At 71.9% G+C, this 57,671-nt stretch carries 47 protein-coding genes and 1 tRNA gene (1 of these 48 running past the window's edge); 19 read left to right on the forward strand and 29 right to left on the reverse strand.

All coding sequences use genetic code 11. From position 1 onward, the window contains the following. Position 1: 1 nt before the first annotated feature. The 3 genes from ASG88_RS06235 to ASG88_RS23740 form a co-directional block, all read right to left on the reverse strand. A complete protein-coding gene (locus ASG88_RS06235) occupies positions 2–601 on the reverse strand; it encodes a hypothetical protein (RefSeq protein WP_056886578.1) in 600 nt (199 codons plus the stop codon). A gap of 341 nt (positions 602–942) precedes the next feature. Then, positions 943–1,842 (reverse strand): sulfotransferase, encoded by a 900-nt coding sequence (locus ASG88_RS06240; RefSeq protein ID WP_082600006.1) that lies wholly within the window; start codon positions 1,840–1,842, stop codon positions 943–945. Between the two features lie 257 nt (positions 1,843–2,099). Further along, positions 2,100–6,776, reverse strand: a complete 4,677-nt coding sequence (locus ASG88_RS23740; RefSeq protein WP_321163824.1) for a PKD domain-containing protein — start codon at positions 6,774–6,776, stop codon at positions 2,100–2,102. 310 nt (positions 6,777–7,086) lie between these two features. Here ASG88_RS23740 and ASG88_RS06250 point away from each other — a divergent pair, with 310 nt between their 5' ends. The 4 genes from ASG88_RS06250 to ASG88_RS06265 all read left to right on the forward strand — a co-directional run bounded on the left by ASG88_RS06250 (position 7,087) and on the right by ASG88_RS06265 (position 15,092). After that, positions 7,087–7,824: a LamG-like jellyroll fold domain-containing protein gene (locus tag ASG88_RS06250; protein ID WP_082600009.1), complete on the forward strand. Its 738-nt coding sequence runs from the start codon at positions 7,087–7,089 to the stop codon at positions 7,822–7,824. A 4-nt stretch (positions 7,825–7,828) separates the two neighbouring features. Continuing rightward, positions 7,829–8,911 carry a sulfite exporter TauE/SafE family protein gene (locus ASG88_RS06255; RefSeq protein WP_235534748.1) on the forward strand — a complete coding sequence of 361 codons (1,083 nt, stop codon included), beginning with the start codon at positions 7,829–7,831 and terminating at the stop codon, positions 8,909–8,911. A gap of 60 nt (positions 8,912–8,971) precedes the next feature. Next, positions 8,972–13,783, forward strand: coding sequence for a PKD domain-containing protein (locus ASG88_RS06260; protein WP_056886582.1), 4,812 nt, complete (start codon positions 8,972–8,974; stop codon positions 13,781–13,783). A gap of 136 nt (positions 13,784–13,919) precedes the next feature. Further along, on the forward strand, positions 13,920–15,092 hold the full coding sequence (locus ASG88_RS06265) for an RCC1 domain-containing protein (RefSeq protein ID WP_200956374.1): 1,173 nt from the start codon (positions 13,920–13,922) through the stop codon (positions 15,090–15,092). A 19-nt stretch (positions 15,093–15,111) separates the two neighbouring features. On the opposite strand, the gene pth is transcribed toward ASG88_RS06265, so the two are convergent. From pth to glmU, 7 genes are all read right to left on the reverse strand, one after another. Further along, positions 15,112–15,702, reverse strand: a complete 591-nt coding sequence (pth, locus tag ASG88_RS06270; RefSeq protein WP_056886584.1) for an aminoacyl-tRNA hydrolase — start codon at positions 15,700–15,702, stop codon at positions 15,112–15,114. A gap of 134 nt (positions 15,703–15,836) precedes the next feature. Continuing rightward, on the reverse strand, positions 15,837–16,526 hold the full coding sequence (locus ASG88_RS06275) for a 50S ribosomal protein L25/general stress protein Ctc (protein WP_056886585.1): 690 nt from the start codon (positions 16,524–16,526) through the stop codon (positions 15,837–15,839). Positions 16,527–16,704: 178 nt separating this feature from the next. After that, the gene (locus ASG88_RS06280) at positions 16,705–17,490 is read right to left on the reverse strand and encodes an ABC transporter permease (protein ID WP_056886586.1); all 786 of its coding nucleotides are present in this window, start codon (positions 17,488–17,490) and stop codon (positions 16,705–16,707) included. A 10-nt stretch (positions 17,491–17,500) separates the two neighbouring features. Beyond that, positions 17,501–18,271 (reverse strand): ABC transporter permease, encoded by a 771-nt coding sequence (locus ASG88_RS06285; RefSeq protein WP_056886587.1) that lies wholly within the window; start codon positions 18,269–18,271, stop codon positions 17,501–17,503. Beyond that, a complete protein-coding gene (locus tag ASG88_RS06290; RefSeq protein ID WP_235534749.1) occupies positions 18,268–19,257 on the reverse strand; it encodes an ABC transporter ATP-binding protein in 990 nt (329 codons plus the stop codon). Before ASG88_RS06290 ends, ASG88_RS06285 begins: the two co-directional genes overlap by 4 nt. 171 nt (positions 19,258–19,428) lie before the next feature. After that, positions 19,429–20,409 (reverse strand): ribose-phosphate diphosphokinase, encoded by a 981-nt coding sequence (locus tag ASG88_RS06295; RefSeq protein WP_056886588.1) that lies wholly within the window; start codon positions 20,407–20,409, stop codon positions 19,429–19,431. A gap of 37 nt (positions 20,410–20,446) precedes the next feature. Then, positions 20,447–21,940, reverse strand: a complete 1,494-nt coding sequence (glmU, locus tag ASG88_RS06300; RefSeq protein WP_056886589.1) for a bifunctional UDP-N-acetylglucosamine diphosphorylase/glucosamine-1-phosphate N-acetyltransferase GlmU — start codon at positions 21,938–21,940, stop codon at positions 20,447–20,449. Positions 21,941–21,995: 55 nt separating this feature from the next. On the opposite strand from glmU, the gene ASG88_RS22510 reads away from it, so the two are divergent. Next, positions 21,996–22,856: a hypothetical protein gene (locus tag ASG88_RS22510; RefSeq protein WP_082600011.1), complete on the forward strand. Its 861-nt coding sequence runs from the start codon at positions 21,996–21,998 to the stop codon at positions 22,854–22,856. On the opposite strand, the gene ASG88_RS06310 is transcribed toward ASG88_RS22510, so the two are convergent. Next, positions 22,845–22,923 (reverse strand) — tRNA-Gln (locus tag ASG88_RS06310). The two genes, ASG88_RS22510 and ASG88_RS06310, sit on opposite strands and share 12 nt — an antisense overlap. Before the next feature lie 249 nt (positions 22,924–23,172). On the opposite strand from ASG88_RS06310, the gene ASG88_RS06315 reads away from it, so the two are divergent. From ASG88_RS06315 to ASG88_RS06345, 7 genes are read left to right on the forward strand one after another with little or no spacing between them, the layout of a single operon-like run. Then, positions 23,173–24,141 (forward strand): ABC transporter ATP-binding protein, encoded by a 969-nt coding sequence (locus tag ASG88_RS06315; RefSeq protein WP_056886591.1) that lies wholly within the window; start codon positions 23,173–23,175, stop codon positions 24,139–24,141. Further along, the gene (locus ASG88_RS06320; protein ID WP_157559590.1) at positions 24,134–25,009 is read left to right on the forward strand and encodes an ABC transporter permease; all 876 of its coding nucleotides are present in this window, start codon (positions 24,134–24,136) and stop codon (positions 25,007–25,009) included. The genes ASG88_RS06315 and ASG88_RS06320 overlap by 8 nt, the downstream gene beginning before the upstream one ends. Further along, a complete protein-coding gene (locus ASG88_RS06325) occupies positions 25,006–25,932 on the forward strand; it encodes an ABC transporter ATP-binding protein (protein WP_056886593.1) in 927 nt (308 codons plus the stop codon). Before ASG88_RS06320 ends, ASG88_RS06325 begins: the two co-directional genes overlap by 4 nt. Positions 25,933–25,939: 7 nt before the next feature. Then, a complete protein-coding gene (locus ASG88_RS06330; RefSeq protein WP_056886594.1) occupies positions 25,940–26,638 on the forward strand; it encodes an ABC transporter permease in 699 nt (232 codons plus the stop codon). Positions 26,639–26,647: 9 nt separating this feature from the next. Beyond that, on the forward strand, positions 26,648–27,748 hold the full coding sequence (locus ASG88_RS06335) for an ATP-dependent DNA ligase (protein ID WP_056886595.1): 1,101 nt from the start codon (positions 26,648–26,650) through the stop codon (positions 27,746–27,748). Then, positions 27,741–28,361 (forward strand): hypothetical protein, encoded by a 621-nt coding sequence (locus tag ASG88_RS06340; RefSeq protein ID WP_235534750.1) that lies wholly within the window; start codon positions 27,741–27,743, stop codon positions 28,359–28,361. The genes ASG88_RS06335 and ASG88_RS06340 overlap by 8 nt, the downstream gene beginning before the upstream one ends. A 25-nt stretch (positions 28,362–28,386) precedes the next feature. Beyond that, on the forward strand, positions 28,387–31,107 hold the full coding sequence (locus ASG88_RS06345) for a stealth conserved region 3 domain-containing protein (protein ID WP_056886596.1): 2,721 nt from the start codon (positions 28,387–28,389) through the stop codon (positions 31,105–31,107). A 109-nt stretch (positions 31,108–31,216) separates the two neighbouring features. On the opposite strand, the gene ASG88_RS06350 is transcribed toward ASG88_RS06345, so the two are convergent. The 3 genes from ASG88_RS06350 to ASG88_RS06360 are packed head-to-tail and all read right to left on the reverse strand — an operon-like array spanning position 31,217 to position 33,841. After that, entirely contained in the window at positions 31,217–32,248 is a 1,032-nt protein-coding gene (locus ASG88_RS06350) for a sulfotransferase family protein (protein ID WP_056886597.1), read from the reverse strand. A 10-nt stretch (positions 32,249–32,258) separates the two neighbouring features. Continuing rightward, positions 32,259–32,759: a DUF664 domain-containing protein gene (locus ASG88_RS06355; RefSeq protein WP_056886598.1), complete on the reverse strand. Its 501-nt coding sequence runs from the start codon at positions 32,757–32,759 to the stop codon at positions 32,259–32,261. Further along, on the reverse strand, positions 32,756–33,841 hold the full coding sequence (locus ASG88_RS06360) for a DNA polymerase domain-containing protein (protein ID WP_056886599.1): 1,086 nt from the start codon (positions 33,839–33,841) through the stop codon (positions 32,756–32,758). Before ASG88_RS06360 ends, ASG88_RS06355 begins: the two co-directional genes overlap by 4 nt. A 43-nt stretch (positions 33,842–33,884) precedes the next feature. Here ASG88_RS06360 and ASG88_RS06365 point away from each other — a divergent pair, with 43 nt between their 5' ends. Then, positions 33,885–34,973 (forward strand): SLC13 family permease, encoded by a 1,089-nt coding sequence (locus ASG88_RS06365; protein WP_056886600.1) that lies wholly within the window; start codon positions 33,885–33,887, stop codon positions 34,971–34,973. Between the two features lie 84 nt (positions 34,974–35,057). Here ASG88_RS06365 and ASG88_RS06370 read toward each other — a convergent pair whose 3' ends face one another. Genes ASG88_RS06370 through ASG88_RS06380 form a run of 3 tightly spaced genes read right to left on the reverse strand, consistent with a single transcriptional unit; the run spans position 35,058 to position 37,674 of the window. Further along, positions 35,058–35,369 (reverse strand): hypothetical protein, encoded by a 312-nt coding sequence (locus ASG88_RS06370; RefSeq protein ID WP_157559591.1) that lies wholly within the window; start codon positions 35,367–35,369, stop codon positions 35,058–35,060. After that, on the reverse strand, positions 35,366–36,589 hold the full coding sequence (locus tag ASG88_RS06375; RefSeq protein WP_056886602.1) for a fatty acid desaturase family protein: 1,224 nt from the start codon (positions 36,587–36,589) through the stop codon (positions 35,366–35,368). The genes ASG88_RS06370 and ASG88_RS06375 overlap by 4 nt, the downstream gene beginning before the upstream one ends. Positions 36,590–36,600: 11 nt before the next feature. After that, positions 36,601–37,674, reverse strand: a complete 1,074-nt coding sequence (locus ASG88_RS06380) for a ferredoxin reductase (RefSeq protein ID WP_056886603.1) — start codon at positions 37,672–37,674, stop codon at positions 36,601–36,603. Between the two features lie 76 nt (positions 37,675–37,750). Here ASG88_RS06380 and msrB point away from each other — a divergent pair, with 76 nt between their 5' ends. Then, the gene (msrB, locus tag ASG88_RS06385; protein WP_056886624.1) at positions 37,751–38,155 is read left to right on the forward strand and encodes a peptide-methionine (R)-S-oxide reductase MsrB; all 405 of its coding nucleotides are present in this window, start codon (positions 37,751–37,753) and stop codon (positions 38,153–38,155) included. An 18-nt stretch (positions 38,156–38,173) separates the two neighbouring features. Here the strand turns inward: msrB and ASG88_RS06390 are convergent, their stop codons facing one another. Further along, a complete protein-coding gene (locus ASG88_RS06390; RefSeq protein WP_056886604.1) occupies positions 38,174–38,995 on the reverse strand; it encodes a patatin-like phospholipase family protein in 822 nt (273 codons plus the stop codon). A gap of 428 nt (positions 38,996–39,423) precedes the next feature. Between ASG88_RS06390 and ASG88_RS06395 the strand changes: the two genes are divergently transcribed. Next, entirely contained in the window at positions 39,424–39,834 is a 411-nt protein-coding gene (locus ASG88_RS06395; RefSeq protein ID WP_082600013.1) for a GNAT family N-acetyltransferase, read from the forward strand. A gap of 3 nt (positions 39,835–39,837) precedes the next feature. Here the strand turns inward: ASG88_RS06395 and ASG88_RS06400 are convergent, their stop codons facing one another. Genes ASG88_RS06400 through hemG form a run of 3 tightly spaced genes read right to left on the reverse strand, consistent with a single transcriptional unit; the run spans position 39,838 to position 42,830 of the window. Continuing rightward, positions 39,838–40,752 carry a hypothetical protein gene (locus ASG88_RS06400; protein ID WP_056886606.1) on the reverse strand — a complete coding sequence of 305 codons (915 nt, stop codon included), beginning with the start codon at positions 40,750–40,752 and terminating at the stop codon, positions 39,838–39,840. Between the two features lie 37 nt (positions 40,753–40,789). Continuing rightward, the gene (gene hemQ, locus ASG88_RS06405) at positions 40,790–41,491 is read right to left on the reverse strand and encodes a hydrogen peroxide-dependent heme synthase (RefSeq protein ID WP_056886607.1); all 702 of its coding nucleotides are present in this window, start codon (positions 41,489–41,491) and stop codon (positions 40,790–40,792) included. A 4-nt stretch (positions 41,492–41,495) separates the two neighbouring features. After that, on the reverse strand, positions 41,496–42,830 hold the full coding sequence (hemG, locus tag ASG88_RS06410; protein ID WP_056886608.1) for a protoporphyrinogen oxidase: 1,335 nt from the start codon (positions 42,828–42,830) through the stop codon (positions 41,496–41,498). A 96-nt stretch (positions 42,831–42,926) separates the two neighbouring features. On the opposite strand from hemG, the gene ASG88_RS06415 reads away from it, so the two are divergent. Then, on the forward strand, positions 42,927–43,934 hold the full coding sequence (locus ASG88_RS06415) for a DUF4349 domain-containing protein (protein ID WP_056886609.1): 1,008 nt from the start codon (positions 42,927–42,929) through the stop codon (positions 43,932–43,934). 65 nt (positions 43,935–43,999) lie between these two features. Here the strand turns inward: ASG88_RS06415 and ASG88_RS06420 are convergent, their stop codons facing one another. From ASG88_RS06420 to ASG88_RS06430, 3 genes are read right to left on the reverse strand one after another with little or no spacing between them, the layout of a single operon-like run. Continuing rightward, a complete protein-coding gene (locus ASG88_RS06420; protein ID WP_082600015.1) occupies positions 44,000–44,617 on the reverse strand; it encodes a flavin reductase family protein in 618 nt (205 codons plus the stop codon). Next, the gene (locus ASG88_RS06425) at positions 44,614–45,126 is read right to left on the reverse strand and encodes an NADPH-dependent FMN reductase (protein ID WP_200956375.1); all 513 of its coding nucleotides are present in this window, start codon (positions 45,124–45,126) and stop codon (positions 44,614–44,616) included. The genes ASG88_RS06420 and ASG88_RS06425 overlap by 4 nt, the downstream gene beginning before the upstream one ends. A 20-nt stretch (positions 45,127–45,146) precedes the next feature. Continuing rightward, positions 45,147–46,289 (reverse strand): LLM class flavin-dependent oxidoreductase, encoded by a 1,143-nt coding sequence (locus ASG88_RS06430; protein ID WP_082600017.1) that lies wholly within the window; start codon positions 46,287–46,289, stop codon positions 45,147–45,149. A gap of 277 nt (positions 46,290–46,566) precedes the next feature. On the opposite strand from ASG88_RS06430, the gene ASG88_RS06435 reads away from it, so the two are divergent. Next, the gene (locus ASG88_RS06435; RefSeq protein ID WP_082600018.1) at positions 46,567–47,667 is read left to right on the forward strand and encodes an NYN domain-containing protein; all 1,101 of its coding nucleotides are present in this window, start codon (positions 46,567–46,569) and stop codon (positions 47,665–47,667) included. Positions 47,668–47,679: 12 nt separating this feature from the next. On the opposite strand, the gene hemE is transcribed toward ASG88_RS06435, so the two are convergent. Then, positions 47,680–48,717 (reverse strand): uroporphyrinogen decarboxylase, encoded by a 1,038-nt coding sequence (hemE, locus tag ASG88_RS06440; RefSeq protein ID WP_056886611.1) that lies wholly within the window; start codon positions 48,715–48,717, stop codon positions 47,680–47,682. 64 nt (positions 48,718–48,781) lie between these two features. Here hemE and ASG88_RS06445 point away from each other — a divergent pair, with 64 nt between their 5' ends. Both ASG88_RS06445 and ASG88_RS06450 read left to right on the forward strand, forming a co-directional pair. Further along, positions 48,782–49,399, forward strand: a complete 618-nt coding sequence (locus ASG88_RS06445; RefSeq protein WP_056886612.1) for a DUF3000 domain-containing protein — start codon at positions 48,782–48,784, stop codon at positions 49,397–49,399. A gap of 2 nt (positions 49,400–49,401) precedes the next feature. After that, the gene (locus tag ASG88_RS06450; RefSeq protein ID WP_082600021.1) at positions 49,402–50,799 is read left to right on the forward strand and encodes an HRDC domain-containing protein; all 1,398 of its coding nucleotides are present in this window, start codon (positions 49,402–49,404) and stop codon (positions 50,797–50,799) included. Between the two features lie 289 nt (positions 50,800–51,088). On the opposite strand, the gene ASG88_RS06455 is transcribed toward ASG88_RS06450, so the two are convergent. From ASG88_RS06455 to hrpA, 4 genes are all read right to left on the reverse strand, one after another. After that, entirely contained in the window at positions 51,089–52,468 is a 1,380-nt protein-coding gene (locus ASG88_RS06455) for an ABC transporter substrate-binding protein (protein WP_056886613.1), read from the reverse strand. A 115-nt stretch (positions 52,469–52,583) separates the two neighbouring features. Then, positions 52,584–53,066: a type II toxin-antitoxin system PemK/MazF family toxin gene (locus tag ASG88_RS06460; protein WP_200956376.1), complete on the reverse strand. Its 483-nt coding sequence runs from the start codon at positions 53,064–53,066 to the stop codon at positions 52,584–52,586. A gap of 148 nt (positions 53,067–53,214) precedes the next feature. Beyond that, positions 53,215–53,814, reverse strand: a complete 600-nt coding sequence (locus ASG88_RS06465) for a hypothetical protein (protein WP_056886626.1) — start codon at positions 53,812–53,814, stop codon at positions 53,215–53,217. A gap of 36 nt (positions 53,815–53,850) precedes the next feature. Continuing rightward, positions 53,851–57,671, reverse strand: the 3' portion of a protein-coding gene (hrpA, locus tag ASG88_RS06470) for an ATP-dependent RNA helicase HrpA (RefSeq protein ID WP_200956377.1). Its footprint extends 61 nt past the window's final position; 3,821 of the gene's 3,882 nt are visible here — the last part of the coding sequence; its start codon lies beyond the right edge, outside the window; it ends in the stop codon at positions 53,851–53,853.

The raw sequence follows: 57,671 nt of genomic DNA on the forward strand, positions 1-57,671 counted from the left end.
GTCACCACCCACCTTGTAGGAGATGACGGGCAGCATCGTCACCACCCACCTTGTAGGAGATGACGGGCAGCATCCCAGCAGCATGCGCCTCCTCAACCATCTTCATCTGGCTGCTCGCCCCGTTGGCCAGGTCAGCAAAGATCCGCCGGGCAGACAGCCCAGGCCCCACCTCAGCCACCTTCTGATCCCACGCACCGGGCATGGCGCTCATCCCGATGAGGGCGGAACCTGTGACCGGGGAGGAACCAGTGGCAGCACTGGTGACCTGGTAGTCGAGCTTGTTGCGTAAGACCTTGCCGTCGGCACGACGGGTCACGACCGTGACGGTCCCCTGGCCGGGCTTCTTGGCCTTGGCAGTCCACACCTGGTAGCGCGGTTTGCGGATACGCCGCTTCCACACAAGCCCGTCGCTGTCGCGAACCCGGATCTTGCGGGCCTGGGAGAGGTTCTCCGCGATGTGGAGAATGAGCCGGTCACCGGACTGGACGACGGTGCTGTTGAGCCGGGCCTTCACCTTGCGCTGCGCGGCGTGCGCCGGGGCGAGGTGGCTGGCGCCGAGGACACCAGTGGTTCCGGCGATACCGCCGGCGAGACGGAGCATGTTGCGACGTGAAACTGAATGCACGAGTTGACCCTTCGGGGGTGGTCAGCAGGGGACTGGACACCCAGATGTTCGCCGGTGCTCAACCACCTGCGACCGCGCGGAACAATGGGCGGTCGAAACGCTCTGAGGTCCCTGAACTCTGAGAACCGTAGGGGACGCTCCTTCGAAGGTGTCAAATTCTTGGCAAGAACGGCACCGAGGGAGTGCAGACCGACTCATAGAGCTGATCATTCGTACATGCTCAACATTGGGTAACTTCCAGCGCTTGGCTAGGTCGCGAGCCGGCCAGCGTCGGGGCGAGTCCAACGTCGTGCGCGCACGAGCCGGGTCACCGACACCTACGTGGCAGGCCCCCACCCGGGAGCGGTTTCGCAATCGAGCGACATGGACGCCAGCCGACCGCGTACGTCCACCGTGAGCTGTTCCATCTCGTCGACCTCTGCCTGCGTGACTCTTCTGCGCCACCCCTCGGCAACCTCCTGCGGGGAGCGGTTGAAGTCGTGGAGACCTTGCCGAGGAGAGGTCGAGAGGCTCTCCTCGTGCCGAAGCTCAGCGTCCGTCTCACCGGTCCACCGAAGATTCAGACGGTCGACCAGGGCACGACAGAGCACCTCGTTTCCCACGAGTCGATCGTGGGAGATCACCACGAGTGACGTCAGCGCGCCTGCATCAAGCAGGAAGAGCTCGTGGAGTCCCCTCCAGAACACAGCCATCGCCTCGGCCTCGCCCAGGGGACCGGTCGGAACGGCGCTGACCGGTAGGGCCGGGTGTGACCGGCGAACGGCATCAACGATCACCCTGACCTCCTCGAGATCTGGACTCCAACCCATCCGTCGGTAGCTGGCGAGGACGGCGGCGGGATGTCGGTGGACGACCAGCGGCACTGCGCCCGTCACACGAGCCAGCATCGGCAGGGACAGGAGTGCGAAAGGGTCCTTGACGATCATCCGCGAGCCGGGAAGCGGAGCGGCCCACTGCCGACGCCCGTACCGGCTGTACACGCGGGGGTCCCATCCAGCGTAGGCACGCTTCAGGATGCGTCGCTGGTGAGCGGACTCCTGGGTGAGCCGGGTCCATTCGTGCACCGTGCCGGCCAGGGCGAACTGTCTACCCCTCGGATTCATGGGTTCGCGCCCCGCCAGCGACGTTGACCCCGTGGTGGCCAAGAGACGAGCAACCCAGGTCGTGCCGGAGCGCGGCACGCCCGTCACCAGGAGCGCTCTACCCACGGTTCTCACCTGCTTCTCTTCGTGGCGTCGACTTACACACTGAACCCGGTCTCTGAAGCCAGGACACCGCGTGTCGGCCCATCAGATGCCAGGAGTCGCGTCCTACCGGCCCGCGCAGCCGAACCACCCCCAATTTGGGGAGGATCGCGCCTCCATATGTCTTGCCAGGCGTATGTGGAAGCATTGCCCAGGACGGACGGATGAGCCGCGCGTTGCCCAGCGCGAGAACTGCGGGCTGTGCGTGTGCGTGGGGCACGGCTCGAGCGTCATGGCAACGGCCCGGCCAGTTGCGGGGACAGAGCGGAAGGACTCACGCTTCGCGTCGTCATGGCCGTGTTGCCCCAGCCGTCCGTCACGGTGAGCGAGATCGTATACGTGCCGGCCGTCGTATAGACGTGTGCGGCGGGAGATGCGCCAGTGCTCGGCGCCGTCCCGTCTCCCCAGTTCCAGGAGTACGCAATGACGTCCCCAGTATTGGGATCGGTCGTTCCTTGGCTGCTCACCGCACAGCTGAGTCCTTGGCAACTCTGAGTGAAGGTTGGCACTGGAGCAGAGTTGCCCGTCGGCTCGACGACCGTGACTTCCTGAGCGACCGAGGTGCTGGTCAGCGTCCATTCATCACGCACGGTCAGTATCACCGCAAAGGTCCCCGGTGCGGTGAAGGTCTTGGTCGGAAGTGGGCCGGAAGCCGTCCCCTGGGTACCGAAGTTCCATGAGTACGTCAGCGAGCTGGGAGTCTCGTCCGTGGAGCTGCGACCGTCGAAGGTGCAGACGTTCTGGTTGCAGGTGTAACTGAAGCGCGCCACGGGCGGGTTGTTGGGGGGCGACGTGACAGCCACGTCCGTGGATGTCCGCGGCGGGTCCATCACCTGGCCGTTGACGTCGATCGCGCGGACGACGACCGTGTAGCTCGCGGACGGGATGACCGGGGTCGTGTAGGAGTAGTTGGAGCCGGCGCTGCCCGGGCTGTTCAAGAACGCTGGCCGGTAGCTCGCGGTGGTGCTGGTGAACGTTCCGGTGGAGCTCATGTACTGACCGGCGGAGTTGATGACCCCAACCTCGACCCGGGCAATCCCCGCGAACGCATCAGGAGCATCTTCCGCACGACCAGTCACTACGATCCTTCCCTCCGTGAACGAGCTGCCGGTCATCGGTTGCCCGAGTGTCTCGCTCAGGTTGGGTAGACCGTCACCCGGGTAGACCCGATAGCTGCCCGTGGCAGGGGTGGGGTCCTGCTGGCCGCGGCTGTCGAACGCGATCGCCGTAAAGCGCCAATCCCCCCCGGACGGCAAGACGATCGACGGCAGGCTCCACGTCGCGCTGGTGGCCGCAGCGGGCGTGAGTACTGCGTTGCGGAAGGTCATTGAGGCGGACATGGTGCCGTCGGGCTGGAGGTACCGTCCGGTGTCACGGTCCTGCAAGGACACCCGCACGCTCTGGAGACCGATGTCATCAGTGGCGGTCCCGGACAGGTTGACCGTCAGCGACTTGTCCGTGGGCGTCACGAAGACCATGGTCCCATCGGGCGCCACATCACCGGCGTACTGCGCGTTGATGGTCAGGGAGCCACGGTTGGCCGTGGACGTGGCCAGGTCCTGGTCGTCCGTCGCGCGCACGATGAAGCTGTAGGTGCCCGGCGAGAGGTTGAAGGAAGTGGTGTAGGTCCAGCTGTACGTCGATCCTCCGATGTCGACCGGCGAGATCCGGTGGTAGCGAGCCGTTATCCCCGTTCCCCACGTACCGTCAGCAGCCAGGGCCTCCCCCGTGGAGGTGTTCCTCAGCATGATCTCGACATTTCGGAGGCCCTCGTCGTCCGAAGCCGTGCCGGCGAACGTCATCCGACCTCCGGGCTCGACCGTCAGTGCTGGAACCGTGAACGGCGGAGTCATAGCTACCGGGGCCTGGATCGTCACCGACGGCGCCACCGCGTTCGAGTCGACCGTCCACTCACGCACGGCGCTCCGAAGGTCGGCCTGACCCTGGGTGTCTACGGCCGTGGCACCGGCACGCCACACCCCCTCGGACGGCAGCGTCACGTCGTAGGTCCACGTTGCTGCAGTGGCACCGATGACATCAGGAGTCACCCGGAACGTGTTGTAGATGTCGTCCACCGTGCCATCCGCCTGCAGGTAGCGGCCCTGGGCATCCTGGAAAAAGAGGGTGACCGAGTTGACGCCCTTGTCGTCCGTTGCCGTGCCGAGGACGGTGAAGGCGGTGGAGGCCTGGATCCCGCTCGGGCCGGTGATGTTCGTCGTCGGGGTCTGGTCCTCAAGCCCGAACGACTCGATTTTCTTGGTCGCCGCGGTGGAGTCTCCGGTACCCCCCGTCACTGCGGTGAAGGCCTGGGCCGACACCACCAGGTTGCGGTTCGTGGTGATGATCCTGTTGCCAAGCGTCCACGGGCGGTTGGTCGTGCCGGCACCCAGAGTGGCATTGACCGAGGTGACCGTGCTGCTCCAGGTGTTACCCGAGGTGAGGTACTGACCGCTGTTGCGATCCTGGATGCGCACCTGCACGCGTCCGACGCTGCCGGTGGCGACCTGCGCCGTACCGGTGACCTCGAACGGCGTGTTGTTGGCGACAACGCGGCCCTCGATCGGCGCGAGGATGGTGGTGTCGGGCAGGGTCGGCGGGTTGGTCACCGTGTTGAAGTCGAAGAAGCCGACCCGGCCAGTGCGCACACCGCCCTTGAACATGCCGTCACCACCGATGAACAGACCCCTAGGCGTGGCCTCCATGGCCTTGTCGCCCTCGAACGAGTTGGAACCGCCCGTGGGGTTCCACTCGAGCGACTTGCCCGTCGTCGTGCTGAGCGCCGCGATGTGATCACGACGGACGACCTGGTCGCCCAACCCGTAACCTCCGAGACCCTGTCCGGTGCCGTAGCCGACGTTGTCCAACCCGGGCCACGGGTCATTGGCGCTGGGGGACTCGACAAAACCGAAGTGCCCGCCGACGTACACCGCGACCTCGGTGATGGCCACCGAGTAGATGCTGTCGAAGTGACGGGAGATCCACGATGGCTGGACATCGGAGTTGACGAGCGAGTCGGCAGTCAGCGGGTAGCGAATGGCAGTGTCACTGATGGGCGGAGCGTCGCCGCCCGAGCCGCTGGTGACGACGAAGTAGGAGTCGTCCGGGGCGATGTCGGCGCCGTAGATGCGGGTGACGCCACCCACGCGGGCAAGGTTGTCGTCCCACAGCTGGCTGCGCCAAGGGAGCAGCTGCTTGGAGGCGGTGTCGATGATCCCCATGCCGAGCCGGTCCTGACCATCTATGCGCCGACCGGTGTGAACCACAAGCAGCTTGGTTCCATCGTGGGTCAGCTTCAGCTGTGGAACGCCGAGCTGGCCGTTGACCCCGATGCCACCCGACAACTGGTTGTCGAACTCCTGGTCGACGACCCCGGACGCGGCGTTGACCGCCGCGAGTCCGGTGCGGAGTACGCCGTTGATGCGGGTGTACCGGCCGCCGACGTAGAGGGTTGAGTTGCTCGCAGCCAGGGACTGCACCTGGTTGTTGGTGCTGTTGGTGAAGCCAAACGTGCTCAGCGGGGCGCCCGTCGTGAGGTTGAGGCTCGCGACCTTCTGCTTGGCGACGCCGTTGACGGTGTTGAAGGAGCCGCCAACGAACAGCTTGGTGCCGTCAGGGCTCGCTTCGACCGCGGACACACCGCCGTTGAAGGTCGGACGGAAGTTCGTGTCGACAAGGCCTGTCTGGTAGTTGTAGCTCGCCAGGCCGGCCTGGGTGATGGTCGTCGTGGGGCTGATGGTGTTGGCCAACGACGTGAAGTTGCCGGCGATGAACACCCTGTTGAGCGCCGGGACGACCTCGATGTCCCAGATCTCACCGTTGCTGATGCGGGGCGTGTTGGTCCGCGGACGATCCGGAACGAGGCGGTTGTGGTTGGGCTGGCCCGACGACGGGAGCGCGACGGTCGGGTTTGCCGTGCGGGTCACCGGCGCCGAGGCCAGGCCCTGGTTGTCGGTGACCGTCAGCGTGATCGTCTTGGCCCCGCCACTCGTGTAGGTGTGGGTGGTGGAGACCCCTGTGCCGGTGGTGCCATCGCCGAAGTCCCAGGCGTAGGAGGCCACGGTCCCCGGAGCGGTGTCGGTAGAACCCGACGCGTCGACGGTGCAGGTCGCCTGCGGGCAGCTGACGGTGAACGATGCGACTGGGGCGACGTTGGGTGCTGTGGTGTCATCGGGCTGCAGCACCACGGTCCACATGGTCGCCTTGGCCGACGAGACCGCACTTGTGGCGCTCCGGGGGGTGGTGGGTCCGGCGACGGCCGCGGCGTCGGAGGCCACCGAGGTGATGCGTCCCGGTCCCGTGCCGAGCGCGATGCTCCGCTGCGTCTGGCCGGCCGGCAAGGTCCAGCCAGTGGTCTCAGACGCAGACTTGTCGGCCCAGTAGGACACGACGAGCGAACCGGCGGTCGCCACCTGGGCGACGGGCGTGGTGTGCGTCGTACGGTTGACCGTCTCGGCGGCCGACGCGAAGGCGGACACCGGGTCGGCCGCGGTGCCGTCGTAGGCGAGGAGCGTGATCGTCGCCTTGGTGGTGGCGGAGAAGGTGATGGCCGCGTTGCGACCGGCGTCGTTGGCGACCGCGACCCGGCTGTAGAGGATGGTCTCCGTGTCGGTGCTGGAGAGTCGGGTGCCCTCGAACGTCCAGCCGGCGGGGGGCGTGGTCACCGTGGCAGACGCGTTGTTCTTGGTGACGAACAGCAGCATCCCGTCGGTCTCCCGGACGGAGGCGGGAATCGTCACCCGTGCCGTCGTCTGGTTGTACGCCGCCTGGGCGGCGGCACGGAAGGTGATGACGTCGGCCGCGGCCGCGGGACTGGCCGCCAGGCCGACCACCGCGAGCACGGCGGCCACCAGGGACACCACTGATGCCACCGCGACGTTGCGCCGCATGCCTACGTGAAGAAGGTTCATCCTGCACTCCTTGTGAGGGCGCAGTCCCCTGCTGCACTGCCGCCTGTGCGGGAACGTAGGACCACCGGAGGGCGCCATCGCGGGCAAGCGCCGTCCTATCACCCAAATCGGGGAGGATGTCCGTTCGCTGGCCTCGACCCCGGCGTCGAGCCCTTGTCAGGGGGTCCTCGCGTCCCCAACTTGTGGGCTTTTCACCCCGGCCCGCTCGCTGGCCGACCTCGGCTCGCTGGGATGTACCGGACGCGTGGCATCGGGCTGACGCGCCCCGACCCGGCAACGGGATGGGCCAGCAAGAAGAAGGGGACGCACCATGAGGACGCGACTCAAGTCGGGCGCTCTGATCACCACTGTTGCGTTGGCAGCATCGCTGTTGGCGCACACGGCCGCCGAGGCTGTCCCCGCCAGGGCCATGAGGGCGGTGGCGGTCGAGGCCAGCTGGGAGATGAACGAGCCGAGCGGGGCCACCACCATGACCGACAGCGGCCCCAACGGGCTCCACGCGCCCGTTGACCAAAGTGGCCTGGACACCGGTTTCGTGTTCGACGGCGCCACCGGCTACTCCTGGCCCCGCCGCAGCCCGACCACGCCGCCTGCCAGCCCGGAGCGTGTCATCGTCATCCCGGACAATCCCAGCCTCGATCCGCGGACCGACACGTTCACCGTCGAGATCCGCTACAGGACCAAGGAGAAGTTCGGGAACATCACCCAGAAGGGCCAATCCGCCTCGCCCGGCGGGCAGTGGAAGATCCAGAACCCCGGTGGCCTGCCGTCATGTCTGTACAAGGGATCCCTCACGCGAGGCGCTGTCCGCTCGCCCATCGCACTCAATGACAATGCCTGGCACGTTCTGCGGTGCGTGAAGACCCCCACCGCCGTCGAGCTCTGGGTGGACGGTGTGAGGGTGGGCCGCAAGCTCGGGGCCGTTGGCACCATCGACAACAAGATCCCCATGACCATCGGCGGCAAGATCAACTGCGACCAGATCACGGTGACGTGCGACTACTTCTCGGGCCAGATCGACTACGTCCGCATCTACCGGGGCAGCTGAGCCGGTGTCACTCCTCGACCTGGTCACCGGCACGTTCCTGTCCATCCTCGTGGCCGGCTTCCTCGTCGGCGTCGTGGTCGGCCTGACCGGCATGGGTGGTGGAGCGCTCATGACCCCCGCCCTCATCTTCCTGGGCGTCGGCGACGCGGCGACCGTGGTCACCGCCGACCTGACGGCCGCCGCGGTCTACAAGACGGGCGGCGCCCTCGTGCACAAGCGCGAGGGCTCGCCCCACATGCGGCTGGCCACCTGGCTCGTGCTCGGGTCGGTGCCGACGGCGCTGCTCGGCCCCCATCTCATCAACTGGCTGGCGCCCCCCGGCGGTCTCGACCAGACGCTCAAGCTGTGCATCGGTTTCGCGCTGCTCTTCGCGGCGGCGACCTACGCGCTGCGCCTCTACATCAACCTGCGGCGGATGCGCACCGGCAGCCACTCCGACGACACCGACCCGATCGTCCGCCCCCTCCCGACGCTGCTGATCGGTGCCCTCGGCGGGCTGCTCGTCGGCATCACCAGCGTCGGCTCCGGGTCGGTCATCATGATCGCGCTGCTCATGCTCTACCCGGGCCTCAGCGCGGTGAAGCTGGTCGGCACCGACCTCGTGCAGGCCGTCCCCCTCGTGATGGCCGCCGCGATCTCCAACATCGCGCTGCACGGTCTCGACTGGGCCATCCTCGTCCCGCTCGTCCTCGGCTCGGTGCCCGGCACGATCCTCGGCAGCGTGGTCGCGCCGCGCGTCCCGCAGTCCATCATCCGGCGCGGCATCGTCGTGGTGCTCACCATGAGCGGCGTCGCGCTGCTCGACAAGGCCGGCTGGGCGCCGCTCGGCGCCGGTGAGCACGAGACCCACCCGGTGCTCATCGCCGTCGTCGGCCTGGTCACCCTGCTGCTGCTCCCCGTGGTGTGGGGCCTGCTGCGGCGGACGACCGGACTGCCGATGTTCGGCGCGCCCACCCTCGAACAGGTCGAGGACCCGACGTACCGGCCGGGCGGCTTCCGCGCGCCGAGACCGGAGCCTCCGACCTCCCCAATTGTGGGCAGTTCAGCCGCGACCGTGTCCTCGACGTCGTCCTCGGCCGCAGATTGACCCGCGGACCCTTCCGCTGCTGCGGGCGGGTCCCCTCTCACTCGAACGTCTGGAGACACCGTGCGGCCACGACAGCTGCTCGCCCTGGTGGCGGGCCTCGCGCTGACCCTCTCGGTCAGTGCCCACGTCCCTGCCGCACACGCGGCCGCTCCCCTCGTCACGGCGGCCGCGGACGCCGCACCCGCCGCCGACCGGATGCCCGGCGACGTCCCCAGCAAGAAGACGCCCTGGGTGCTCGACGGCGCGGTCAACAAGATCGTCCAGGTCGGCAGCACGATGGTCGCGGGCGGCCTGTTCACCCAGGTGGCGGACCCGATGAACGGCACCCCCCACACCCGGCAGAACCTCGTCGCTTTCGACGCGACCACGGGCCTGGTCAGCCAGACCTTCAACCCCACCGTCGACGGCGAGGTCCAGCAGCTGCTGCCCGGCCCCACGGCCGACACGGTCTACGTCGCGGGCGACTTCACCAAGATCAACAACAAGGGCCCCAACCACCTGCAGCTCCTCGACGTCAACACCGGCCAGGCCGTCTCGACGTTCAAGGCGCCCAGCACGTCAGGCAGCATCCAGACGATGGAGCTGCTGCCCAACAACCGGCTCTTCATCGGCGGCTTCTTCAAGAAGCTCGGTGGCGTCGACTCCGGCCAGTTCGCCACGCTCAACGCGACCACCGGCGCGCGTGACCCGTTCCTCAACCTCGTGGCCGCCGGCAACCACAACACCGGCACCGGGGCCAAGGCGCCCATCGGACCGCGCGAAGCGGCCCTCTCCCCGGCAGGCGACCGGATGGTCGTCGTCGGCAACTACCGCACCGTCGGCGGCGTGGCGCGCGACCAGATCGTCATGATCGACCTCAGCGGACCCACCGCCACGGTCGCTCCGGACTGGTACACCACGCAGTACACCCCGATCTGCTCCCCCGGGGCGTTCGACAGCTACATGCGCGACGTCGAGATGTCCCCCGACGGTTCCTTCTTCGTGGTCGCCACCACGGGTGGACCGCACAGCGGCACGCTGTGCGACACCGCGGCGCGCTTCGAGACCTACGCCACCGGCACCTCGCTGACCGCGACCTGGGTGGCCAACTCCGGTGGCGACACCCTCTGGGGCGTCGAGGTCACCCGCGCGGCCGTATACGTCGGCGGCCACAACCGCTGGATGAACAACCCCAGCGGCGCCGACCGGGCCGCCCAGGGTGCCGTCCCCCGTCCGGGCCTGTCCGCGCTCGACCCGCAGAGCGGGGTCCCGCTGAGGTGGAACCCCGGGCGCAACCCGCGCGGCGAGGCGGCGTACGAGATCTACGAGACCGACGCCGGCGTGTGGGTGGTGAGCGACACCGACTTCATCGGCGACAACCGCTACAAGCGTCCGAGGATCGCGTTCTTCCCGTACGCCGAGGGCTCCAACACCGCGTCGAAGTCCACCGGCTCGCTGCCAGGCAACGTCTACGTGGGCGCCCCGCTCGCGGCCACCGACGTGCTCTACCGCGTCAACGCCGGCGGCGCGGCGATCGCCTCGGTGGACAACGGCCCCGACTGGGTCGCCGACAACGGCACGTCCAGCACGCTGCACAACACGGGCAGCACCACCGCGACCCGTAGCGCGCTCACCGCCACCAGCCTGGTCAACGTCCCGGCCTCCACGCCCCTGGGCATCTGGACCTCCGAGCGCTACGACCCCAGCGGCGGCACGGACATGCAGTGGATGTTCCCGGTGCCCAGCGGGACCACCACCCAGGTGCGCCTCTACTTCGCCAGCCGGTCCACGACATCCCGGCGCTTCAACGTGCTCGTCGACGGCGTGTCCAAGCTGTCCAGCTACGACCCCAACGTCGATCCCGGCGTCAACCGGGGCACGATGAAGTCCTTCGACATCACCAGCGACGGCATCGTCAACGTCGACTTCACCCGCGTCGCCGGCGACCCGCTGATCAACGCCGTGGAGATCGTCGACACCGCGGTCGGCTCCAACGCCGGGTCCGCGAGCGTGGTCGCCTTCGACGGGACCACCGTCGGCTCGCAGGGCACCGTCAGCACCGGCACCTTCGACTGGACCGCCGTCCGGGGCGCCGTGATGATCGGGCGCACCCTCTTCTACGGCCAGACCGACGGCTACCTCTACCGCCGCTCCTTCGACGGCGTCACCTTCGGTGAGCCGGTGCAGGTCAACCCCTACCTCGACCCGCTCTGGAGCACCGTCCTGACCGGCAGTGGAGCCACCGGCCAGACCTACGCCGGCGTGCTGCCCACGTGGTACGGCCAGCTCAGCAGCGTGACCGGGATGTTCTACGCGAACGGCCGGATCTACTACACCCGCAGCGGCCAGACCTCGCTCTACTGGCGCTGGTTCTCCCCCGACAGCGGCATCATCGGCGGTGTCGAGTACACCGCTGCCGGCGGCAACATCTCGTGGAGCAGCACCAGGGGCATGTTCGTCGACGGCTCCACGCTGTACGTCGTCAGCTCGACCACCGGGCAGCTGCTGCGGATCGGCTTCGCCAACGGCGCGCCCACGGGCACCTCGACGGTCGCCGACGCGACGCGGGACTGGCGCGGACGGGCGGTCTTCCTGGCCTCCGTGCTCCCCAACGTCGCACCGTCCGCCTCCTTCACCTCGGACTGCACCGGCACCTCGTGCACCTTCGACGGCGGTGCGTCGAGCGACGGCGACGGGACCGTCCAGTCCTGGGAGTGGTCCTTCAGCGACGGCGACGAGGCCGGCGGGCCCACCCCCCAGAAGGACTTCGCGGAGACGGGCGTGTACGACGTGACGCTCACTGTCACCGACGACGGCGGCCTCACGTCCTCCACCACCCGCTCGGTGTCGGTCGTCAAGCCCAACGTCGCGCCCACCGCGGACTTCGGAGCCGACTGCACCTTCCTCGCCTGCGAGTTCGACGCGACCACGTCGACCGACGGCGACGGCACGGTGACCGGCTACGCCTGGGACTTCGGTGACGGCACGACCTCTACCGGGAGCACGGCCAGCCACGAGTACGCCCAACCCGGCACCTACACGACCACGCTCGTGGTCACCGACGACGACGACGCCACCGACGAGACCACGGTGACGAGGGTGGTCGTGGCCGCGCCCACGGCGAGCACCGTCTCCTACGTCGGCGGAGCGGTCAACCAGGGCAACGTCAGCGGGCCCAACGTGACGACACCGTCCACCGTCTCGGCGGGCGACCGCCTCGTGATGGTGCTGTCGGTCAACGCCTCGACCCGGCTGATGTCGTCGCCGACCGGGGTGACCGGCTGGACCGTGCTCGACACGACGACGTCGGGCACCATGCAGACGCGGGTCTGGACCAAGGTCGCCACCGCCACCGACGCCAGCCGCCGGGTGACGGTGACGCTGGACGCGGCCGCCAAGTACACGCTGACCGTGGCGGCCTGGTCCGGGGTCCGGACCGGGTCGCTGGTGCACGCCGACCTCGCGGAGACCGTCCTCCGCGCCGGGCACGCGACGCCGACGGTCGACGCCCCCGCCGGGTCGTGGGTGGTGTCCTACTGGGCCGACAAGACCAGCGCGACGACCGCCTTCACCCTCCCGGCCGGGGTCACCGGGCGCCACGCGCTGTGCAGCACGGGCACCGGACGGGTCTGCAGCGCGCTCGCCGACTCCGCGGGCGCGGTGCCCACCGGGACCTACGGCGGCCTGGTGGCCACGGCCGACAGCGCCAGCGCGACGGCGACGACCTGGTCGATCGTGCTCCGCACCGTCGAGCCCAACCAGGCCCCGACGGCGTCCTTCACCGTCCAGTGCGACAGCACGGACTGCGACTTCGACGGCTCCGGGTCTAGTGACGCCGACGGCGCGGTGGCGTCGTACGCCTGGGACTTCGGTGACGGCAGCACCGCGACGGGGGCGACGACGGGCCACGACTTCGGGACGTCCGGGACCCGCGACGTCACCCTGACCGTGACCGACGACGAGGGCACCCAGGGGTCGCTCGTGGTCCCCGTGACGGTGTCGCGCACCAACGCCGCACCCACCGCGGCGTTCACGGTGAGCTGCTCGTTCCTGGAGTGCACCTTCGACGCCGCCGGGTCGGGCGACAGCGACGGCACGCTCGCGTCGTACGCCTGGGACTTCGGCGACGGCACGACGGACACGACCGGCGTCTCCCCCACCCACGCCTACGCCACGGGCGGGGCGTACGACGTGACCCTGACCGTGACCGACAACGACGGCGGCACCGGGACCAGCGCCCGCGCCGTCACCGCGGTCGCGGTGCGCCCCATCGCCCTCGTGGGCAGCAACGCCAACCAGGGCAACGTGTCCACGCCCAACACGACCGTGCCCACAGGCACGGCGGCGGGCGACCGGCTGCTGATGGTCCTGAGCCTCAACGACACCACGCGGGTCGTCGGGTCGACCACCGGCGTGACCGGGTGGACGCTGGTCGACACCGCCACATCCGGCACGATGCAGACCCACGTCTACAGCAAGGTGGCCGCGGCGGGCGACGCCGGCCGGGTGGTGCGGTTCTCCATGGACGCTCCGGCCAAGTACACCCTCACGGTGGCGGCCTACTCCGGCGACATGCTCGCCCCGGTCGTCGCCAAGGCGTCGGAGACGGTGCTGCGCTCCGGGCACACCACGCCGACCGTGGCCGCGGGGGCGGGTGACTGGGCGGTCTCCTACTGGGCCGACAAGTCGTCGGCGACGACGATGTTCACCCTGCCGGCCGGGGTGACCGGACGGCAGGCGACCTGCAGCGCCAACGCCGGCCGGGTGTGCAGCGTGCTGGCGGACTCCGACGGCCCGGTGGTGGCCGGACCGTACGGCGCCCTCACCGCCACCGCGGACGCCCCGTCCGCCAACGCGACCATGTGGACGATCCTGCTGCGCCGTGCCGGCTGATCCACCCCGCACCGGGGGGCGCGGCGGGGACCTCCGGGTCCTCGCCGCGATCCCGGTGCCGAGGACCCCCGATTTAGATGGTGCGCACCGCTCGCCCGGTCCCTAGCGTCGGGACACAACCAAAGGAGGGTGCGCCGTGACGCATCGAGGACTCACACGTCGAGGAGTGGCGTGCGCCGCGGCCCTCGTGATGGTCGGGCTCGTCGCCCCAGGCCCGGCCCAGGCCCGGATGGTCGCCGCCGCGGCGATCGATCCCGGCGGTGTCCCGTGGACCTGGGGCGGCAACTCGTTCGGCCAGCTCGGCAACGGCACGACGCAGGCCCGGCTGACACCCGGCCCGGTCACCGGCCTGGCCGACGTCGTGGACCTGCACGGCGGCCGCGAGCACGTCGCGGCCCTGCGCGGCGACGGGACGGTCTGGGTGTGGGGCAGCAACCAGCAGGGCCAGCTGGGCCTCAACGACAGGACCAACCGGACGAGGCCGACCCAGGTGCCGGGGCTGGCCGACGTCACCGCCGTCGAGACCGGTCACAACCACTCGATGGCATTGCTGCCCAACGGCACGGTCCGCACCTGGGGACTCAACGCGGACGGCCAGCTCGGCGACGGCACCACCACCCTGCGGCGGACCCCCGTCACGGTGGTGGGGCTCACCGACGCCATCGCCATCGCGGCCGGCCGCAACATGAGCTACGCCCTGCGCGCCGACGGCACGGTCGTCGCCTGGGGCCGCAACGACCAGGGCCAGCTCGGCGACGGGACCACGGTGCGCCGGACGACCCCCGTCCGCGTCGGCTCCCTGACCGGGGTCACCGGCATCGCCGGCGGCCGCGACCACGGCCTGGCCCTGCGCAGCGACGGCTCGGTCTGGGCCTGGGGGTCCAACGACTACGGGCAGGTCGGCAACGGCACCCGGACCGACCAGAGGTCGCCGGTGCAGGTGACGACCGGCGTCCAGCAGGTCATCGCCGGGGCCCACCACTCCTACGCGCTGCGCACCACCGGCACCGTCGCCTCGTGGGGGCGCAACTACCGGGCCAACCTGGGCGACGGCACCACCACGCTGAGGACCCGTCCCGTCACCGTCCGCAACGTCACCTCGGTCGTCTCGATCGGCTCCGGCCGCGACACCGGGATGGCCGCGCTCGCGGACGGCCGGCTGATGGCCTGGGGCTCCAACGGCGCCGGCCAGGTCGGCGACGGCACGACCGTCAACCGCTCCACGCCCGTCCTCGTCCCCGGGGTGACGGGTGCAGTCCTTGCTGGCGGCGGCGGTCAGGAGTACGCCGTGGTGGTGGTCGCTCCGTAGTGCCGGGCGACCACGGGGGTCACGAGTTGAAGCGCTGCTGGGTCTTCTCGAGTCCCTCGGTGACGAGCGACTCGACGGCGTCCGCGGCATCCATCACCTGGAACGGCAGGTCCTTGCGCTCCGCGGCCGAATAGTTGGATAGCACGAAGTCGGCGACGTCCTGCCGCCCGGGCGGACGGCCGATCCCGCAGCGCACCCGGTAGAAGTCCCCGGTGCCCAGGCTCGAGCGCATGGACCGCAGCCCGTTGTGGCCGTTGTCGCCACCGCCGAGCTTGGTGCGCAGGGTGCCGAAGGCGATGTCGAGCTCGTCGTGGATCGCGACGACCCGGTCGGCCGGCACCTTGTAGAACGTGGCGAGGGCCTTGACCGGCCCGCCGGTCTCGTTCATGTAGCACCGGGGCCGGGCCAGCACCACTCGGGGACCGGGGGTGCCGGGCGGTGTGAGCCGGCCCTCGACCACGTCGGCCCGGCCGCTCTTGTGGGCGCGGAAGGTCGACCCCATCCGGTCGGCCAGCTCGTCGGTGACGAGGTAGCCGACGTTGTGGCGGTGACCGGCGTAGGTCGGTCCCGGGTTGCCCAGGCCGACCACCAGCCACACGTCGTCACTCATGTGCTCATCCTCCCAGCCGGTCTCCGGCAACCGCGAGCGGGACCGCCTCTCGCGCCACCAGCGGAAGACACCGCCCGAAATGGCGAACGCCGCACCGGGAAGCCCGGTGCGGCGCGGCCAGTGGATCGGTGAGGTCACTCGGCGGAGCTGCCCTCGGCCTCGACCGCGGCGTCCTCGGCGGCGGCCTCGACCTGCGCCTCGGCGATCTCGGCGTCCGAGACGTCGTGCTCGATGCCCAGGTCCTCCTCGGCCTCGGCCAGCTCGGCCTCCAGCGCCTCCGCGGAGATCTGCTGGGTGACGTTGACGATGAGGAGCTCACCGTCGGCGAGCAGCGTGGTGCCCGAGGGGAGGGTGATCTCGCTGGCGTGGATCTGGGTGCCGACCGGAGCGCCCTCGACCGAGACCTCGAAGAACTCGGGGATGTGGGTGGCCTCGGCCTCGACGGAGATGACGGCGTTCTCGGTGACGACCAGGGTGTCCGGGGCGGCGTCGCCGACCACGTGGATCGGGACGTCGACGGTGACCTTCTCGCCGCGGCGGACGGCCACGAAGTCGATGTGCTCGATGACCCGGCGGATGGGGTCGACCTGGACCTCCTTGGCCAGCGCGAGCTGGTTGGTGCCCTCGACGTCGAGCTCGAGCAGCGCGTTGGAGCCGCCGTGCTTGAGCGCCATCATCGTCTGGTGGCCCGGCAGGGTCACGTGGACGGGGTCGTTGCCGTGGCCGTAGATGACGGCGGGGATCTTGTCGTCGCGGCGGATGCGACGGGCGGCACCCTTGCCGAACTCGGTGCGGGTCTCTGCGGTGATCTTCTCGGCAGCCATGTTCTTCTCCTCAGTGCAACGGAAATCGTGGGGGACCCCGGGAGACGAAGAACGCCGCGCTCCCGACAGGAGACGCGGCGCTAACCAGCATCTGCCCTGTCGATCACGGAGTCGAGCTCCCTCGCCGAGGCAACTTCCCAAGCCTACGGCCGGTGTGCGCCGCAGGTCGAATCGTGGCTCAGATCCGGTCGAGGGTGGCACCGCTCCGACTCAGCCGCTCGAGCGCCCGGATCGAGGAGAGCCCCACGACGACGTACGCGAGGCCGATGAGCAGCTCGGTGGCCACCAGCCCCCGGACCGCCCCCCAGGTCGCCCCGTCGCCCAGCATCCGGGTGGCCTCGATGGCGTGCGTCAGCGGGAGGCAGCGACCGACGGCGGCCATCCAGCCGGGCAGGTCGTCGAGGGCGACGTTGGTGCCGGTGAAGATCAGCAGCACCAGGAAGAGGACGTTGCCCAGCGTCGCGCCCTCGCGGTAGACGAGGTTGATCGCGCCCATCACCAGGCCCAGGCCGGTGGAGGACAGCGAGCCGACCGCCACCACCAGCGCGATCAGCGGCCACGCGGTGCCGGGGATGTCGGTGTCGAGCAGGAGCGACCCCACCACCACTCCGAACATCGCCACCCCCCAGCCGTTGGCGATCACCGGCAGGGCGCGACCGAGGAACAGCGGCACCCGGCGCGCGGGCGTGGCGATCACCAGCCCCAGGGTCTGGGAGAACCGCTCCCCCGCGATCGTCGACGCCATCGCGAACAGGCACGGGATCGCGGCGTAGTTGAGCGCGTTGCCGATGACGTAGAACTCGTCGTCCCCGACACCGGCGCTGCGCCCGATGAAGGCGAAGAGCAGGATCTGGCAGATCGGCGAGACGAGCAGCGCGGGCACGAAGATCCACGGGTTCATCCAGCCGAACATCGCCCGGTAGCTCATCAGCCCGCCGATGAAGAAGATGCGCAGGCTCACCATGCGTGCCCCCTCACGTCAGCGCCAGCGTCGCGTCGCGGCGGGCGGAGTCGATGAGGCGTACGCCGAGCCACGCGGCCAGGGCGGCGTACCCCAGGCCGACGAGCCCGCAGATGGCGAGGTCGAGCCACGGGCTCTCCCCCGCGGCCGAGGCTCGCATGCCCTCGACGGCCCAGGTCGGGGCGAGGATCCACGAGAGCGGCAGCACAGCGTCGGGCAGCAGGTCGAGGGGGACGACGAAGCCGCACAGCAGCCAACCGGGGTACTCGAGTGCGGCCCCCAGCGCCCATGACGTGCGGTAGCGGACGGCGGTGACCGACAGCAGGAAGCCGAAGAGCGCGATGGTGATCGTCGCCATCAGGATGCTGAGGACGAAGAGCGGCCAGTTCTCGACCTCGAGCCGGACGTCGAAGAGCCACCAGTTCCACAGGATCGTGGCGACCACGCTGTAGAGACCGATGGTGGCCATCGCGAACGTGATCGGCAGCAGCACCAGCGAGAAGCGGGTCGGTGCGGCGACCACGAGCTCGAGGGTGCCGGCCCAGCGCTCGCGCTGGACCAGCGTGCTGGCGCTCACGGTCTGGGACGTCCAGATGCCCATCGCCGCGGCCCCGATGGCGGCGTACAACATCGCCTCCGGGTCGCCGCTCACCTGGTAGACGAGGAGCGCGGCGGTGGCGAACATGAGCGGGAAGACCACCGCGAGGAACCCCTCGAAGGGCGAGAACAGCAGGATCTTGAGCTGCAGCCAGTAGCAGACGGCCAGCTGGCGGAGCCGGATCATGCGCCCGTCCGGGTGACCAGCTCGACGTAGGCGTCCTCGAGCGTCGGGTCGCGGTGGCTGACCCGGCCGACCCGCGTCTCGTCCAGCCCGCCCAGCACCGGCTGGGTGACCTCGGCCCCGGGCTCGGAGGCGACGACGAGCACCTGGAGCTGGCCGCGCTCCTCGACGACGACGGAGCGGACCCCGGGCACGACCCGCAGCCGGTCGAGGACGTGGTCGTGGACGCCGTACGTCTCGACCTCGAGGACCCGGCCGGCGCTCACCAGCTGCTTGAGCTCGTCGGGCGTGCCCTCGGCGACGATCTCCCCGGAGCGGATCACCGCGATCCGGTCGCAGAGCTCGTCGGCCTCGAACATGTAGTGGGTGGTGAGCAGCACCGTCTTGCCCTGGTCGCGCAGCCCGGCGATCGTCGCGCGCAGCTCGCGGGCGCCGACGGGGTCGATGCCGATCGACGGCTCGTCGAGGAAGAACACGTCCGGGTCGTGCAGCAGCCCGCGCGCGATGTGCAGCCGCTGGCGCATGCCGCGGGAGTAGCCCTCGACCTTCTCGCCCTCGCGCCCGGTCAGCCCGACCAGCTCGAGGAGGGAGCCGATGCGGGCCCGCTGCTCGCGCGGCGGGACGCCGTACAGCTCGGAGAAGTAGCGCAGGTTGTCCAGCCCGGTGAGGCGCTCGTAGAGGCCGCGGTCGCCGCCGAAGACGTAGCCGATGCGGCTGCGGACCTCGCGCACGTCGGTCACGACGTCGCGACCGAGCACCGACGCGCTGCCCGAGGTCGGGATCAGGAGCGTGATCAGCATCTTGATCGTGGTGGTCTTGCCCGCCCCGTTGGGACCCAGCAGGCCGAAGAGCTCCCCCGGGGCGATCTCGAAGCTGACCCCCTTGACCGCCTCGACCTCGCTGCGGGTCTGGCGCCAGATGCCGGAGCGGCTGCGGAAGGTGCGGCGCAGGTCGCGCGCCTGGACGGCAGGGGTGTCGGTCAGGGGCACCCGCGCGACGGTACGCCCGGGGTGCGGCGGCGGCACACCATTTGTACGGCGCGTTCGCCCTCGGCGTACGGGTCCGCGGATTTCGACACGCCCGTCGCGACCTCGCGCGCTCGGTCGCGGGGCTGCTCAATCTCCCGCGGGGCGGACCCCTGCTCGTTCCTCGCAGGGCTCCTACGCGTGACCGTCGAACATGGAGGTAACCGAGCCGTCCTCGAAGACCTCCTTGATCGCCCGCGAGATGAGCGGAGCGATCGAGAGGGTGGTCAGCTTGTCGAACTGCTTGTCGGCGGCGACCGGGAGGGTGTTGGTGACCACGATCTCGGCGGCGGAGCAGTTCTTGAGGCGGTCGACGGCGGGGTCGGAGAGGATCGCGTGGGTGGCGGCGATGATGACGCCCGCGGCGCCCTCCTCGATGCACGCCTCGGCGGCCTTCACGATGGTGCCGCCGGTGTCGATCATGTCGTCGGTCAGGACGCAGATGCGGCCCTTGACGTCACCCACGACACGGTTGGCGACGACCTCGTTGGCCACGTCGGTGCGACGGGTCTTGTGGATGAAGGCCAGCGGGGCCCCGCCGAGGCGGGCCGACCAGCGCTCGGCGACCTTGATCCGGCCGGCGTCGGGCGAGACGACGGCGAGCGGCTGGTCGCCGTACTTGTCGCGGACGTAGTCGGCCAGGATCGGCAGCGCCATCAGGTGGTCGACGGGGCCGTCGAAGAAGCCCTGGATCTGGTCGGCGTGCAGGTCGACGGTGATCAGCCGGTCGGCGCCCGCGGTCTTGAAGAGGTCGGCGATCAGGCGGGCCGAGATCGGCTCGCGACCGCGGTGCTTCTTGTCCTGCCGGCCGTAGCCGTAGAACGGCATGACCACCGTGATCCGCTTGGCCGAGGCCCGCTTGAGCGCGTCGACCATGAGCAGGTGCTCCATGATCCACTCGTTGATCGGCGAGGTGTGGCTCTGGATGACGAACGCGTCGCACCCGCGCACCGACTCCTCGTAGCGGACGTAGATCTCGCCGTTGGCGAACTCGTACGCCGACTGCGGCACCAGCGCCGTGTCGAGCGTCGTGGCCACCTCGGCGGCCAGCGTGGGGTGGGCCCGGCCGCTGAAGACCATCAGGTTCTTCTCGGTCGTCTTCTTGAGTCCGGTCACCGGCTGCGACTCCTCATTCGGGGGTGGAGTGTCGACGTCAGGATTGTGACTCACTCCGGCCGTCTGGCCCAACCCCGGGGTCCACCTGCTGTTCACCTGTGACGGACGCCTCCTCGGCCGACGCCGCGGCCTGCGCCTGGGCGGTCCCGGGGCGGCGTGACGCGACCCACCCCTCGAGGTTGCGCTGGGCGCCGCTGCTGACCGCCAGCGCGCCCGGCGGGACGTCGCGGCGTACGACGGTGCCGCCCGCGGTGCCCGCTCCGTCACCGATCGTGACGGGCGCGACGAAGGTGTTGTTGGAGCCCGTCCTCGCCTGCCGACCGACGACCGTGCGGTGCTTGGCGACGCCGTCGTAGTTGGCGAAGATCGTGCCGGCGCCGATGTTGGTGCCGTCGCCGATCTCGGCGTCCCCGACGTAGGAGAGGTGCGGCACCTTGGCGCCGTCGCCGATCCGGGAGTTCTTGGTCTCGACGAAGGTGCCGATCTTGCCACCGACCCCGAGCTGGGTGCCGGGGCGCAGGTAGGCGAAGGGCCCGACCGTCGCCCGGTCGCCGACGACGGCGAGCTCGCCGTGCGTGCGTACGACGCGGGCGCCCGCGCCGATCTCGCAGTTCTTCAGCGTGGTGTCCGGGCCGATCACGGCGTCCTCGGCCACGACGGTGGCGCCGAGGAGCTGGGTGCCGGGCAGGATGGTGACGTCCTGGGCGAGCTGGACGTCGGCCTCGATCCACGTCGTGGCCGGGTCCATGACGGTGACCCCGTCCTTCATCCACTGGGTGACGATGCGGCGGTTGAGCTCGCGGCCGAGCTCGGCGAGCTGGGCGCGGTCGTTGGCGCCCTCGGTCTGCATGACGTCGTCGATGGTGTGCGCGCCGACGGTCAGGCCGGCCTCGCGGGCGATCTGGACGGTGTCGGTGAGGTAGTACTCGCCCTTGTGGTTGTCGTTGGTGATCCGGCCCAGCGCGTCGAGGAGGAACTCGGCGTCGAAGGCGAGGATGCCGGAGTTGATCTCGGCGATCTCGCGCTGCTCGGGGCTGGCGTCCTTCTCCTCCACGATGGCCTCGACGTCGCCCTCGTCGTTGCGGATGATCCGGCCGTAGCCGAACGGGTCGGCGACGATCCCCGACAGGATGCTCACCGCCCGCTGGGCCGCCTCGTGCTCGTGCGCGAAGGCCTGGAGGCTCTCGCCGCGCAGCAGCGGGGTGTCCCCGGCCGCGACGATCACCGTCCCCCTCGTGGGGCCGTCCTCGCCCAGGGCCTCCATGGCCATCCGGACCGCGTGGCCGGTGCCGTCCTGGGTCTCCTGCACCGCGAGCACCGCGTCGGGCACCAGCTCGTGGATGTGCGGACCGACCTGCTCGCGCTGGTGGCCGACGACCGCGACGATGCGCTCCGGCTCGACGGCCTGCACCGCCCGCAGGACGTGCCCGATCATGCTGCGTCCGCCGATGGGGTGCAGGACCTTCATCGTCTTGGACTTCATGCGGGTGCCGCCGCCGGCAGCGAGGACGATCACGGTGAGGTTGTCCATGCCCGCAGTCTGCCAGCGACGCCCGGCGGGGGTTCCGCGCGGGCATGGTGGGGCGATGGACGACGCGGCGTACGTGGGCGAGCTGCTGGCGATCCTGACCAACCCGACGCCGACCGGGATCGACCCGGCGGACCCCTACGGGCAGGCCGACGACGGGATCGACCGGTACGACGGGTTCGGGCGCGACGTGCGGGTCACCTCCGCCCGGCTCGTGCCCGGGGAGCACGGGGCCCAGGTCGAGGTCGGCTTCGTGCTGGTGGTGCCCGACGACCCGCAGTGGCAGGGGCTGGCTCGCGAAGGGACGGTCACCGTGCCGCTGGACGCGGAGTGGCTGAGGTTGAGCGGGTACGCCGACCCCGCGGCGTACGCGCCGGTCGTGGCACGCCGCGTCGAGAGCGCCGCCCACACGCTGGTCGCGCGGCACCGGTCCGGGGCGCGCCCGCGTTCGATCGAGGACCCGCCCGACGCAGCCGCGCGATGGCAGGTGCTGCTCGACGGCCTGGCCGGTGAGGGCGCGGTCCGCGAGGTGGAGCCCGGTCGGCTCGAGCTCGCTCTCGACTGGGGCGGCGGAGAGCAGTGGACCGTCACCGTCCTGGTGTCGCCCCACGAGTGGGACCGGGTGCTGCTCCGCCACTACCTCGAGCTCGCGCCGCAGGACTACTTCACGGACCTGATCGGGCCGCTCGACCCGGACCGCCAGCCCTTCATCGTGTTCTGGGAGGACAACCTGGTGGCCTCGTCGCGGGCGGAGCTTCCTCCGGTGGACCCGCCCGTCGAGACCCCCTTCGTGCCCGGGGGTGCGTGGTTCGCCTACGGCCCGGACGGGTCGAGGCGCTCGATGGACGAGTTCCCGCCCGGCTCGCCCGAGTCGGCGGAGCCGCCACCCGAGGGCGGGGCGACCGAGCTCCCCGGGTAGGAGTCGAACCTACGTCGCTAGTCCTGATTCAAAGTCAGGCGGGCCCTGCCGGCAGACCAACCGGGGATAGGCGACAAAGCCTAGAGCCCGGCGGGCCGCGGGATGCACAGGCCCACCGCCGCGTTCGCGGACCGGCACGAGTGTGCGTGGAAGCACCACCCGCAGGCCCGGACCGGTGCTTTCACGCACACTCGCCGCACCGACGGGGTGCGTCGCATGGCACAGAGCCACCCCGGGACGACCTTCACAGAACCCGCACACGCCTCAGGGGCATTCCTGATGCGCGGTGTCGGCGGACCCCGCTAGCGTCGGGGTCATGACGGGGGACAGCGGGCAGGTCATCGAGACCACCGGGCTCACCAAGCACTACGGGCAGGTCCATGCCCTGACGGACCTCGACATCGAGGTCGGCGACGGGGTGACCGGCCTCGTCGGTGCCAACGGGGCGGGCAAGTCCACGCTGATCAAGATCCTGCTGGGCCTCCTCGAGCCGACCTCCGGCGGCGCTCGGGTGCTGGGCCACGACATCGCCACCGAGGGCCAGGAGATTCGCCGGCTGGTCGGCTACATGCCCGAGCACGACTGCCTGCCGCCCGACGTGAGCGCGAGCGAGTTCGTCGTGCACATGGCCCGCATGTCGGGTCTCGGTGCGTCCGCCGCGCGGGAGCGGTCGGCCGACGTGCTCCGCCACGTCGGGCTCGACGAGGAGCGCTACCGGCCGATGGGGGGCTACTCCACCGGCATGAAGCAGCGCGCCAAGCTCGCCCAGGCCCTCGTCCACGACCCCCGGCTGGTGTTCCTCGACGAGCCGACCAACGGCCTCGACCCCGCCGCGCGCACCGACATGCTCGGGCTCGTCCGCCGCATCGGCAGCGACTTCGGCATCGCCGTCCTGGTCACGTCCCACCTGCTCGGCGAGCTCGAGCAGGTCAGCGACCACGTCGTCGTGCTCGACGCCGGCCACCTGCTCCGCTCGAGTGCGACCGGCGACTTCCTGGAGCAGACGGGCAGCCTGCTGGTCGAGGTCGTCGGCGGCACCACCGAGCGCGACCGCTTCGGCGAGGCGCTCGCCGCGGCCGGGCTCACCTGCCGTCCCCGCGGCACGGCCATCGCCGTCGAGCCGGCACCCCCCGGGGTCTCGGTCCACGACCTGGTCCGCGACACCGCCGCCGACCTGGGGCTGGGCCTGATGCGCCTCCAGCCCGACCGGCGCCACCTCGAGGACGTGTTCCACGACGACGTCCCGCTCGGCGACCCGATACCGGGAGGTGGTCCGCGTGGCTGACCGCGCCGGAGTCATCCACGACCTGGGCTACCGCCACTACGACGGCCCCCGCGACGGTGTCGCGACCATCGCCCGCACCCTCTACGTCACCGGCCTGCGCCACGCCTTCGGCCTCGGCCGGTCGGGCAAGTCCAAGATCCTGCCCTTCCTGCTGCTGGGGCTCTCCACGCTGCCGGCCGCCATCGTCGTCGGGGTCGTCACCCTCGTCGGTCTCTCGGACCTGCCGCTGACCTACGCCGGCTACACCAACCAGACCCAGCTGCTGGTCAGCCTCTTCGCCGCCGCCCAGGCGCCGGTGCTGTTCTCCCGCGACCTGCGCTACCGCTCGATCGTGCTCTACCTCGCGCGTCCCCTCCCGGCGTACGTCGTCGCGCTCACCCGCTGGGCGTCGCTCACGACCGCGCTGCTGGTCTTCACCGTGCTGCCCGTGCTGGTCCTCTACGCCGGGGGCCTCCTCGCCGGGCTCGACGTCAGCGACCAGACCACCGACCTCCTCAAGGCCGTCGCCCTGCTGCTGCTGGTCTCTTCGATGCTGGCCGGGATTACCGGCTTCATCTCGTCGGTGTCGCTGCGGCGCGGCTTCGCCGTGGTCGGCTCGATCGTGGCGCTCGTCGTCGTGCCGGGCGTGGTCACCGCGGTCCAGGCCATCGCGTCCGAAGAGGGTGCCGAGCAGGTGGGCGTCGCCGCCGGGCTGGCGTCCCCCTGGTCCCTCACCAACGGCCTCGCCTCCGCCTGGGACGCCGGCGTCGAGGTCTTCACGCCGCCCGAGGGCGGGTGGGTCGCGGCCTACCTCGCCGTCGCGGTGCTGATCGCGGGGGTCGGGCTCGCCGCCATCGTCGCCCGCTTCCTCAAGGTGGGGTCGCAGTGAGCGGCCCGGGGAGCACGCTGGTCCTCGAGTCGGTCTCGCGCTGGTTCGGCAACGTGGTCGCGGTCAACGACGTCTCGCTCACCATCGGACCCGGCGTGACCGGGCTGCTCGGCCCCAACGGCGCCGGCAAGACGACCCTGATGGCGATGATGACCGGCTTCCTGGCCCCGTCGGCCGGCACCGTCACGCTCGACGGCGAGCCGGTGTGGCGACACACCGAGGCCTACCGCCGGATCGGCCTGGTCCCCGAGCGCGAGCTGAGCTTCGGCTACCTCACCGGGCGCCAGTTCGTGCGGGCCAACGCCGACCTGCACCGGCTGCCCGACGCGTCCGCCGCCACCGAGCGGATCCTCGGGGTCGTGGACATGGTCGAGCCCGCCGGTCGCCGGATGGACACCTACTCCAAGGGCATGCGGCAGCGGATCAAGATCGCCGCCGCGCTCGTCCACGACCCGGCGGTGCTGATGCTCGACGAGCCCTTCAACGGCGTCGACCCGCGCCAGCGGATGCACCTCATGGACCTGCTCCGACGCCTCGGCGACGAGGGCCGCACGGTGCTCTTCAGCTCGCACATCCTCGAGGAGGTCGAGCGCCTCGCCCGCCACATCGAGGTGGTCGTCTCCGGACGGCACGCCGCCTCCGGCGACTTCGGGGCGATCCGGCGGCTGATGACCGACCGGCCGGTCAAGTACGCCATCACCTCGAGCAACGACCGGGCACTCGCCGCCCTGCTGATCGCCCAGCCGTCCGTACGCGCCGTACGCCTGGGACCCGACGGCGGCCTCGACGTGCAGGTCGACGACCTCGGCAGCTTTGCCGTCGGGCTCCCCCGGTGGGCGCGGACGGCCGGCCTCACGCTCTACGACCTCTCCCCCAGCGACGAGTCGCTGGAGAGCGTCTTCGCCTACCTGGTGGCGAGGTGAGGACCCGATGAACTCCACGATCATCAAGCTCGCCGCCCAGGCACTGCTCGGTCGGCGCCGGTTCTGGCTGCTGCTGGCCTTTCCCGTGCTGCTCATCGCCCTGACGGCCACTGTCGCCGCGCTCACCGACGCCGAAGCGGCGTGGCCGCTGCTGCCGGGCCTGGGCTACCCGGTCGTGCTCCCGCTCGTGGCCGTGCTCGCGGCCTCCTCGGTCCTGGGGCCCGAGGTGGACGACGGGTCGATCGTCTACCTGCTCTCCAAGCCGGTCAGCCGGCACGCGGTGGCGCTCAGCAAGTGGGTCGTGGCCTGGGCCGCGACCATGGTCGCCGGGGCGCTCCCCCTCTACGTCTCGGCCCTCGTCGCAGGCGGTGGTGACCGGGCACTGGCCGCCGGGCTCGCGGCGGTCGTCGCCGGCACCACCTACTCCGCGCTCTTCCTCGCCGTCTCGGCCGTCACCCGGCACGCGGTGATCGTCTCGCTGCTCTTCGTGCTCATCTGGGAGGGACTGCTCGGCAACCTCCTCAGCGGCGTCGCGTGGCTGAGCGTCGCCCAGTGGGGGCTGCGGATCGGGCACGAGATCTCCACCGAGCTCCCCGACCCGACCAACCTCCCGTGGGCCGTCGCCGCCGGCCTGGTCGTGACCGTCGGCGGGGTGTGGTTCGCCGGCGACCGGTTGCGGTCGTTCACGCTGCGCGGCGAGGACTAGGGTCGCGGCGTGGACCTGCCCGTGATGCCACCCGTCCAGCCGATGCTCGCCAAGGCGGTCAAGGGGATCCCTGACCCGGCCAAGCACGGGGGCCTCAGCTTCGAGCCCAAGTGGGACGGCTTCCGTTGCATCGTTTTCCGCGACGGCGACGAGGTCGAGCTCACCAGCCGCAACACCAAGCCCCTCACCCGCTACTTCCCCGAGCTGGTCGCCGCCATCAAGGAGCAGCTCCCGGAGCGGATCGTGCTCGACGGCGAGCTGTTCGTGGCCGTCGGGGAGCGGCTGGAGTTCGAGGTCCTCCAGGAGCGCATCCACCCCGCGAAGTCCCGCGTCGACATGCTCAGCGAGAAGACCCCCGCCGGGTTCGTCGCCTTCGACCTGCTCGCGCTGGACGACACGTCGTACGTCGACAAGCCGCTCGCCGAGCGCCGCGCCGCCCTCGAGGAGGCGCTCGCCCACCTCGACGGCGGGCCGTGCTTCCTGACCCGCACCACCACCGACCCGGTCGAGGCCGGGCAGTGGTTCGAGGAGTTCGAGGGCGCCGGGCTCGACGGGGTGATCGCCAAGCCGCTCGACGCGCCGTACGTCCAGAACGGTCGCACCATGATGAAGGTCAAGCACGAGCGCACGGCCGACGTCGTCGTCGCGGGCTACCGCGAGCACAAGACGTCGACCCCGGAGGCGCCGCTGCTCGGCAGCCTGCTGCTCGGCCTGTACGCCGACGGCGAGCTGCAGCACATCGGCGTCAGCGCGTCCTTCACCGCCGCCCGCCGTGCCGAGCTGATCGAAGAGCTGCAGCCGCTCGTCTGCCCCATCGAGGAGCACCCGTGGGGCAGGTGGAACGAGTTCCTCACCGCCAACCCCGACCGGATCCCCGGCACCCAGAGCCGCTGGAGCGCCGGCAAGGACCTCGGTTTCACCCCGCTGCGACCCGAGCGGGTGCTCGAGGTGAAGTACGACCACATGGAGGGCCGCCGTTTCCGGCACACTGCGCAGTTCAAGCGGTGGCGGCCGGACCGTGACCCGGAGTCCTGCGGCTACGACCAGCTGGAGGAGCCGGTGAGCTATGACCTGGCTAGAATTTTGAGTGGAGGCGATCACCATGAGTGAGACCAACAGCAACGAGCCCCTCGACGGCACGAGCGCCGACGGCGGTGCCGGCGGCGGGGACATCAACGACGGGCAGGGCACCTACGACGTCGTGCTGCTCGTGGAGCAGGCCCTGAGCAGGCAGGACGCCGAGCAGGTCCGCTCGCTGCACAACGAGATCGCCGACCAGGTCGTCTACCACGTGCTCGTCCCCCTCGAGGACGCCGCGGCCCGCGTCGAGGCGTCGGTCGGCATGCTCGGCGCCGGCGACGTCATGTCGTCGCCCGCGCTGGCGATGACCGAGGAGGAGCTCGACGCGGTCCGCGAGGAGTGCCGCACCCGCTCCGACCACGACCTCGCCACCACGCTGTCCGCCCTCGCGGCGGCCGGCGCCACGGCCCGGGGCGCCGTCACCGGGCAGCCGCCCGTCGACGCGCTGACCGACAAGGTCACCGAGGTCGGTGCCCGCGAGGCGATCATCCTGACCCGTCCGCACGTCGTGGCCGAGTTCTTCCACGTCGACTGGACCTCGCGGGCCCGCCGCAAGCTCGGCGTACCCGTCCTGCACCTGCTCGAGCACGAGAACTTCGACGAGCAGGCCGGCGGCACCGGTGAGGGCATCACCGGGCTCTGAGGCACGCACGCCCTAGGGTGGCGGCGTGAAGATCGCGCCCCGCCTGAGCCGCTCCGGCCCGCGTCGGTCCGACCGACTCCGGGTCGCGTTCCTCGTCTTCAACCTCGACGGGATGGGCGGCACCTCCCGCTCCGCGATCACCCAGGCCAACGCGCTCGCCCGGCGCGGCAACCTCGACGTCCGGATGCTGTCGGTGACCCGCTCGGCGGACACACCGCACTACGCGATCGACCCCGCGGTCACCGTCGAGCACCTCGTCGACGTCCGCGGGGACGACCCGCGCCACCGCGCACCGTCGCGGCTCGTCCCGAAGCGCTGGGACGCCCAGTTCTCCGCGCTCACCGACATCGGGCTCGAGGCCGCGCTGCCCGACCTCGACGTCGACGTCCTGGTCACCGTCACGCCGGCCCTGATGGCCACCGCGATCATGCTCGTCGGCCGCGAGGTCGCGGTCGTCCACCAGGAGCACCGCTCGTCCGCCGACCGGGTCGGCGGGATGGAACCGCTGCTCGCCTTCGCCCCCCGGGCCGCCGCCGTGGCGCTGCTGACGGAGTCGACGGCCTCCTGGCTGGGTGCCGAGCTCGGGGCGACCGCGCCCGAGCTGCTGGTGATGCCCAACCCGCTGCCGATCGCCCCGCAGCCGCGGTCGCCGCTGGACTCGCGCATCATCGTGAGCGCCGGTCGGATCGTCCCGGAGAAGCAGTTCATCCACCTCCTCCGCGCCTTCGAGCAGGTCGCCGACGAGGCCCCCGGCTGGCGGTTGCGCATCCTCGGCGACGGTCCGCTGCGCGAGGAGCTCCTCGCCCACGCGGCCAAGGCCGGCCTCGCCGACCGGGTGGAGCTGCCCGGTGCCGTGGCCGACATGGCGCCCGAGTGGGCGCGCGCCGCGGTGTGCGCGATGTCGTCGAAGACCGAGGGGTTCCCGCTCGTCGCGCAGGAGGCGATGTCGGCCGGGGTGCCGGTCGTGACCTACGACTGCCCGTCCGGACCACGCGAGCTCGTCGAGGACGAGATCTCCGGGCTGCTCGTCGGTGCCGGGGCCAAGGCCGGGCTCGCCGCCGCGCTGCGTCGGGTCACCTCCGACGACGCCCTGCTCACCCGCCTCGGCGAGGGCGCGTTCGAGGCCTCGCGGCAGTACGACGCCGACGCGATCGCGGCCCGCTGGGAGGCGGTCTTCGCCCGGGTGGCTCGAGGGCCTGTCGCTCCTTCCGGGGTAGTTGGGGACGATCTGGTCGGTCGATCGGGCGGTTCACCTACCACTTCGTCCCCAACTACCCCGTTCACCCGGGAGGGGATGCCCGTCGACATCCCGCTCGTCGCCCCCGTCGAGGCCCGGGCCGAGGCGCTGCAGCTGGTCGTGGCCGCCGCCGAGCAGAGCGCCGGGTCCTCGGAGGGCGGGTGGTTCGTCGTCCCCGCACACGACGGCCCGGCCCCCGTGGTCGTCGTACCGACCGCGCAGCGGCGCGCCCTGCTCGACCACCTGCGTACGGCGCCCGTCCACCTCGCGCTCCGCGACCCCGGCGACCGGGGCTGGCCCGAGCGCCGCCTCCAGGTCGGCGAGCTGGTCGACGCGCTGGGCAACGCCGCCCCCAACCGGCTGGTCCTCGAGCCGTGGCCGCGTGCACACGGGCGGCGTACCCACCTCGCCGACGACGCCGGCGTCGAGATCGAGTTCTGGGACCGGCTCCCCGACGGCACCCTCGTCGCGCCCCGCCCCAACCGGTGGACGCCCGAGGTGCCCGCCGGGGCCGCGACCGCGACCGTCGAGGTCGCCGGCATCCGGGTGCCGACGCTGCCCCTGATGGCGCTGCCGACGGTGTACGACGCGACGTTCCCGATCGACGTCGTCTACACGTGGGTGGACGGTGACGACCCGGAGTGGAATGCGGCGCGACGGGCCCGCGGCGGCGACGACCTCAGGCCGGAGGCGGGCGGCCAGGCGCGCTTCCGCAGCCGCGACGAGCTGCTGCACTCGATGCGGTCGGTGCACCTCTTCGCCCCGTGGGTGCGCACCATCCACCTGGTCACCGCCGGCCAGCGCCCGGAGTGGCTCGCGGAGCACCCGCAGGTGCGGGTCGTCGACCACCGCGAGATCCTCCCGCCTGACGCCCTGCCGACCTTCAACTCGCAGGCCATCGAGACCGCGCTGCACCGGGTGCCCGGGCTGGCAGAGCACTTCGTCTACCTCAACGACGATGTCTTCCTCGGCCGCGCGACCCGGCCCGAGCTGTTCTTCAGCCCCGGCGGCGGAGTCGCGGCCTTCGTCGGCGACGGGGTGGTCGGGCTCCCGGGCACCGCCGACAAGCCGTTCCTGCACGCCGCGGGGACCAACCGGCGGCTGATCGAGGAGGCCTTCGGGGTCGCGATCACCCAGGTGATGGCCCACTCGCCCCACCCGCACCGGGTGTCGGTGCTCGCGGAGGTCGAGGCCCGCTTCGCCGAGGCCGTCGGGCGCACCGCGCGCTCGCCGTTCCGCGCCGACACCGACGTCTCGATGCTCTCCTCGCTGGCCCAGCACTACGGGCTGGTGACCGGGACGTCGTACGTCGCCGCGGCCGAGCACGCCTTCGTCGACCTCAGCAACGCGCGGATCGAGCGGCAGCTGCGCCAGCTCCGCGCCCGCGACCGGGACTTCTTCTGCATCGGCGACCACCACGAGTACGCCGTCGACGCCGACGCGGTGGACGCGATGCTGTCGGAGTTCCTCGGCGAGTACTTCCCCGTCAAGGCTCCCTGGGAGCGCTGAGGCCGCTGCTGCGGAGTCCCCGCTCAGGCGGGGAGTCTGACACCGTGTGACGGTTGCAACGGTCACACGGTGACAAGGTCCCCGCTCAGGCGGGGACTCCGCCGCGACGTCAGCGGCGGAAGAGGCCGGCGAGCCCGGAGGGCCGGGAGCGCAGCTCGGTGACCTCGGCGCGCGCGGCGTCGAGCTCGGCACGGAGCTCGTCGAGCTGCGCGTCCTTCTTGCGGCGTACGTCGCGGCGGCCGGCGGCGACCCGGGCGGTCGTCGCGTCCATGGCGATCGCCTCGGAGAAGTCGAACAGCTCGCCGTACTCCTCCTGCAGCCCGGCCAGCTCGTCGATCGCACCCGCGTCGGACGGCGAGTAGACCAGGATGTTCAACACCTGCCAGGTGCGCTCGGCGAGGTCGCGCAGGGCGGGCGGGACGGCGATGTCGTCCCATGTGATGGCCGAGCGGTTGAGCGAGGCGTCGATGAAGTCGTCGACCGGGTGCGGCGACTCCGAGGCGTCGGGCGAGAAGGCCAGCCCGAGCTGCTCGCCCGCCCGCGCCATCGCGGTGCGCCAGTCGGCGAGCAGGTCGTCGTACCGGACGAACGCCCGCGCCAGGGTGCGGGTCGCGGCCTCGGTGGCGAAGGCGGCGTTGACCCACGCGGCGACGTTGGCGGTCTCGCGCTGGCGACGGAAGGTGGGGGTCTGCTCGGTGAGGTAGGCCGAGTCCCGCGAGCGCACCACCTCGGTGGGGTGGCGCAGCATCGTCAGCGTGCAGACGTCGGCGCCGAGCTCCCCGGCGACGCGGGTCCAGGCGGGGAGGATCCAGAAGGCCCGCGGGTCCTTGATGAGCACCTGGGGCTCGTCGAGCTCACCGCTGAGCCAGTCCCGGAGCTCGGCCTCCACCGCCGGCGTGATCGCCGCGTCGGCCACGGCAGCAGCGTCGGGGCGGGTGTCGATGGTGCGCACCGGCACCGGGTTGAGCACCCGCTTGTGGAACTCGGTCACCCACACCGGCTCGTAGTAGCCGCGCGGGTTCTTGTCGTCGGCGGGCACCTCCGGCTGGGGCACGTGGAGGCCGAGGCGCTTGAGGGTGCCGGCCACGCTCGAGGTGCCGGAGCGGCCGGAACCGGTGACGAGGACGAGGCGGGGATTCACCCGGTCGAGGCTAGTCCCTGGACTGCTCGGCCACGATGTCGAGGTGCCCCGCGTGCCGGGCGTACTCGGCGAGCACGTGGAAGCAGATCCACTCCAGCGTCGGCGGGTCGTCGTCGAACCGGCCGCCCGTCGAGGCCGTGGCGTCGAGCGCGTGGTCCCGCAGCACCCCGCGGGTCCGGACCGCGACGGCCTCCAGCCGCGCGGTGAGCTCCTCCGCGGTCACGTCGGACGGGACCGCCCACCGGGCCTCGGGAGCGTCCGGCGAGGACCAGTCGCCCCACGGATCGGCGACCGGCTCGGCGAGGAAGCCCCACACGAACCAGCGCTGCTCCATGTGGAGCACGTGGTGGAGGAGCTCGAGCGGCGTCCACCCCGACGGCACCCGCGACGTCCGCTGGTCGTCGTACGCCAGGGCGAGGACGGCGCTGACCATCTCGGCGCGTATCCAGTCGAGGTAGTCGGCCCAGCGCTGAGCGCCACCCAGCGCCGACCGGGAGGGCTCGTCGCTCACGTGCCCTCGACCCGGTTGCCGTCCTCGTCCCAGTGCGAGGCCACCTTCTTGGACGGCTGCACCCGCGGCGGCTCGCCGGGCATCTTGGGGTGGTCGGGCGGGTAGTTGAGCTCCACCGGGTGCGCCTCCCACAGGTCGAGCAACGGCTGCAGCGAGTGGTGGACGTCGTCGATCGTCGCCCACGGGTCGCCGTCGGAGGCGAGCCGCTCGGGGACGGTGAAGAGGTTGAGGCCGGTCGGCGAGGACAGGGTGGCCAGCTCGTCCCAGGTCACCGGCGTCGAGACCGGCGCACCGGGCAGCGGCCGCAGCGAGTACGCCGAGGCGATGGTGCGGTCGCGCGTGTTCTGGTTGAAGTCGACGAAGATCCGCTCCCCGCGCTCCTCCTTCCACCAGGCGGTCGTGACGCCGTCGTCGCGCTTCTCGAGCTCGCGGCCGAAGGCGATCGCCGCGTGCCGCACGTCGGCGAACTCCCACTCCGGCACGATCCGGACGTAGATGTGCACCCCCCGGTTGCCGGAGGTCTTGGCGAAGCCGGTCATGCCGAGGTCGGCGAGCAGCTCCCGGGCCACCCCGGCGACGCGCACCGCGTCCGCGAACGACGTACCGGGCTGGGGGTCGAGGTCGATGCGAAGCTCGTCGGGGTGGTCGACGTCCGCGCGGCGCACGGGCCAGGGGTGGAACGTCAGCGTCCCCATGTGGGCGCACCAGACGGGCACGGCGATCTCGGTCGGGCAGATCTCCTCGGCCGTGCGGCCCGACGGGAAGGTGATCTCGACGGCCTCGAGGTAGTCGGGAGCCCCCTTGGGGACACGCTTCTGGTAGAACGCGTCGGCATTGCGGTCCTGCGGCCCGGTGGCGAGCTTCATGCCCTCGCGGACGCCGGACGTCCAGCGCTCGAGCGCCGTCGGCCGGTCGCGCAGCGCCCGCATCAGGCCGTCCTCGACGGATGCGAAGTACTCCGCCACCATCACCTTGGTGACCTCGGGCGTCGTGTCCGTCGCCTCGTAGATCACCCGGTCCGGGGAGGAGACCCTGACCTCGCGCCCCCCGGCGACGACCATCGCTGCCTTCGCTGCTGCCATGCCGACACGGTAGTGGTTGGGATGCGTGCGTAGCCTGCTCCGCGTGGCCGACCTGGTGGCGCGGATCGGACCGATCCTCCTGTTCCTCGTGTTCGCGACCGTGCTCGCCGAGCTGTGCGCCGGTCTCGGCCTCTTCGACCTCGTCGCCGACGCCGTCGTGCACGCCGCACACGGATCGGTACGCCGCGTCTGGGCGGGGCTCGTCGCGGTCGCCGTCGCGAGCACCGCGCTGCTCTCCCTCGACACCACCGCCGTGCTGCTGACCCCGGTGGTGCTGGCCGTCGCGGTGCGGCTGCGGATCAACCCGGTCCTCTTCGCGATGACCACGGTGCTGCTCGCCAACACCGCCTCGCTCTTCCTGCCGGTCTCCAACCTCACCAACCTGCTGGCGCTGAGCCACCTCGACCTGAGCGTCGCGGAGTACGCCGCGCTGATGGCGCTGCCGGGCCTGGTCGCCGTGCTCGTCACGGTCGCCGTCCTCGCGGTGCTGCACCGCCGGACCCTCACGCTCCCCCGCCGGGAGTACGACGAGCCGGCGCCGCTCGAGGGGCCCCGGGCGCCCGTGGTCGTCGCCGCCCTCGCCTGCGCTGCACTCGGCCCGGCCCTGACGATCACCGGCCGGGTGACCGTGGTGTCCGGGCTCGCCTGCGGGGCGGTCGTGCTGGCCTGCCTGGTGTGGCGACGCGACCTGCTCCACCTCCGGCTGGTGCCGTGGCTGCTGGTCCTGGCCGTCGGGCTGCTGTTCTTCCTGGTCCAGCTGGCCCACGAGCACGGGCTGGGTGAGCTGGCGGGGCGGCTGACCGGCACCGGGGAGGGTCCCCTGGCCCTCCTCCGGCTGGCCTGGGTGGCCGCCGGTGCGGCCAACGTGCTCGACAACCTGCCGGCCTACCTCGCGCTCGAGCCCGTCACCGTGGGCAGCCCGGAGCGCCTCGGGGCCCTGCTGGTCGGTGTCGGGGTCGGGCCGCTGGTCACCCCGTGGGCCAGCCTCGCCACCCTGCTCTGGGCCCAGCGCTGCCACGCGGCGGGGCTGGCGATCCACTGGGGTCGCTTCGCCCTCACCGGGGTCCTGGTCGCCGTCCCGGCGGTCACGCTGGCGACCCTGACGCTCAGTGCGGTGACCTCAGCGCGGTGACCTCCGGGTGCTGAGCCCCGCCCGCAGCACCGGAGCCGGGAGTGACCGGAGCCGGCGCCCGGGACCGGGGATCACAGCCGGGGATCAGAACCGGGAGTTCGGCTCGAACCGCGGTGACCGGTCCGGGTCGTCGCGGTCGGGCCGGACGAACTCGAAGCCCGCGGTCGTCACGACCACCTCGTCGCCCGACCGCACCGACTCCGCGCACGCGACGTGCATCGGCGGCCGGTGGAACTGGTTGCGGCCGTCCTCGCGCGGCGTACCGACGAACGCGACCGGTCGCGTGAGCCCGCCCTCGCACAGTCCGCAGATCCGCGACAGCGCGCACTGCGTCACCCACGCGCGGGTCGGCTCCCGCAGCCGGGTCGAGCCGTCGCGCAGGTCCTCGCGCATCACGCCGTGCCCCGCACGGAGGAGCCCCGGGAGGACCAGCCGCCGGTCTGCGAGCTGCGGCTGGGGCGCTCGGCGTCGGAGGGACGGCCCCGCCCGACCTCCCGGTGCTCCTCGACCGAGTGCTGGTCGGAGGAGGTGAAGCGGTTGGGCAGCGACAGCTTGAGGATGGTGCGCAGCGCCTGGCCGTACTGCCGGTGCAGCGGCCCGGTCGTGTAGGGGAGGTCGTACTTGGCGGCGAGCTCGCGCACCCGCACCGACATCTCGGCGTACCGGTTGGACGGCAGGTCCGGGAAGAGGTGATGCTCGATCTGGTAGCCGAGCTGGCCGCTCATCACGTGCAGCAGCCGGCCGCCCTCGAAGTTGGCCGAGCCGAGCATCTGGCGCAGGTACCACTCCGCGCGCGTCTCGTCCTCGAGCTCCTCCTCGGTGAAGTGCAGCGCCCCGTCGGGGAAGTGCCCGCAGAAGATGATCATGTAGGACCACAGGTTGCGCGCCAGGTTGGCGCTCGCGTTGGCGGTGATCGTCGGGACGACGTTGGCGGGCCCGGTCGCGGCGGTGAGCAGCGGGAAGAACACGTAGTCCTTGCCGATCTGGCGGCTGATCTTGCGCTTGATCTGGCGCAGCTGCTTGGCCAGCACCTTCGGGTCCTTCTCGCGCTTGCGGATCGCCTCGAGGTCGAGGTCGTGCAGCGCGACGCCCCACTGGAACAGCATCGCCAGCAGCGCGTTGTAGACCGGCTGGCCGAGGTTGGCGGGGTGCCACTTCTGCTCGCGTGCCATCCGCAGGATGCCGTAGCCGACGTCGTTGTCGTGCCCGAGCACGTTGGTGAACTGGTGGTGGATGTAGTTGTGGCTGTGCTTCCACTGCTCGGCCGGCTGCGCGGTGTCCCACTCCCACGTCGAGGAGTGGATCTCCGGGTCGTTCATCCAGTCCCACTGGCCGTGCATGACGTTGTGGCCGATCTCCATGTTCTCCAGGATCTTGGCCACGCCGAGCATGGCCGCACCCGCGACCCACGCCGGCTTCCAGCGCGACGCGAAGAGCGTGACCCGGCCGGCCACGGCGAGGCTGCGCTGGATGGTGATGATGCGGTTGATGTACGCCGCGTCGGCGGCGCCGCGGGACTCCTCGACCTCGGCGCGCAGCGCGTCGAGCTCGCGTCCGAGCTGGTCGATCTCCTCGTCGGTGAGGTGGGTGTACTCCTGGACGTCGCTGATGGCCATGGTCTTCCTTCCTAGATCGCGAGGGTGCAGTCGCCGACCGGGACGGTCACGCAGGTCTGCACCCGGTCGTTGCTGTCGTCGTGCTCATCACCCGTGCGCAGGTCGCGCACGGTGCCGCTGACGAGCGTGAGCGTGCAGGTGTGGCAGATGCCGACCCGGCAGCCGTAGGGCATGCCGACCCCGGCCTGCTCCCCGGCCTCGAGGACGGTGGTCGCGCCGTCGACCTCGATCTCCTTGCCCGAGTTCTGGAAGTGCAGCGTCCCGCCCTCCCCGCCGTCCCCGTCGCGCTGGACGGTGAAGCGCTCGAGGTGCAGGCACGCCTCCAGGCCGGCGCGCTCCCAGTGCCCCTCGACGGCGTCGAGCATCGGCGCCGGGCCGCAGGCCCACGTCTCGCGCTCGCGCCAGTCCGGGACGATCGTGTCGAGGTCGGCCAGGTCGAGCATGCCGTCGTCGTCGGTGTGCAGCCGGTGCAGGGTGAGGCCCTCGTGCCGGTCGGCGAGCTCACGGATCTCGTCGCGGAAGATCATCCGCTCCGCGGTGGTCGAGGAGTAGTGCACGACCACGTCGGGCATCGTGCCGCGGCGGTCGAGGGTGCGCAGCATGGACATCACCGGGGTGATCCCGGAGCCGCCGACGAGCATGAGCATCCGGGCCGGGGGCGGGTCGGGCAGCACGAACTCCCCCGCCGGCAGCGCGAGCCGCACGATCGTGCCCGGCTCGAGGCCGCCGACCAGGTGCTGGGAGAGGAACCCCTCGGGCATCGCCCGCACGGTGATTGCGATGGTGCGACCGTCGCGCTTCGGGGGCGAGCTCACGGAGTAGGAGCGCCAGTGGAACTTCCCGCCGACCTGGACGCCGATCCCGACGTACTGGCCGGGCTTGTGGTCGTAGCGCCACCCCCAGCCGGGACGGATGACGACGGTGGCGGCGTCCTCGGTCTCGGGGACGACGCGCTCGATGCGGCCCCGCAGCTCGCGTGCGGTCCACAGCGGGTTGACCAGCGAGAGATAGTCGTCGGGGTGCAGCGGGGTCGTCAGCCGGGCGCCCGCGGTGCGGGCCCAGGACAGTCGGTCGATCACGGCCATGGTCGTTGAGTGAACACTCGTTCACTCGATTCGTCAAGGTCCGCCACCCGACCAGGTGAGCAGTAGCGTGGGCGCCATGGCCTACGACGTGGAGAAGACCGACGAGGAGTGGCGCGCCCAGCTGTCCCCCGAGGAGTACGCCGTGCTCCGCCAGGCCGGGACCGAGCGCGCCTTCGTCGGCGAGTACACCGACACCGAGACGGAGGGCACCTACTCCTGCAAGGCGTGCGGCTCCGAGCTGTTCACCAGCACGACCAAGTTCCACTCCGGTTGTGGCTGGCCCAGCTTCTACCAGCCGATCACGGACACCATCGAGTACATCGAGGACGTCTCGCACGGGATGAAGCGCGTCGAGGTGCGCTGCGCGACCTGCGGCTCGCACCTCGGGCACGTGTTCCCCGACGGCTACGGCACGCCGACGGGTGATCGCTACTGCATCAACTCGATCAGCATCGACCTCAAGCCCGCCTCGACCGACTGAGCCCTCGCGGGACCGCTGCTAGGCCGCCGGGTCGGCGTCGTCCTGCCCGCTCGCCAGCGCCTGCCCGACACGCAGGCCCTGCTCGAGAGCCAGCGGGTAGACGTCGTGGGCCCGCTCGTCGTCGAACAGCGCGAGCGGGCGGTGCCCCGCGATCCGCGCCATGGCACGGTCCGGAGTGACCAGCGTGATCGTGCTCTCGGGGTGCCGCTCACGCCACCGTCGCAGCTCGCGCCCCAGCAGGAGCCCCGCGGTCTGCCCCACCGGGCCCAGCACCGGCCCGGCCAGGGGCGCCACCACGATGACGTGGTCGGCCTCCGCGGCCGCGTCGACCGAGGTCGCCGACCACATCCCCCCGTCGACGTACAACCGACCGTCGATGCGATGGGGCGGGAGCAGCCCGGGCACGGCGGACGAGGCCGCGACCAGGTCGGCCAGCGGGTAGCGGCCGCCGTCCAGGATGTGTCGACGTCGGGTCCGGACACAGACGGCCGACACGGCGACCAGGGGGTGACGCTGCTCCCCGAACAGCTCCCGTGCCAGGTCCGACAAGACGCCGGCCCGCCGGGTGGGGACCCGCGGCGAGCTGACGGCAGCGAAGTCGTCGTAGGTCAGGCCCAGGGCCAGCGCCGCCGCGGTCCAGGACCCGGCGGAGGTGCCCAGCGAGGGCGCCTCGGCCACGGGCACGCCCGCCGCGGCCAGGCCGGCCGCGACCCCCGCCGTGTACGCGATGCCGAAGACGCCGCCCCCGCCGTACACCATGGCCAGCGGGTGTCGGGCGGCCACCAGCGCCGGGAGACCGTCGAGCTCGACGGCCCCGCTCCGACTGTGTTGGCGTGCCATGCGTCCGCTCCAGGCTGGGGTTCCACCGCCATCATCCGGTGGGCGGAGGGCCGGCCAGTAGTGCTCTTGGACCCGCGGCGACGGGACCTGTACCCCGCGGAGCGGGTCCGGGCGGCCGGGGGCCGGCCGGGGTCGGGACCTTCGGCCCTGAGCGCGCGCGGACCGGGGCGGCACGCTGGAGGCATGCACAGTGACGACAGGACCGCCGGGGCGGAGGAGCCGCTCGACGGCGCCTGCACGGCACCGCTCGGCAGCCGACCGCGGAGCGCGTCCTGATCACCGAGGTCCGGCTCGACGACGGCACTCCCGCGCAGATCTGGGCCCTGCTACCGGGTGATCGCGAGCTGCTCCGCGAGTCCTACGAGCACCTCTCCCCCCTGAGCCGGCGACGCCGCTTCCTCGCGGCCGTCCCGCACCTGACCGACGCCATGCTGGAACACCTGGTCGACGAGGTGGACGGGATCGACCACGTCGCGCTCGTCCTGGTCGTGATCGGCGAGGACCACGTCGGGGTGCCGGTCGGCCTGGCCCGGATGATCCGCTACGAGCGCTCGCCGACCGAGGCCGACGTGGCGGTGACGGTGGTCGACGAGTGGCAGGGCCGCGGCGTCGCCACGGCACTGCTCGCCGAGCTGGCGCGGGAGCGGCCGCGAGGTGTCACCCGTGTCGTCACGACGGTGGCGGCCGACAACCGGGCGTCGCTGGCCATGCTGGCCCGGATGGGGACGATGACGTCGACCTCGAGCGAGGACAACCGGGTCGACGTCCGGGTCGACCTTCCCCCGAGCCCCGACACGGACCCGGGCCGGGACTCGGCTGCGACCTCGTGGCCGGGGTGAGGCTCAGCCCTCGACCGGCTGGAGCGCGGAGGTGATCTCCACGCGCCCCTCGCCGTACTCCTCGTCGGCCCATGCCTGGAGCGACCCGTCGTCGTGGAGCACCTCGGCCCGGACGACGTCGGCCGCGCCCGAGGTGGTGAGCACGCCGGGGAGCGCCTGGAGCTCCATCGAGATCTCGTTGAGCTCGGCCTCGGTGTAGCGGGCCGCGCTCACGCACAGCGCCCCACCCCAGGTCTCGCGCAGGGTCGCCTCGGCACCCTCGATGTCCTCGGTGACGGCGACGTTGATGATCACCTTCGTGGGGTCGTTGGTGGCGCTGGGGTCCTGCGACTGGTCCATCCAGGTGCCGGCGAAGCCGGGCAGCCGGGCGGCCTCCGTGAAGGTCGCGTCCATCGCCTCGGGGGTGGCCTTCGCCGCGTCCACGACGGCCCAGCCGCCGGCGGGGGTCTCGCACGGCGTACCGGGCAGCGGCTCGGGCTCCTCGTTGAGCGCGTCGTACAACGCGGCCGGGATGGCGTCGGTGACCGTGAAGGTCGTGCCGTCGAAGGTGCCGGTGAGGGCGAAGTCCCCCCACTTCACCCCGGACTCGTCCTCGTGCTCGGGGTGGTCGGCCCACGTCCAGCCGGCCATCGGCACGCCCGAGCACTGCGGGGGGAAGGACTCGGCCACCGCGTGGCACAGCTCGGGTCCCTCGCCGTCGTCGAGCACGGTGACCAGCCCGCCGGTCGACACCTCGCCCTCGGCGGCTGGCAGTGCGGTCGGCATCGCGCCGCCCGAGGACGCGGCCGTGCCAGTGTCGGACTGCCCGGACGGGTCGACCGCGCGCATCTGCTCCTCGGTGGAGCAGGCGCCGAGGACGAGCAGGACGGCGGTGGCGGTCACGGCAGCGCCGAGGGTCTTGATGGCGGGGGTCTTCATGGCGGTACGACGAGGCGCGGTCACGGTGGGTTCCCGGTCAGGGCAGGCGGGTGAGCATCTCGGCCGGCGAGAGCCGCGAGCCGGTGTAGAACGGCACCTCCTCGCGCACGTGGCGGCGCGCGTCGGAGGCCCGCAGGTGGCGCATCAGGTCGACGATCCGGTGCAGCTCGTCGGCCTCGAAGGCCAGCAGCCACTCGTAGTCGCCGAGCGCGAACGAGGCCACGGTGTTGGCCCGCACGTCGACGTAGTCACGCGCCATCTGGCCGTGCTCGGCGAGCATCCGGCGCCGCTCGGCGTCGTCGAGGAGGTACCACTCGTAGGAGCGGACGAAGGGGTAGACGCAGATGTGCTTGCGGGCCTCCTCGTCGGCGAGGAAGGCCGGGATGTGGGACTTGTTGAACTCCGCCGGGCGGTGGAGGGCCATCTGCGACCACACGGGCTCGAGGCGGCGGCCGAACGCCGTACGACGGAACGCGTTGTAGGCGACCTGGAGCTGCTCGGAGTCGGCGGCGTGCCACCAGACCATGACGTCGGCGTCGGCGCGCAGGCCGGAGACGTCGTAGAGGCCGCGGACCACCACGTCGTCCTCGGCCAGCACCTCGATGAAGGCCTCGAGGTCGGCCGCCTCGGCCTCCCGGTCGGCGTCCCCGATCACGTCGCGGAGCTTGAAGACCGACCACATCGTGTAGCGGATGGTGTCGTTGAGCTCACGGGTCCGGGCTGCGTTGCTGTTGGCCATGGGTTCATTCTGCCCGGGCGAGCTCAACGGCCGCCCGGTGGGCGGACCCGATGACGGCGGGGATCCCGACCCCGTCGTACGCCGCCCCGCAGACCACGATCCCGGGTGGCAGCGCGGCGCGAACCCGGGCCACGAGGTCGACGTGCCCGACGGCGTACTGGGGCAGTCCCCCGCCCCACCGCTGCACGTGCGTCCCCACCGGCCGGCCGGTGATCCCGGCGAGCGCCGCGAGCTCGGCCAGCGACGTCTGCACCAGCGCCTCGTCCGGCGCCCGGAGGGTGGCCTCCTCGCCGTGCCGGCCCAGCGACGTGCGCAGCAGGGCCAGCCCGTCGCCGGCCTCGCGGACCCAGTCCCACTTGGCGAAGGAGAAGGTGCTCGCCTTGATCCCGCGGCCCTCCACCGGGGGCACCAGGAAGCCAGAGCGGTCGGCCAGCGCCGCGAGCTCGGCCGCCTCGAAGGCCAGCGTCACCACCGCCACGCTGGCCGCCTCGACCGTCGCGAGGTCCCGGGCGGCACCGGGAGCGACGCCGTCAAGGAGCCGGGCGGTCGGGGCGGCGGGGGTGGCCAGCACGACCGAGCGGGCCAGGATCGTCTCCGGCGCGGCGGCCGAGCCGACGGTGAGCCGCCAGCCGTCGGCAGCCCGGACCACCGAGCGCACGGTCGCCGACGTGCGCACCTCGAGCCCGCCGGCGAGCACCTCGGTGAGCTGGGCCATCCCGCCGGCGATGCCGGCGAAGACCGGGGCGTCCGAGGGGACGATGGTCGAGGCCTGGTCGAGCAGGGACCCGCGCCGGGCCATGGCCAGCAGCTGGGGCACCGCGGCGGCCGTGGAGATGCGCCGCGCACTGCCGGCGTACACGCCACCGAGCAGGGGCTCGACCAGCCGCTCGACCACCTCGTCACCCAGCCGCTCGGCGACCAGGTCGCCGACGGAGACGTCGTGGGTCGGGGCGGCGCCGATGCGCTCGACGCTGGCCCGGGCCAGGCCCTCCGGGGAGAGGACGCCGCTCGAGGCGAGGTCGTCGAGGTCGAACGGCACTCCCATCAGGCTGCGCGGCAGGCGGCGCAGGGCGCCGCGCGACCACACCTGCGACGCGGCCGACGTCGGGTGCACGACGTCGATCCCGAGCTCTGCGGCGAGCGCGACCCCCTCGGGGCGGCGGGCCAGCATCGCCTCGGCGCCGACGTCGACGACGACCCCGGCCACCGACGCCCGCCGGAGCTTGCCGCCGACGTCGGGCGAACCCTCCAGCACGAGCACGTCCCGGCCGGCCCGGACCAGGTCACGGGCGGCGGTCAGGCCGCCGACCCCGGCCCCCACCACCACGACGTCTCGCACCGGGTCACCCTCCCACGCGGCGAGGATCGGGCAACGATCCGGTCACGGCGTACGACGCGGGGGAACCGTCTCCGCCGGCGTCGGCGTCGGACCGCCATGACCACTCACGCGCAGCCCACCCGCCACCCCGGACGGCGCACCCGCCGGCTGCTGGGCCTGGCGGCCGCGATCTCGATGACGGCCGTGCTGGCCGCCTGCTCCTCCTCCGGCGGCGGCCAGGACGCGTCGGAGGGCTCGGCCGGCTCGTCCGACGAGTCGTCGTCCGCGTCGCGGGCCCCGGGCGAGGACGGCGGGTCCGCAGGCACGGCCGGCAGCGGTTCGGACGGCGCGGCCGCCCAGGACCGGAGCTCCGGCGCCACCACCTCGTCCACGGGCGCCGCACGGGCGCCCGTCGTCGTCGAGCGCCACGTCATCTCCCACGGCACCGTGTCGCTCACCAGCGACGACGTGCGCGAGGCCCGGCGTGACGTGCAGCGGGTCGTGGACGCCAGCGGTGGAGACGTCACCGAGGAGCAGACCGACACCGACGAGGACGGCGAGTCCGTCTACGCGCGACTGGTGGTGCGGGTGCCGGCGGGCAGCTTCGGCGACGCGATGACCGCCCTCGAGGGCGTGGCCGACCTGCGCGGCTCGGACCGGACCTCGGAGGACGTCAGCACCCAGGTCATCGACACCGACGTGCGCGTCCGCGCCCAGGAGGCGAGCCTCCAGCGCGTCGAGCAGCTCCTGGCCCGGGCGCAGGGGCTGAAGGACATCATCTGGATCGAGTCCCAGCTCACCACCCGGCAGGCCGAGCTCGACTCGCTCAAGGGCCAGCAGGCGTGGCTGGCCGACCAGACCCGCGACTCCACGATCGTCGTCGACATCAGCCGCACCCCCGACGAGGAGCCGCGGGAGGAGGAGGAGGACGCGTCGGGCTTCCTGGCCGGCTTCGGCGGGGGCATGAAGGCCCTCGGGGCGGTCGCCGTCGGGCTGGCCACCATCGCGGGCGCCCTGCTGCCCTTCGTCGCGGTGCTGGCCCTGCTGGGGGTCCCGGTGTGGCTGGTCGTACGCCGCTCGGTACGCCGCCGCCGTCCGCCGGTGACGCCTCCGGCGGCCGCGTGACCCGGACGTCACGAGAGCCGGCCGCGGTGGCGACCGGCTCCCATGACATCCCCCGGAAGTCTGGATCAGGCGGCGTCGACGTCCTTGCCCGCCGCACCGTCAGCGCCAGCGTCGTCGTCGGCCTCGCGCGCGGCCCGTTGCACGGCGGCACCGTTGATGCGGCCGTCGAGCTGCGCGGGGTCGAGGTCGTCGCGGTGCAGCTTGGCGAAGCCGGACCGGTGGAACACCAGCGGGTGCTCGCCGTCCCCGGCGCCGACCGCGTGCAGGGCGAGCAGCACGATGACGTGGTCGCCGGCCTCGATCTCCTCGCGCACCGTGCAGTCGTAGGTCGCGACGGCCTCGTCGAGGAGCACGGCGCCGCCCTCGGTCACCGCGAACGGCAGCCCGTCGAAGCGCTGCTCCCGGGGGCCGGCGAGCTGGCGGCAGATGTCGTCGTGGTGGTCGGCGAGCACGCTGATGCCGAGGTGCCCCGCCTCGCGTAGGAGCGGCCACGTCGAGCTGGTCGTGGCGATGGAGAACGACACCAGCGGGGGGTCGATGCTGACCGAGGTGAAGGACGACGCGGCGATGCCGGTGAGCTGGCCCTTGACCGACGCGGCCACCGCGACGACCCCGGACGGGAACGCCCCGAAGGCGTCGCGCAGGGTGCGCTGGTCGAGCGGAGTGAGGTTGTGGGCGGTCATGCGGACACCACCTGGAGGTCGGTTGCGGTCTGGCGGCCGAGCAGCGCGCCGGCGGTAGCCAGCCAGGTGTCGTACACCGCGGGGTCGTCGTGCTGCGCGTCGAGGACGAAGAGCCCCCGGGTGGGCACCGACGCCCCCAGCTCGACTAGCAGCGGGCGCAGCCCGTGCTCGGGGGCCAGCGCATGGACCGGAGAGGCGCCGAGCATGAGCGGCACGGCCGTCACCCCCGCCAGCCCCTCGTGCGGGAAGCGGTCGAGGAAGGCCTTGAGCAGGCCGGTGTAGGTCGCCTTGTACGTCGGGCTGGCGACGACGAGCAGGTCGCTCGCCGCCACTTCCTCGACCAGTCCGGCCACCCGGGACGACGACGGGTCGAAGAGCTCCCCCGCCACGTCGGCCAGGTCGACGACGAGGTCCGCACCGCCCAGCCGGTCGGCGAGGAGGACGGCGGCCGCGTGGGTGCGCGAGAGGGGCTTGGGGTTGCCGACGACGACCGCGATCCGGGTGTTCACGGCGCAGTGCGTGAGCGCGCTCACGAGGCGGCCCGCTGACCGCCGAAGGGCACCGAGGCGGTGCCCGCGACGGGCGCCGGGTTGGTCCACACCCCGCGACGCTCCAGCACCGGCAGGACCCCTTCGCCGAAGTGGTAGGCCCCCTCGAGGTGCGGGTAGGCCGAGAGGACGAACTCCTCGATGCCCAGCGCGGCGTACTCCTCGATCCTGTCGGCGACCTCCTCGTGGCTGCCGACGAGCGCGGTGCCCGCGCCACCACGCACGAGCCCGACCCCGGCCCAGACGTTGGGGTGGATCTCGAGGCCCTCCTTGGAGCCGTTGTTGAGGGCCAGCATGTTCTGCTGACCGACCGACTCGGAGCGCTTCAGGCCCTCCTGGACCTTGCGGATGGCCTCCTCGTCGATGCCCGCGAGCAGGCGGTCTGCCTCGGCCCACGCCTCCTCGGAGGTGTCGCGGGTGATCGTGTGCATGCGGATCCCGAAGCGGATCTCGCGGCCCTGCCGCTCGGCGAGCCCGCGGATCCAGGCGATCTTGTCCGCCACGGCCGCCGGCGGCTCGCCCCAGGTGAGGTAGACGTCGGCGTGCCTGGCCGCGACGCGACCGGCCGCCGCCGAGGAGCCGCCGAAGTAGATGTCCGGGACCGGGTCGGGCAGGTGCTGGAGCTGCGCACCCTCCACGCGGAGGTGTCGGCCCGCGAAGGTCACCTGCTCCCCCGTCCAGAGCCGGCGCACGATCTCGAGGAACTCGTCGCACCGCTGGTAGCGCTCGTCCTTGTCCAGGAAGTCGCCGTAGGCGCGCTGCTCGTGGGACTCACCGCCGGTGACGACGTTGAGGAGCAGGCGTCCCCCGGAGAGGTTCTGGAACGTTGCCGCCATCTGCGCCGCCAGGGTCGGCGAGGTCATGCCGGGCCGGAAGGCGACGAGGAACTTGAGCCGCTCCGACAGCGGGGCCAGCATCGCGGTCGAGAGCCAGGCGTCCTCGCACCAGGCGCCGGTCGGGGTGAGCGCGGCCTCGAAGCCGAGCTGCTCCGCACTCCGGGCGACCTGGCCCAGGTAGGGCACGCTCGCGGGCCGGCCGGCCGCGCCGTGGGCGACCCCGTGACCGCCGCTGACGACGTGGCGGCCGTCGCCGCCGTTGGTGGGCAGGAACCAGTGGAACTTCATGAGCAGGGTGGTCCGATCTGTCGGCGAGCGGAAGGACGTGAATGGAACTCATTGTCTATCAATCAGATTAATATACTATGGTTCAACCACCCCCCAACCGGGCCGTCGGCGTGTGAACCGCCGGCGGACCTCCGCGGGGGACGTCGGCTCGCGACCCGTCGACGTCTCCCGCGGGCACCACGGGCGCGGGCCGGGAGGCGACCACCCGGCCCGCGCCTCGCGGCGTACGGGAGGGCTGGCGACCTCGGTCCCGGCGGGTCGTCAGTAGGGTGCGTGGGTGGACAACGACCTCAGCACCAACGTCCGGATCGCCGTGCTCATCGACGCCGACAACACCTCGCCCAAGTACGCCGAGGCGTTGCTGGAGGAGCTCGCCAAGTACGGCACCCCGACGATCAAGCGCGCGTACGGCGACTTCTCGTCGCAGCGCCTCAGCGGCTGGACGCGCGAGCTCAACGCCCGCGCCATCCGCGCGATCCACCAGACCGCCTTCACGACCGGCAAGAACTCCACCGACTCCGCGCTCATCATCGACGCGATGGACCTGCTCTACGCCGGCAACGTCGAGGCCTTCGCGCTCGTGAGCAGCGACTCCGACTTCACCGGCCTGGCACTGCGTCTTCGCGAGTCCGGCAAGGTCGTCTACGGCCTCGGCCGCCAGCGCACCCCCCAGTCCCTGCAGAACGCCTGCGACCGCTTCATCGCCCTCGAGGTGCTCGGCGAGCAGGCCTCCGAGCCCTCCGGCCGCTCCGCGCCCGCCGACGAGGCGGAGGACCCGGACGCACCCGACGTGCTCGACGACGCCGACGCCGCTCCCCGCCTCAACCTCGAGGGCGCCCTGACGCGGGCGGTCAACGCGACCGCCGACGACGAGGGCTGGAGCAGCGTCTCGGCCATCGGCAACCACCTCAGCCGCACCCAGGCGAGCTTCGACCCCCGCAACTTCGGGCACGCCAAGCTCTCGTCGCTCGTGGCCGCCCAGCCCTATCTCGAGTCGCTCACCGAGGGTCGCCAGATCCTGGTGCGGCTCAAGGGGGCACCGGCCAAGGCCGCCACCACCAAGGCAGCGGCGGACAAGACCGACAAGACGGCTCCCCCGACGACGGCGCCGCAGAAGGAGACTGCCAGGAAGGCGGCTCCCGCGAAGGCAGCAGAGGCGAAGGCGGCCCCGACCAAGGCGCCGGACGCGAAGGCCGAGACCGCGACGGCAACGAAGAAGACGACCACCAGGAAGTCGACCGCCCGCAAGGCGGCGGTCAAGAAGACCCAGCCCCCGGCAGCCCCGGAGCCGGAGGAGACCGCGTCGGTCACCGGGTCGGCGACCACCAAGCCGACCGTGACCCGGACGGTGCGCCGGACCACCGCCAAGAAGGCCTGAGCCCTCCCCCGGTCAGCGGGGGTAGGACTGCACGAACTCCGTCAGCCGCTTGAGCTGGTCGGGGTCGGTGCTGGGGATGACCCCGTGGCCCAGGTTGAAGATGTGGCCCTTGGCGGCCCGGCCGGCCTCGATGATCTCGGCAGCGCGGGCGGTCATCACGTCGGTGGGCGCGAAGACCAGCGTCGGGTCGAGGTTGCCCTGGACCACCTTGTCGCCCACGAGCGGGATGGCGTTCTCCAGGGGCGTGCGCCAGTCGACGCCCACCACGTCGGCGCCCGCCTGGCCCATCGGGCCGAGCAGGTTGGTGGTGCCCACGCCGAAGTGGATGCGGGGCACGCCGAGCTCGCCCGCCGCCGCCAGCACGCGCGCCGAGTGGGGCATGACGTGCTCGCGGTAGTCCGCCGGCGTGAGCGCACCCGCCCACGAGTCGAAGAGCTGCACGGCGCTCGCGCCCGCGTCGACCTGGATGCGGAGGTACGTCGCGGCGATGCCCGCGATCTTGGTCATCAGCGCGTCCCAGACCTCGGGGGCGCCGAACATCATCGCCTTGGTCTTCGCGTGCTCCTTGGAGGGACCACCCTCGACGAGGTACGACGCGACGGTGAAGGGCGCGCCCGCGAAGCCGATCAGCGGGGTGCCACCGAGCTCGCCCACGAGGCCGCGGACCGCCTGGGTGATGAAGGGGACGTGGTCGGTCGTGAGGTCGTCGATCGCCTCCACGTCGGCCAGGGTGCGCACCGGCTGGGCCACGACCGGCCCGACGCCGGGCTTGATGTCGAGGTCGACACCGACGGCCTTGAGCGGCAGCACGATGTCGGAGAAGAAGATGGCCGCGTCCACGCCGTACCGCCGGACGGGCTGGAGGGTGATCTCGACGACCATGTCGGGGTCCATGCAGGCGTCGAGCATCGCGGTGCCCTCGCGCAGGGCGAGGTACTCCGGCAGCGAGCGGCCGGCCTGGCGCATGTACCAGACCGGCGTGTGGCTGGGCTCCTCCCCGCGGGCGGCACGGAGGAACGGGCTGTCGGCGAGGCTGGTCACGGGGCGAATCCTCGCAGGTCAGGCGGCGTGGCGACACATCGCCGTGGGCCGGTCCTGACCTACTGTGGCTCCCATGGTGGCCCGTCAGGAGTCGCACCCGCCCACGGGTGCCGTCGGTCCCGCGGAGTTCCGCGCGGCGGCAGAGAAGATGCGTGCGGCTGCGGTCCGTCCCGAGGTGTTCTGCGAGGAGATGCCGGCCCCGCAGCGCATCGCCCCGTGGTCGACCGCGCTGTCGGCCGACGTCACGGTCGACGAGGTCGACCTCGGCACCGGCCGGATCATCCTGCTCCACGACCCCGCCGGCAACGACGCGTGGGAGGGCACCTTCCGCTGCGTGGCCTACGCCCGCGCGGAGATCGACCCCGAGCTCGTCAGCGACCCGATGCTGGCGGCCGTCGGCTGGACCTGGCTGACCGAGGCCCTCGAGGCCCACAGCGCGACCTACCTCGCCGCCTCCGGCACCGTGACGAGCGTGGCCACCGAGAGCTTCGGCGGGATGGCCGACGAGGACGGCACCGCCCAGCTGGAGGTCCGCGCGTCCTGGACGCCGGTCACCGACGAGCAGGGCGTCCCGGACATGAAGGCGCACGTCGAGGCGTGGGCCGAGCTGCTCTGCACCGCGGTCGGCCTTCCCCCCGTGCCCGAGGGCGTGACCGCCATCCCGAGCCGACGTGGGCAGCGCGGCTCCTGACGATGTCCCGACGCAAGACCACCTCCGCACCCGACACGACCCAGGTCGACGGGCAGGTCGAGGGGCACGACGGTGAGGCCGAGGCCCCCGAGGTCCCGCTGCTGCTGCTCCGCGACGGCCTCCCCGGCATCACCGACACCGAGGCCGGCCTCGCCGAGGCCTGCGAGGCCCTCGCCGCGGCGACCGGTCCGGTCGCCATCGACGCCGAGCGCGCCTCCGGCTACCGCTACTCCGCCCGCGCCTACCTCATCCAGCTGCGCCGCGAGGGCGCCGGCACCTGGCTCGTGGACCCGATCGCCTTCGAGTCGCTGGCTCCTCTCCAGGAGGCGCTGTCCGGCACCGAGTGGATCCTGCACGCCGCCACCCAGGACCTGGCCTGCCTCCGCGAGGTCGGCCTGCAGCCGGCGTCGCTCTTCGACACCGAGCTGGCCGGCCGCCTGCTCGGCTATCCGCGCGTCGGGCTCGCCACCCTCGTCGAGACCCTGCTGGGCCAGCGGATGCGCAAGGAGCACTCCGCGGCCGACTGGTCGACGCGTCCCCTCCCGGAGTCGTGGCTGGAGTACGCCGCCCTCGACGTCGAGGTCCTCCTCGAGCTGCGCGAGCTGATGGCCGCCGAGCTCGAGGAGACCGGCAAGCACGTCTGGGCCCGCCAGGAGTTCGACCACCTGCTCGGCTTCGAGCCGGCCGTGCGCCAGGAGGCGTGGCGCCGGGTCTCGGGGGTGCACAAGCTGCGCGGCCGTCGCTCGGTCGGTGCGGCCCGCGCCCTGTGGGAGGCGCGTGACGAGATCGCGTCGCGCCGCGACGTCACGCCCGGCCGGGTCATCCCCGACGGTGCGATCGTGGCCGCGGCCGCCGCCCTGCCGACCGATCGCTCCTCCCTGCTCGGCACCCAGGGCTTCCACGGCCGCGGAGCCGAGCGCTACGCCAACACGTGGGTCCGGACCCTCCAGGCCGTGCTCGAGATGCCCGAGGACGACCTCCCGACCCGGGCACCGCGCCAGGAGGGTCCCCCGCACCCGCGGCTGTGGGCCGACCGCGACCCGGTCGCCGACCGCCGCTTCAAGGCGGCTCGCGCGGCCATGCTGACCCTCTCCGAGGAGCTCGGCCTGCCGGTCGAGAACCTCCTCACCCCCGACTTCGTACGCCGCACCATGTGGTCGCCGCCCGACACCCGCGAGCCCGCCGACCTCGCCGACGCCCTGCGCCAGCAGCTGCGCGACCTCGGCGCCCGACCGTGGCAGGTCGAGCTGGTGACCGGTGCGCTCACCGGCGCCGTGCTCATCGGGGACGTCGAGCCGCCGGCCGCCACGGAGGACGAGCTGCTCGACGACGGAGCCGAACCCGGACCGGACGCGGTGCTCGAGGGCGAGCCCGAGGCCGACACCGACCAGCCCGACTGAGGGCCGCGCTCGACACCTGCGCACCTGCGCAGCTCAGGTGGCACACGCAGGACGCTTCCCTGCGCACCTGCGCAAGCAAGGGGCGCGGACGCCACTCCAGAGCTGCGCACCTGCGCAGGGAACGAGCCCGGACACCCATCCAGAGCTGCGCACCTGCGCAAGCAAGTGCTCGGACCGCCACACCAGAGCTGCGCACCTGCGCAGCTGCTGCTGAGTCGGCGGTCGGAGTCCCCGCTGAGGCGGGGATCTTGACGGTCGAGCGAGCAGGCCGAGCGGGCCCGGGCCGTCCTCACTCGGAGGGCGACTCGCTCGGCTCCTCCTCGGGGCTGAGCACGCCACGCGACGCCTCGTCGATCTCCTCGGTGGCCAGCTCGAGGTCGAGCACGCCGGGGTCGGTGACCAGGTCGTCGATCATCGGCCCGACGGCCTCGACGAGCTCCTCGCCGTTGTCCAGCAGGGGCGGGACGACCATGCCGCGTATCGCGGTGTTGAAGACCTTGGACGTCGCCGGCTGCCGGCCCGGGCCGATGAAGACCTCGGAGCCCGCGACCTCGGTGTTGGCCGGGACGATGTAACCGGTGCGGGTGACTGTCTCGATGGCCGAGTCGGAGACGGCGTACGCGAGGAAGTCGGCGGCCTCGTTGACGTGCTCGGTGTCGGCGGAGATGCACAGCCCGTCGATGTCCCCGACGGTCGCGGCCTCCTCGAGGACGGGCATCGCGATGGTGTCGAAGGACAGCTCGGAGCGCTGGCGCAGGTCGGGCACGAGGTCGCGGAAGCCGGCGATCATGCCCAGCTTGCCCTGGCGGAAGCGCTGCAGGGCCGAGCTCTCCTCGAGGTCGCTGGGGCTGGGGGTCAGGGCGGAGTCGCGCAGCACGGCCAGGGTCCGGTCGAGCGCGTCGACGGTGGCGTCGTCGGACAGGGCCAGCGACGTCGGCTCGCCCGTGTCGTCGAAGATCTTGCCGCCGCCGGAGTAGATGAAGGGGGCGAGACCCTGGAGGGTGGGCTCGATCCACACGCCGTCGGCCCGGCCGCCGCGGGTGGCGAACTGGGCGGCGGCGGCGAACTCCTCGAGGTTCCAGCGGGTGCGGACGTCCTCGGTGCCCGTCTCCACGCTCGGCACGTCGAGGCCGCGGCGCTCCATGCGCTCGAAGTCGATGAGCTCGTCGTTGTAGTAGATGACCATCGGCGAGACGGAGTACGCCATGCACTGGAGGTCGTCCTCGACCCCGAACGCGTCGACGGCGTCGCGGGAGTAGCGGTCGCCGAAGTCGACGCCGCGCTCGTCGAGGAGCAGGCTCACCGGCTGGGTGGCCTCGGCCGCGGTGAGCTGCCCCAGGTCGCGTCGCGACGCCATGAACACGTCGGGGGCGTCACCAGCCAGCACGGACTCCAGGGCTGCCTCGTGGTCGGGCCAGGTGACCAGCTCGACCTCACGCGTCGTGGAGCCGACGTTGAAGGCGTCGACCACGCGCTGGAAGGCCTCGAGCTCGTCGACGCTGCCGTAGGCACCGAACGTGAGCCGGGTGACCTCGGTCGGCGAGGCCGTGGGGGTGTCGGTGGTCGCGCTGCCCTGCGGGGGCTCGGGCGTGTCCCCGTCGCCGCTGCACGCGGCCAGGCCCACGCACAGGGTCATCGCGGTCGCTGCCGCCGCCCACCGCCGAAGCATCCCTGCAGTCCTCCTCGTCATTCCGAGCCCTGGAGCCGTCGAACGCCGCGTCGTGGGCTCAACGCCACAGCGGTCGCAACCCTAGTGGGCGGCTGGGAACAGGGCCCATCGACGACTAGCGGTGCTCGGCCGCCGCGGCGACCACCGCGGCGAACAGCTGCGGGTCGAGGGCGGCACCCTCACGGCGTACGGCGTCGCGCTCCAGCCGGATGCGGCGGTCCAGCCGGACCTCGCTCGGGCGGCCCTGCGAGTCCCAGCCGCCGGTGCCGACGTCCATCCAGTACCGACCCCACCGCGCCTCGTCGGCGGCGTCCCGGTCGTGGTCCTGGCTGCTCAGCATCAGCCCCGTCCAGCCGCCGTCGCGCTCCTCGAGCACCAGCACCGGCCGGTCCTTGCCCTGGCTCGGGTCGTCCTCGTAGGGCACCCAGGCCCAGACGACCTCGCCGGGGTCGGGCTCGCCGTCGACCTCGGGCGCGTACGCCGTCCCGGCCGACCCGGCGGGCGGCCTCTGGGTCGGGGCGGGCACCGTCCCGACCGGCCGCGCGGAACGCGATCCCGGGGTGAGGAGACGGACGAGCCGGTCACGCAACGAAGCCATGGCCCGAGGATAGGGGCGCCCCTCGCGGAGAAGATTCATGGAGTGCGCCGGACCGGGAGCGCCTCACGGCGCATGGCCGCTCGTAGCGGCTTAATTTGGGACCCGGGGCTGCCACAGCCCGACGCACTCCGTGACCGAGTGTAGGTCGTCAATCCAGCGCGTGACGCATTTCGAGATGTCCCGCCGACTCGAGCTGCTCGGAGAGCGTGAGCATCCTCACGGTCTCGTCGTGGCTGGTCCCCTGCGTGCCCGCCCGGCCGGTCGCCACGACGCGGGCGAAGGCCGCCGCCCGGAGCAGGGTGACCGCGAAGTCGCCGCCGGCGATGCCGCGCAGCGTCTCGTCCACCATCGCCTTCAGCTCCTCGGGGCCGGGCGGGTCGGCCACGCCGGCGACGACCCGGGCCACCTGCGCGCGCGAGCGGCCGGCGTCGTACTCGCGAGCCACCGCCGTCGGCGACGCGTGCACCCAGGCGCGCAAGACGTAGAGCCGCCACAGGCTGCCCGCCAGGGTGTCCGGTGGGGCGCCGGCCCAGACCTGGGCCAACGTCTCGAGGCCCTCGGTCTCGGCGAGGTGGAGGACCCGGTCGACGACCGCGGGGTCGTCGGTGTCGCGGGCACCCCGGACGAGCAGGCTGGCCGCGCGGTCGCCGGCCTCGCGCAGCAGCGCCGGGTCGGCCCCTCCCCCGAGGTCCTCGAAGAAGGCCGCGCCGGGGGTGGCCGGCTTGTGGTGGCGGGGCTGGTCGGGCACGCCCTCCACCCTAGGCGTCGGGCCGGCCGGCGCCCATCAGGCGAGGGCCTTGCGGATGCGCTGGTCGCTCACCGCGTGCCGGGTGCCGAGGTGCTGGGCCCACAGCGAGACGCGGTACTCCTCCAGCATCCAGCGCACGGCCCGCTGCGACGCGCTCGGCGGCCGCCCCTCGGGGAGCGCGGCGACCTGGTGCAGCCACGCGTCCTGCAGGTCCGCGATCTGGTCCATCAGCTGGCGGTCCCGCGCGACCTGGGTGTCGAGCCGCTCGCGTCGGTACTGCACGGCGGCGAGGTAGCGCGGGATCTCCCGCAGCTGCGCTGCTCCTGCCTCGCCGACGAAGCCCGGCGCGATGAGCCGCCCCACCTGGGCGCGCATGTCGGTGAGGGCCGGGAGGGTGGCCAGCTCGGCCCGCCCCGACAGTGCCTTGTCGGCGGCGCGCCAGGCATCGAGCACCCGGATGAGGTCGTGGACGCCGGCCTGCAGCGCGGCGTCGTGGTCACGACGCGCCTCGGCCAGCAGCGCGTCGTACGACGCCTCGTCGCGCACCACTGGCCGGGCGTCGACGAGGTCCCCGACGATCGCCGCGCGGAGGTCCTCGACGAGGTCGGCGATGGAGGGGTACGGCGAGCCGACAAGTCCCAGCTTGGCCCGCTGGTCGAGCCCGAGCCGGTCCACCGACGGTGCCGGGCCGAGGGCGAGCAGGAGCAGGCGGCGTACGCCGAGCCGGTGCCGCGCCGCGGCCTCCTCGGCCGAGCCGACGACCTGCAGGCCGACGGTCGTCCCCTCGTCGACGAGCGTGGGGTGGCCCCGCACCTCGTGGCCCGCCCGGCGCTGCACGAAGGACTCCTCGATGGTGCCGAAGGTCCACGACGTCTGGCCCGTGGCACTGACGCCGGAGTCCGCCGCCACGTCGGCGATGGCCTGGGCCAGCGAGGGACGCAGCGGCTCCTTGAGCGACTCGAGGTCCTTGCCGCGTGCGGCCTCGGCGCCGTCGTCGCCGACGACCCGGAACGTCGGCTGGAGGTGCGCCGGCACGCGGGCCCAGTCCCACGCCTCGCGGGGGACGACCACGCCGGTGGTCGAGCGGAAGTAGCGCTCGAGGGCGTCGAGGATCGGCTCCTCCCCCGGCGGCGTCGCGGCGAGGAACTCGCGCGCCCGGTTGGGCGCGGGGACGAAGTTGACCCGGAGGTGCTTGGGCAGGCTGCGGATCAGCTCGGTGACCAGCTCCTCGCGCAATCCGGGCACCAGCCAGGAGAAGTCCCCGGCGTCGACCCGGTTGAGGGTGCTCACGGGTACCTCGATGGTGAGGCCGTCCTCGGCCGAGCCCGGCTCGAAGTGGTAGCTGATCGGGAAGGTCAGCCCCTCCTCGTCGCTGTCGTGCCAGCTGGTCGGGAAGTCCGCCTGCCGGATCTCCTCGGCGGTGGCGTGCGTGAGCATCTCGGGGTCGAAGGTCAGCAGGTCGGGACGCTTCTGCCGCTCCCGCTTCCACCACTGGTCGAAGTGGGTGCCGCTGACGACGTCGGCCCCGACCCGGGCGTCGTAGAAGTCGAAGAGCGTGTGCTCGTCGACCACGATGTCGCGTCGGCGGGCGCGGTGCTCGAGCTCCTCGGCCTCCTCGAGCAGCCGCGCGTTGTCGGCGGCGAAGCGGTGCCGGGTGCGCCACTCGCCGTAGACGAGGGCGTGCCGGATGAAGAGCTCGCGGGCCAGGGCGGGGTCGACCTTGCCGTACATGACGAGGCGGTCGGCGACCAGCGGGACGCCGTACAGGGTGACCTTCTCGTGGGCCATGACGGCGGCGCGCTTGGCGGACCAGTGCGGCTCGGAGTAGCTGCGCTTGACCAGGTGGGCGCCGAGCCGCTCGGCCCACTCGGGCTTGATGGCGGCGTTCTGGCGCGCCCACAGCCGGGAGGTCTCGACGAGCTCGCCGGCCATCAGGAACTGCGGGTTGCGGCCCTTGAGGACGCTGCCGGGGAAGACCGCGAACCGGGCACCGCGCGCGCCGACGTACTCGCGCATCGGGCGACGCTCGCCCGCCCGCGGCTTGTCGCGCTCCTCGAGCGCACCGACGTGGCTGAGCAGCCCGGACAGCAGGGCCTGGTGGATGCCGTCGGCGTCCGGCGTGTCCGCCGGCTGTCCGACGTCGACCTTCATCTCCTTGCAGACCTGGCGGAGCTGGGACTCGAAGTCCTGCCACTCCCGGACGCGGAGGTAGTTGAGGTGCTCGCGCTTGCACATCCTGCGGAAGGCGCTGGAGCTCAGCTCGCGCTGCTGCTGCTTGACGTGGCGCCACAGGTTGAGCCAGGTGAGGAAGTCGGACGTCTCGTCCTTGAAGCGCGCGTGCTGCTGGTCGGCCTGCGCCTGCTGCTCGGCCGGGCGCTCACGCGGGTCCTGGAGGCTCAGCGCGGCGGCGATGACAACCACCTCGCGCACGCACCCGAGGCGCTCGGCCTCGAGGATCATCCGCCCCAGGCGCGGGTCGATCGGCAGCCGGGCCAGCCGGCGACCCAGCTGGGTGAGGCGGGGGCCGTCCTGCTGCCGCCCGCGACGGCCCCGGTCGCCCTGCGGAGACCGGGGAGGCTGCGGTCGGGCCTCGGCGCCACCCGGCTCCAGCGCCCCGAGTTCCTCGAGCAGGTCGGTGCCGGCGCGGACGTTGCGCTTGTCGGGCGGCTCGACGAACGGGAAGCGGGAGATGTCGCCGAGACCCAGCGAGGTCATCTGGAGGATGACGCTGGCGAGGTTGGTGCGCAGGATCTCGGGGTCGGTGAACTCGGGTCGTCCCTCGAAGTCCTCCTCGCTGTAGAGCCGGATCGCGATGCCCTCGGCGACGCGGCCGCAGCGACCGGAGCGCTGGTTGGCGCTGGCCTGGCTGATCGGCTCGATGGGCAGCCGTTGCACCTTGGTGCGCAGCGAGTAGCGGGAGATGCGCGCGACGCCGGTGTCCACGACGTACCGGATGCCGGGGACGGTGAGCGAGGTCTCGGCGACGTTGGTGGCCAGCACGACGCGGCGGATCGTCGAGGGGTGCGAGCTGAAGACGCGGTGCTGCTCGGCCGCGGAGAGCCGCGAGTAGAGGGGCACGACCTCGAGCCGGTCGGACTGGAGGGCCGCCAGCGCGTCGGCGGTGTCGCGGATCTCGCGCTCCCCGGGAAGGAAGACCAGCACGTCGCCCGGCCCCTCCTGCGAGAGCTCACGGACCGCGTCGAGGATGGCCTCGGTCTGGTCGCGCTGGACCGGCTCSCCCTCGTCGTCGGCCTCGGGGAGCTCGAGCAGCGGGCGGTAGCGGACCTCGACGGGGTAGGTCCGGCCGGACACCTCGACGACGGGTGCCTTGAAGTGCGCGGCGAAGCGGTCGACGTCGATGGTCGCGCTGGTGATGATCACCTTGAGGTCCGGGCGCCGCGGCAGCAGGCGCCGGAGGTAGCCCAGCAGGAAGTCGATGTTGAGCGACCGCTCGTGCGCCTCGTCGATGATGATCGTGTCGTACTTCTTGAGCTGGCGGTCGCGCTGGAGCTCGGCGAGCAGGATGCCGTCGGTCATCAGCTTGACCCGGCTGGCGCGCGACGTGCGGTCGGTGAAGCGCACCTGGTAGCCGACCAGGTCGCCCAGCTCGGTGCCCAGCTCGTCGGCGATCCGCTCGGCCACCGAGCGCGCCGCGATCCGGCGCGGCTGGGTGTGGCCGATCAGCCGGCCGTCCGCCCCGCGCCCCAGCTCCAGGCAGATCTTGGGGAGCTGGGTGGTCTTCCCCGACCCGGTCTCGCCGGCGACGATGACGACCTGGTGGTCACGGATGGCCGCAGCGATGTCCTCGCGGCGTGCGGAGACCGGGAGCTCGGCGGGGTAGGAGATCTGCACAACCC

This window comes from Nocardioides sp. Soil777 (assembly GCF_001428425.1).
GTDB classification, from domain to species: domain Bacteria; phylum Actinomycetota; class Actinomycetes; order Propionibacteriales; family Nocardioidaceae; genus Nocardioides; species Nocardioides terrigena.

What these genes read in the sequence shown, in the direction of transcription:
- ASG88_RS06340 (WP_235534750.1), top strand. Translation starts at nt 27,741, where the DNA reads ATGAGTGAGACCAACAGCAACGAGCCCCTCGACGGCACGAGCGCCGAC.
- ASG88_RS06235 (WP_056886578.1), bottom strand. Translation starts at nt 601, where the DNA reads ATGCTCCGTCTCGCCGGCGGTATCGCCGGAACCACTGGTGTCCTCGGC.
- msrB (WP_056886624.1), top strand. Translation starts at nt 37,751, where the DNA reads ATGGCCTACGACGTGGAGAAGACCGACGAGGAGTGGCGCGCCCAGCTG.
- ASG88_RS06360 (WP_056886599.1), bottom strand. Translation starts at nt 33,841, where the DNA reads ATGGCAGCAGCGAAGGCAGCGATGGTCGTCGCCGGGGGGCGCGAGGTC.
- pth (WP_056886584.1), bottom strand. Translation starts at nt 15,702, where the DNA reads ATGAGTGACGACGTGTGGCTGGTGGTCGGCCTGGGCAACCCGGGACCG.
- ASG88_RS06455 (WP_056886613.1), bottom strand. Translation starts at nt 52,468, where the DNA reads ATGCTTCGGCGGTGGGCGGCGGCAGCGACCGCGATGACCCTGTGCGTG.
- ASG88_RS06395 (WP_082600013.1), top strand. Translation starts at nt 39,424, where the DNA reads ATGCTGGAACACCTGGTCGACGAGGTGGACGGGATCGACCACGTCGCG.
- ASG88_RS06280 (WP_056886586.1), bottom strand. Translation starts at nt 17,490, where the DNA reads ATGGTGAGCCTGCGCATCTTCTTCATCGGCGGGCTGATGAGCTACCGG.
- ASG88_RS06450 (WP_082600021.1), top strand. Translation starts at nt 49,402, where the DNA reads ATGTCCCGACGCAAGACCACCTCCGCACCCGACACGACCCAGGTCGAC.
- ASG88_RS06460 (WP_200956376.1), bottom strand. Translation starts at nt 53,066, where the DNA reads ATGGCTTCGTTGCGTGACCGGCTCGTCCGTCTCCTCACCCCGGGATCG.
- ASG88_RS06315 (WP_056886591.1), top strand. Translation starts at nt 23,173, where the DNA reads ATGACGGGGGACAGCGGGCAGGTCATCGAGACCACCGGGCTCACCAAG.
- hemQ (WP_056886607.1), bottom strand. Translation starts at nt 41,491, where the DNA reads ATGGCCAACAGCAACGCAGCCCGGACCCGTGAGCTCAACGACACCATC.
- ASG88_RS06250 (WP_082600009.1), top strand. Translation starts at nt 7,087, where the DNA reads ATGAGGACGCGACTCAAGTCGGGCGCTCTGATCACCACTGTTGCGTTG.
- ASG88_RS06375 (WP_056886602.1), bottom strand. Translation starts at nt 36,589, where the DNA reads ATGGCCATCAGCGACGTCCAGGAGTACACCCACCTCACCGACGAGGAG.
- ASG88_RS06285 (WP_056886587.1), bottom strand. Translation starts at nt 18,271, where the DNA reads ATGATCCGGCTCCGCCAGCTGGCCGTCTGCTACTGGCTGCAGCTCAAG.
- ASG88_RS06445 (WP_056886612.1), top strand. Translation starts at nt 48,782, where the DNA reads ATGGTGGCCCGTCAGGAGTCGCACCCGCCCACGGGTGCCGTCGGTCCC.
- ASG88_RS06420 (WP_082600015.1), bottom strand. Translation starts at nt 44,617, where the DNA reads ATGACCGCCCACAACCTCACTCCGCTCGACCAGCGCACCCTGCGCGAC.
- ASG88_RS06380 (WP_056886603.1), bottom strand. Translation starts at nt 37,674, where the DNA reads ATGGCCGTGATCGACCGACTGTCCTGGGCCCGCACCGCGGGCGCCCGG.
- ASG88_RS06400 (WP_056886606.1), bottom strand. Translation starts at nt 40,752, where the DNA reads ATGAAGACCCCCGCCATCAAGACCCTCGGCGCTGCCGTGACCGCCACC.
- ASG88_RS06330 (WP_056886594.1), top strand. Translation starts at nt 25,940, where the DNA reads ATGAACTCCACGATCATCAAGCTCGCCGCCCAGGCACTGCTCGGTCGG.
- ASG88_RS23740 (WP_321163824.1), bottom strand. Translation starts at nt 6,776, where the DNA reads ATGAACCTTCTTCACGTAGGCATGCGGCGCAACGTCGCGGTGGCATCA.
- ASG88_RS06275 (WP_056886585.1), bottom strand. Translation starts at nt 16,526, where the DNA reads ATGGCTGCCGAGAAGATCACCGCAGAGACCCGCACCGAGTTCGGCAAG.
- ASG88_RS06415 (WP_056886609.1), top strand. Translation starts at nt 42,927, where the DNA reads ATGACCACTCACGCGCAGCCCACCCGCCACCCCGGACGGCGCACCCGC.
- ASG88_RS06390 (WP_056886604.1), bottom strand. Translation starts at nt 38,995, where the DNA reads ATGGCACGCCAACACAGTCGGAGCGGGGCCGTCGAGCTCGACGGTCTC.
- ASG88_RS06430 (WP_082600017.1), bottom strand. Translation starts at nt 46,289, where the DNA reads ATGAAGTTCCACTGGTTCCTGCCCACCAACGGCGGCGACGGCCGCCAC.
- glmU (WP_056886589.1), bottom strand. Translation starts at nt 21,940, where the DNA reads ATGGACAACCTCACCGTGATCGTCCTCGCTGCCGGCGGCGGCACCCGC.
- ASG88_RS22510 (WP_082600011.1), top strand. Translation starts at nt 21,996, where the DNA reads ATGGACGACGCGGCGTACGTGGGCGAGCTGCTGGCGATCCTGACCAAC.